At 42.1% G+C, this 57671-nt stretch carries 55 protein-coding genes, 1 tRNA gene and 1 riboswitch (2 of these 57 cut by a window edge); of the genes, 38 read left to right on the plus strand and 18 right to left on the minus strand.

The features are described 5' to 3' along the window. Positions 1-746, plus strand: the end of a protein-coding gene (locus tag Q4549_RS01710; RefSeq protein WP_303552872.1) for a fumarate hydratase. It extends 781 nt beyond the left edge of the window; 746 of the gene's 1527 nt are visible here — the last part of the coding sequence; its start codon lies off the left edge, out of view; it ends in the stop codon at positions 744-746. Between the two features lie 29 nt (positions 747-775). On the opposite strand, the gene Q4549_RS01715 is transcribed toward Q4549_RS01710, so the two are convergent. The 4 genes from Q4549_RS01715 to Q4549_RS01730 form a co-directional block, all read right to left on the minus strand. Further along, complete coding sequence (locus tag Q4549_RS01715) at positions 776-1231, minus strand: DoxX family protein (RefSeq protein WP_303552871.1); 456 nt, start codon at positions 1229-1231, stop codon at positions 776-778. Beyond that, positions 1215-1994 (minus strand): DNA-binding domain-containing protein, encoded by a 780-nt coding sequence (locus Q4549_RS01720; protein WP_303552870.1) that lies wholly within the window; start codon positions 1992-1994, stop codon positions 1215-1217. The genes Q4549_RS01715 and Q4549_RS01720 overlap by 17 nt, the downstream gene beginning before the upstream one ends. After that, positions 1987-2829 carry a DUF692 domain-containing protein gene (locus tag Q4549_RS01725; protein WP_303552869.1) on the minus strand — a complete coding sequence of 281 codons (843 nt, stop codon included), beginning with the start codon at positions 2827-2829 and terminating at the stop codon, positions 1987-1989. The genes Q4549_RS01720 and Q4549_RS01725 overlap by 8 nt, the downstream gene beginning before the upstream one ends. Before the next feature lie 73 nt (positions 2830-2902). After that, positions 2903-3157, minus strand: a complete 255-nt coding sequence (locus Q4549_RS01730) for a DUF2282 domain-containing protein (protein WP_137672921.1) — start codon at positions 3155-3157, stop codon at positions 2903-2905. Between the two features lie 530 nt (positions 3158-3687). Between Q4549_RS01730 and Q4549_RS01735 the strand changes: the two genes are divergently transcribed. From Q4549_RS01735 to Q4549_RS01750, 4 genes are all read left to right on the plus strand, one after another. Continuing rightward, the gene (locus Q4549_RS01735; protein WP_303552868.1) at positions 3688-4290 is read left to right on the plus strand and encodes a hypothetical protein; all 603 of its coding nucleotides are present in this window, start codon (positions 3688-3690) and stop codon (positions 4288-4290) included. A 247-nt stretch (positions 4291-4537) separates the two neighbouring features. Beyond that, positions 4538-5164: a TetR/AcrR family transcriptional regulator gene (locus tag Q4549_RS01740; RefSeq protein ID WP_137672919.1), complete on the plus strand. Its 627-nt coding sequence runs from the start codon at positions 4538-4540 to the stop codon at positions 5162-5164. Between the two features lie 40 nt (positions 5165-5204). Continuing rightward, positions 5205-7529 (plus strand): acyl-CoA dehydrogenase, encoded by a 2325-nt coding sequence (locus Q4549_RS01745; protein WP_303552867.1) that lies wholly within the window; start codon positions 5205-5207, stop codon positions 7527-7529. A 539-nt stretch (positions 7530-8068) separates the two neighbouring features. Continuing rightward, positions 8069-8887, plus strand: coding sequence for a hypothetical protein (locus Q4549_RS01750; protein ID WP_303552866.1), 819 nt, complete (start codon positions 8069-8071; stop codon positions 8885-8887). A 549-nt stretch (positions 8888-9436) separates the two neighbouring features. Here Q4549_RS01750 and Q4549_RS01755 read toward each other — a convergent pair. After that, positions 9437-10285, minus strand: a complete 849-nt coding sequence (locus Q4549_RS01755; RefSeq protein WP_016401844.1) for a MurR/RpiR family transcriptional regulator — start codon at positions 10283-10285, stop codon at positions 9437-9439. 327 nt (positions 10286-10612) lie between these two features. Between Q4549_RS01755 and Q4549_RS01760 the strand changes: the two genes are divergently transcribed. After that, a complete protein-coding gene (locus Q4549_RS01760; protein ID WP_303552865.1) occupies positions 10613-11578 on the plus strand; it encodes a glucokinase in 966 nt (321 codons plus the stop codon). A gap of 177 nt (positions 11579-11755) precedes the next feature. Further along, positions 11756-11843: transfer RNA gene (locus Q4549_RS01765), tRNA-Ser, on the plus strand. 399 nt (positions 11844-12242) lie between these two features. Here Q4549_RS01765 and Q4549_RS01770 read toward each other — a convergent pair. The 4 genes from Q4549_RS01770 to Q4549_RS01785 form a co-directional block, all read right to left on the minus strand. Further along, entirely contained in the window at positions 12243-13679 is a 1437-nt protein-coding gene (locus tag Q4549_RS01770) for a hypothetical protein (protein WP_303552864.1), read from the minus strand. A gap of 71 nt (positions 13680-13750) precedes the next feature. Then, positions 13751-16825: an efflux RND transporter permease subunit gene (locus tag Q4549_RS01775; protein WP_303552863.1), complete on the minus strand. Its 3075-nt coding sequence runs from the start codon at positions 16823-16825 to the stop codon at positions 13751-13753. Positions 16826-16873: 48 nt separating this feature from the next. Continuing rightward, positions 16874-17944, minus strand: coding sequence for an efflux RND transporter periplasmic adaptor subunit (locus tag Q4549_RS01780; protein ID WP_303552862.1), 1071 nt, complete (start codon positions 17942-17944; stop codon positions 16874-16876). Between the two features lie 29 nt (positions 17945-17973). Next, on the minus strand, positions 17974-18276 hold the full coding sequence (locus Q4549_RS01785; RefSeq protein WP_303552861.1) for a hypothetical protein: 303 nt from the start codon (positions 18274-18276) through the stop codon (positions 17974-17976). A 382-nt stretch (positions 18277-18658) separates the two neighbouring features. Here Q4549_RS01785 and Q4549_RS01790 point away from each other — a divergent pair, with 382 nt between their 5' ends. From Q4549_RS01790 to Q4549_RS01810, 5 genes are all read left to right on the plus strand, one after another. Beyond that, on the plus strand, positions 18659-19090 hold the full coding sequence (locus tag Q4549_RS01790; RefSeq protein WP_303552860.1) for a TetR/AcrR family transcriptional regulator: 432 nt from the start codon (positions 18659-18661) through the stop codon (positions 19088-19090). A 588-nt stretch (positions 19091-19678) separates the two neighbouring features. Then, a complete protein-coding gene (gene aspT / locus Q4549_RS01795; RefSeq protein WP_303552859.1) occupies positions 19679-21391 on the plus strand; it encodes an aspartate-alanine antiporter in 1713 nt (570 codons plus the stop codon). A gap of 578 nt (positions 21392-21969) precedes the next feature. Then, entirely contained in the window at positions 21970-23556 is a 1587-nt protein-coding gene (locus Q4549_RS01800) for a bifunctional aspartate transaminase/aspartate 4-decarboxylase (protein WP_303508722.1), read from the plus strand. 76 nt (positions 23557-23632) lie between these two features. Then, complete coding sequence (gene pdxY / locus Q4549_RS01805; protein WP_303552858.1) at positions 23633-24490, plus strand: pyridoxal kinase PdxY; 858 nt, start codon at positions 23633-23635, stop codon at positions 24488-24490. Positions 24491-24520: 30 nt separating this feature from the next. Further along, entirely contained in the window at positions 24521-25690 is a 1170-nt protein-coding gene (locus tag Q4549_RS01810; protein WP_303552857.1) for a patatin-like phospholipase family protein, read from the plus strand. Positions 25691-25710: 20 nt separating this feature from the next. Here Q4549_RS01810 and Q4549_RS01815 read toward each other — a convergent pair whose 3' ends face one another. Beyond that, positions 25711-26610 (minus strand): LysR family transcriptional regulator, encoded by a 900-nt coding sequence (locus Q4549_RS01815; RefSeq protein ID WP_303552856.1) that lies wholly within the window; start codon positions 26608-26610, stop codon positions 25711-25713. Positions 26611-26707: 97 nt separating this feature from the next. Between Q4549_RS01815 and Q4549_RS01820 the strand changes: the two genes are divergently transcribed. The 6 genes from Q4549_RS01820 to Q4549_RS01845 all read left to right on the plus strand — a co-directional run bounded on the left by Q4549_RS01820 (position 26708) and on the right by Q4549_RS01845 (position 34020). Next, a complete protein-coding gene (locus Q4549_RS01820) occupies positions 26708-28039 on the plus strand; it encodes a serine hydrolase domain-containing protein (protein ID WP_303552855.1) in 1332 nt (443 codons plus the stop codon). Between the two features lie 82 nt (positions 28040-28121). Continuing rightward, a complete protein-coding gene (locus Q4549_RS01825; RefSeq protein WP_303552854.1) occupies positions 28122-28367 on the plus strand; it encodes a DUF1656 domain-containing protein in 246 nt (81 codons plus the stop codon). Between the two features lie 16 nt (positions 28368-28383). Continuing rightward, positions 28384-29259, plus strand: coding sequence for an HlyD family secretion protein (locus tag Q4549_RS01830; protein ID WP_303552853.1), 876 nt, complete (start codon positions 28384-28386; stop codon positions 29257-29259). Then, complete coding sequence (locus tag Q4549_RS01835) at positions 29259-30284, plus strand: FUSC family protein (protein ID WP_303557070.1); 1026 nt, start codon at positions 29259-29261, stop codon at positions 30282-30284. Before Q4549_RS01830 ends, Q4549_RS01835 begins: the two co-directional genes overlap by 1 nt. Positions 30285-30855: 571 nt before the next feature. After that, positions 30856-32484, plus strand: coding sequence for a hypothetical protein (locus Q4549_RS01840; protein ID WP_303552851.1), 1629 nt, complete (start codon positions 30856-30858; stop codon positions 32482-32484). Positions 32485-32550: 66 nt separating this feature from the next. After that, positions 32551-34020 carry a phosphatidylserine/phosphatidylglycerophosphate/cardiolipin synthase family protein gene (locus Q4549_RS01845; protein WP_303552850.1) on the plus strand — a complete coding sequence of 490 codons (1470 nt, stop codon included), beginning with the start codon at positions 32551-32553 and terminating at the stop codon, positions 34018-34020. 1 nt (position 34021) lies between these two features. Here the strand turns inward: Q4549_RS01845 and Q4549_RS01850 are convergent, their stop codons facing one another. Then, positions 34022-34495: an SRPBCC family protein gene (locus tag Q4549_RS01850; RefSeq protein WP_303552849.1), complete on the minus strand. Its 474-nt coding sequence runs from the start codon at positions 34493-34495 to the stop codon at positions 34022-34024. Between the two features lie 324 nt (positions 34496-34819). Here Q4549_RS01850 and Q4549_RS01855 point away from each other — a divergent pair, with 324 nt between their 5' ends. Further along, positions 34820-36010: a BamA/TamA family outer membrane protein gene (locus Q4549_RS01855; RefSeq protein WP_303552848.1), complete on the plus strand. Its 1191-nt coding sequence runs from the start codon at positions 34820-34822 to the stop codon at positions 36008-36010. 3 nt (positions 36011-36013) lie between these two features. Here Q4549_RS01855 and Q4549_RS01860 read toward each other — a convergent pair whose 3' ends face one another. After that, entirely contained in the window at positions 36014-36634 is a 621-nt protein-coding gene (locus Q4549_RS01860; RefSeq protein WP_303508754.1) for a LysE family translocator, read from the minus strand. Between the two features lie 289 nt (positions 36635-36923). Between Q4549_RS01860 and Q4549_RS01865 the strand changes: the two genes are divergently transcribed. After that, positions 36924-37406: a peptidylprolyl isomerase gene (locus Q4549_RS01865; RefSeq protein ID WP_137672914.1), complete on the plus strand. Its 483-nt coding sequence runs from the start codon at positions 36924-36926 to the stop codon at positions 37404-37406. Between the two features lie 10 nt (positions 37407-37416). Here Q4549_RS01865 and Q4549_RS01870 read toward each other — a convergent pair whose 3' ends face one another. Further along, positions 37417-38964: a phospholipase D family protein gene (locus Q4549_RS01870; RefSeq protein ID WP_303552847.1), complete on the minus strand. Its 1548-nt coding sequence runs from the start codon at positions 38962-38964 to the stop codon at positions 37417-37419. Positions 38965-39141: 177 nt separating this feature from the next. Here Q4549_RS01870 and Q4549_RS01875 point away from each other — a divergent pair, with 177 nt between their 5' ends. Next, a complete protein-coding gene (locus Q4549_RS01875) occupies positions 39142-41277 on the plus strand; it encodes a YgiQ family radical SAM protein (protein WP_303552846.1) in 2136 nt (711 codons plus the stop codon). A 42-nt stretch (positions 41278-41319) separates the two neighbouring features. Here Q4549_RS01875 and Q4549_RS01880 read toward each other — a convergent pair whose 3' ends face one another. Genes Q4549_RS01880 through Q4549_RS01890 form a run of 3 tightly spaced genes read right to left on the minus strand, consistent with a single transcriptional unit; the run spans position 41320 to position 43898 of the window. After that, positions 41320-41550 (minus strand): hypothetical protein, encoded by a 231-nt coding sequence (locus Q4549_RS01880; RefSeq protein ID WP_137672911.1) that lies wholly within the window; start codon positions 41548-41550, stop codon positions 41320-41322. A 9-nt stretch (positions 41551-41559) separates the two neighbouring features. Next, positions 41560-42195 (minus strand): two-component system response regulator NarL, encoded by a 636-nt coding sequence (gene narL, locus Q4549_RS01885; RefSeq protein WP_137672910.1) that lies wholly within the window; start codon positions 42193-42195, stop codon positions 41560-41562. A 14-nt stretch (positions 42196-42209) separates the two neighbouring features. Next, positions 42210-43898 carry a histidine kinase gene (locus Q4549_RS01890; protein ID WP_303508768.1) on the minus strand — a complete coding sequence of 563 codons (1689 nt, stop codon included), beginning with the start codon at positions 43896-43898 and terminating at the stop codon, positions 42210-42212. Positions 43899-43998: 100 nt separating this feature from the next. Next, a riboswitch (molybdenum cofactor riboswitch) is annotated at positions 43999-44139 on the plus strand. Here Q4549_RS01890 and moaA point away from each other — a divergent pair. From moaA to Q4549_RS01965, 15 genes are all read left to right on the plus strand, one after another. Next, on the plus strand, positions 44128-45102 hold the full coding sequence (gene moaA, locus Q4549_RS01895; RefSeq protein WP_303552845.1) for a GTP 3',8-cyclase MoaA: 975 nt from the start codon (positions 44128-44130) through the stop codon (positions 45100-45102). Its footprint overlaps the riboswitch before it by 12 nt. A 170-nt stretch (positions 45103-45272) precedes the next feature. Next, positions 45273-45761 (plus strand): ferredoxin-type protein NapF, encoded by a 489-nt coding sequence (gene napF, locus Q4549_RS01900; RefSeq protein ID WP_303552844.1) that lies wholly within the window; start codon positions 45273-45275, stop codon positions 45759-45761. Then, the gene (locus tag Q4549_RS01905) at positions 45758-46024 is read left to right on the plus strand and encodes a chaperone NapD (protein ID WP_137672906.1); all 267 of its coding nucleotides are present in this window, start codon (positions 45758-45760) and stop codon (positions 46022-46024) included. Before napF ends, Q4549_RS01905 begins: the two co-directional genes overlap by 4 nt. Continuing rightward, positions 46021-48510: a nitrate reductase catalytic subunit NapA gene (gene napA, locus Q4549_RS01910; RefSeq protein WP_303552843.1), complete on the plus strand. Its 2490-nt coding sequence runs from the start codon at positions 46021-46023 to the stop codon at positions 48508-48510. The genes Q4549_RS01905 and napA overlap by 4 nt, the downstream gene beginning before the upstream one ends. Positions 48511-48594: 84 nt before the next feature. Then, positions 48595-49044 (plus strand): nitrate reductase cytochrome c-type subunit, encoded by a 450-nt coding sequence (locus Q4549_RS01915; RefSeq protein WP_137673112.1) that lies wholly within the window; start codon positions 48595-48597, stop codon positions 49042-49044. Positions 49045-49071: 27 nt separating this feature from the next. Then, positions 49072-49644 (plus strand): NapC/NirT family cytochrome c, encoded by a 573-nt coding sequence (locus tag Q4549_RS01920; RefSeq protein ID WP_137672904.1) that lies wholly within the window; start codon positions 49072-49074, stop codon positions 49642-49644. 16 nt (positions 49645-49660) lie between these two features. Further along, entirely contained in the window at positions 49661-49792 is a 132-nt protein-coding gene (locus Q4549_RS01925) for a TIGR02808 family protein (RefSeq protein ID WP_137672903.1), read from the plus strand. 78 nt (positions 49793-49870) lie between these two features. Then, positions 49871-50458, plus strand: a complete 588-nt coding sequence (locus tag Q4549_RS01930; protein ID WP_303552842.1) for a molybdenum cofactor guanylyltransferase — start codon at positions 49871-49873, stop codon at positions 50456-50458. Continuing rightward, complete coding sequence (gene moaB, locus Q4549_RS01935) at positions 50455-50973, plus strand: molybdenum cofactor biosynthesis protein B (RefSeq protein WP_303552841.1); 519 nt, start codon at positions 50455-50457, stop codon at positions 50971-50973. The genes Q4549_RS01930 and moaB overlap by 4 nt, the downstream gene beginning before the upstream one ends. Continuing rightward, complete coding sequence (gene moaC / locus Q4549_RS01940; RefSeq protein WP_303552840.1) at positions 50973-51452, plus strand: cyclic pyranopterin monophosphate synthase MoaC; 480 nt, start codon at positions 50973-50975, stop codon at positions 51450-51452. The genes moaB and moaC overlap by 1 nt, the downstream gene beginning before the upstream one ends. A 9-nt stretch (positions 51453-51461) precedes the next feature. Next, positions 51462-51710, plus strand: a complete 249-nt coding sequence (gene moaD / locus Q4549_RS01945; RefSeq protein WP_303552839.1) for a molybdopterin converting factor subunit 1 — start codon at positions 51462-51464, stop codon at positions 51708-51710. Continuing rightward, positions 51711-52151, plus strand: coding sequence for a molybdopterin synthase catalytic subunit MoaE (gene moaE, locus Q4549_RS01950; RefSeq protein ID WP_303552838.1), 441 nt, complete (start codon positions 51711-51713; stop codon positions 52149-52151). It abuts the gene before it with no gap. 38 nt (positions 52152-52189) lie between these two features. Continuing rightward, positions 52190-52861, plus strand: a complete 672-nt coding sequence (modA, locus tag Q4549_RS01955; protein WP_303552837.1) for a molybdate ABC transporter substrate-binding protein — start codon at positions 52190-52192, stop codon at positions 52859-52861. A 3-nt stretch (positions 52862-52864) separates the two neighbouring features. Further along, the gene (gene modB, locus Q4549_RS01960; RefSeq protein WP_303552836.1) at positions 52865-53557 is read left to right on the plus strand and encodes a molybdate ABC transporter permease subunit; all 693 of its coding nucleotides are present in this window, start codon (positions 52865-52867) and stop codon (positions 53555-53557) included. Beyond that, on the plus strand, positions 53544-54581 hold the full coding sequence (locus Q4549_RS01965; protein WP_303552835.1) for an ATP-binding cassette domain-containing protein: 1038 nt from the start codon (positions 53544-53546) through the stop codon (positions 54579-54581). The genes modB and Q4549_RS01965 overlap by 14 nt, the downstream gene beginning before the upstream one ends. A gap of 12 nt (positions 54582-54593) precedes the next feature. Here the strand turns inward: Q4549_RS01965 and moeA are convergent, their stop codons facing one another. Next, complete coding sequence (gene moeA, locus Q4549_RS01970; RefSeq protein WP_303552834.1) at positions 54594-55826, minus strand: molybdopterin molybdotransferase MoeA; 1233 nt, start codon at positions 55824-55826, stop codon at positions 54594-54596. A 359-nt stretch (positions 55827-56185) separates the two neighbouring features. Between moeA and Q4549_RS01975 the strand changes: the two genes are divergently transcribed. Continuing rightward, positions 56186-56785 carry a GNAT family N-acetyltransferase gene (locus Q4549_RS01975; protein ID WP_137672893.1) on the plus strand — a complete coding sequence of 200 codons (600 nt, stop codon included), beginning with the start codon at positions 56186-56188 and terminating at the stop codon, positions 56783-56785. A 25-nt stretch (positions 56786-56810) separates the two neighbouring features. Further along, a complete protein-coding gene (locus tag Q4549_RS01980) occupies positions 56811-57068 on the plus strand; it encodes an acylphosphatase (RefSeq protein ID WP_303552885.1) in 258 nt (85 codons plus the stop codon). Positions 57069-57095: 27 nt separating this feature from the next. On the opposite strand, the gene metG is transcribed toward Q4549_RS01980, so the two are convergent. Next, positions 57096-57671: the end of a methionine--tRNA ligase gene (gene metG, locus Q4549_RS01985; RefSeq protein WP_303552833.1), read on the minus strand. 1482 nt of this gene lie beyond the right edge of the window; only the last 576 of its 2058 coding nucleotides appear in the window; its start codon lies off the right edge, out of view — the gene reads right to left on this strand; it ends in the stop codon at positions 57096-57098.

Genomic DNA, 57671 nt, shown 5'->3' on the forward strand with positions numbered 1-57671 from the left:
GCCCAACACACGCTGCATCTAAGCCTGTGGTGATGATCCCTAACTGTGCGGCAACTCGCCATGCACATTTCCACTTAGATGGCAGTGGCCCAGCAGTGCTTACCCCACCTAAGTTAGAAGACTGGCCAGAAATTACTTGGGATGTTGGCGACAACGTGCGTCGGGTAGACGTAAACACAGTAACTAAGGAAGATATCGCTAGTTGGAAGATGGGTGAAACGGTATTGCTAAACGGCAAAATCTTAACTGGCCGCGATGCCGCCCATAAACGTATCAAAGAGTATTTGGAGCAGGGTAAACCATTCCCTAACGGGGTTGATTTCAACGGGCGCTTTATTTACTACGTTGGTCCTGTCGATGCGGTGGGAGACGAAGCGGTAGGGCCCGCGGGCCCTACAACTTCCACTCGTATGGATAAGTTTACCGACATGATGCTAGAAGAAGCGGGCTTGTTAGGCATGATTGGTAAAGCTGAACGTGGCCCTGCTACTGTAGACGCGATTGCTAAACATCAATCGGTGTATTTAATGGCGGTAGGTGGCGCAGCTTACTTAGTGTCTAAGGCCATTAAAAAAGCAAAAGTAGTCGCCTTTGAAGACTTAGGTATGGAAGCTATTTACGAGTTTGAAGTTGAAGATATGCCGGTGACTGTGGCAGTTGATTCAGTCGGAAACTCTGCCCACCAACAAGGTCCGGCCATTTGGAAAGCTAAGATTGAAGAGTTAGATGCAAAACTAAGCCAATAAACCCGCTTAGTTTTGCAAGGTAAAGCAGCTTAGGCTGCTTTTTTTTGTGCCATTTTTTTGTTTAATAAGCAATCGGCAGAGAAAGGACCCGCTCCCCAAATTACGTTGATAAGAATCATTAAACCCCAAAGTTGGTGGTCGAAAAAACCGCCTGGCCACAATACTGGGTAAGACACCACCGCAATGATGTTAAAGAAGAATAATTTGAGGGCGAAAATACGAGTAAATAAGCCCAGCACCAAAAATATGGGCAGTATTAATTCTGCCGCAGTGCCCAAATAAGCCGCTAGCTCCCAAGGCAAAATAGGCACTTGGTATTCTTCTTCAAACAAATAGAGGGTGGAATCCCAGCTACTAAATTTTAAGTAGCCTGAGCGAAAGAATACGATAGCGACCCATATTCGAGTAAAAGTGAGTAATAAGGGAATAAGTACCGCTTGCATTAATGCTACGGCTTTTAAATAAAGGTTATAAATTGGCATCATGGGACTCTCCTATCGGCGATGCAAAACTAAAATGGGATATACGCTGATGTTGAATTGCGTCGCCAAGCAAAGGTTCTAACTCTGCTAGGCAATCAGCCGGCAGCTGTCCAAGAGGCAGGCCTTGTTGGCTATGTTTGAGAAACGCAAAAGCAGTTGCTGAAACCTGTTCTATTTGCACTTCAAAATTGGCTTGTTTCGTTAGTAAAATATGATCGTGTTGTTCTAGCTCTACCTGTTCAACTTGGTCATGTTGCACCATTTGGTAGATGGTAAAGAGGGGAAATTCGCTAGCGAGTAAAGATTGGTGAGGCGCTAGGTGTAATACAGCGTTGCCCAGTTGCTCAGCCGTAATGCTTTGCAAATCGGCTATTGAGAATGTTGATGTGGGTATTGCTTGCCCAGCGGTTTGTTCGATATGCCAATCTAACAAGGCAATATCAGGTAAGTAGGGCAATGCGTTTAGTGCTTCTTGAGCTTGCAAAAACGTGTTAAAACCTTCTCCAAACAAGTTTAGATCACCTTGGTTATGGCCGTGTTGCAAAATAAAGGCTTTAGCGCAGTGTTTAAAGTAATCCTCACCTACCAGTTTTTCAACGGTTGGGTAGGTGGCGCGTAAAGCCTCACTCAAACTCAACACATAGTTGTTTTGATAAATTTGAATAGATTCTTCGGCACTTAAGGTATTGGCCGCCAGATCGTTACCTAACAAATTGTTTTCTCGGTTTAATGACTCGGCGAAGCGTGATTGTAATTGTTTAAGCACAACTCACCTCGTTAAGGCTTTGGTCGATACCTTTAGCGGTATTTACTTCATTTACTAATACGCTAAGCTCGGGAAAATCGCTGTCCCATTCAATAAGGGTAGGGATTGTGTTAGCAAAGTGCTGTTGAAAATAACGATAAAGTTGCCATATCTCTTGATGTACTTTTTGGTTATGACTATCAATGAGTACGGTTCTATCACCAATAACTTTTGGCGTAAATCCGGCTAAATGAATTTCTTTTACCGCGTTAATATTTAACTGCTCAAAGTAAGCCTTAGTGTCCCACGCTAGGTTGTGCGCGCTAACATAAACGTTGTTAATGTCTAACAACAAACCGCAACCAGTAGCTTGTACTAATTGGTTTAAAAACTCAGGTTCATGAATATGACTTTCGTGGTAAGCCAAATATGCTGACGGATTCTCAATCAATAGCTGCCTACCCAAAAAGTCTTGAGCTTGATTAACTCGACTAATAAACAACGCTAAGCATTCTTCGGTGTAGGGGAGTGGTAACAGGTCGTTATAATAACGCCCATTAACACTGCTCCAGCTTAAATGTTCAGAAACGATAAAAGGATTAACATCATCGATTAATGCTTTTAGCTTTTCTAAATGGTGTTGGTTCAACGGATCTGTAGAGCCTAATGATAGACCCACGCCATGCACACTAATTGGGCTATGCTCAGCAATACGTTTGAGCAGATGATAATCGTAAGAGTGCGGGTTGAAGTAGTTTTCAGCATGGACTTCTAACCAATCAATATCTTGATTTTTGCTTAAAAGCTGCTCTGCATACGCCGAGCGTAAACCTAGGCCATATTGTTTTTTCATCATAGGGTATCGTTTAAAACAGAAGAGGAGGGAGGTGCTGCCAAACTAACCTAAGTTAGTTTGGCAGGGGAACAAATTAGCTAGACTCTTTGCTGCTTCCAGCTAATTTGTCACATAAACCTTTTGGTAACACTACAAATGCATCTGATTGGTTGTCAGACGTTGCAGTACCGGCACATGAACTGGTTTTAGTGGCACAGTCGTTTTTACCTGCTTTGGCTACTCCGTAGCATTTCTCTTTACCGGCCGCAACGGCAGGTGTAGCGGTAAGAGTACCCAATGCGATTAAACCAGTTACTGCTGTTGCGATTGCGATATTTGAAGTTTTCATAAGATTTCCTTTATCAGTAGTTGTTGCGCTTGTTACAACTTGTTTACTTAGTTGTAGCTAATGAAACCGTATTACTAAAGGAAAAATTTCACGCCATTTATAAAAAACTGACAATTAATATTTATTTAGTTGCTGTATTTATTCGTAAAAAATCGCTTAAGCCCAGTAACAGTATGGGCTTTCACTATATTAATAAGAAGCCAATATTTTTTATAATTTGTCACCCAGCTTTTTGCTAGGGGTGTAGTTGCTGCCAAAAATTATTCAGTTTTTAAGCCGTGCAACGTTACATATTTGTAATTAGTGATGAGACCATAAGAACGCTCACCCGGTGTAAAAGAGGTAGTTCTAAATAAAGATGAATCTTTATAGGTATGACCTGTCTTAACTTGGTGGCAAAAGGCTGAACTACTCATTGATGCTAAGCCGCTGAAAGGAAATGATTAACCACCCGAAAATGTAACAATAATCGTGCTTTTTAGTTTCATTTAGTTAATCATGTCAACATACAAGCTTTATAGGTTTAATTCATGAAAAATGTTCTTTTATTTAGTGCGGTAGCAGTGTTGATCAATGGTTGTGTTCCTGTTCCTGATGATAGCCAAGCGCAGCGCAGTGGGCAGCAATACCGAGACACCATTATTGTTAATTCTGAGCCTGGATTTACCCTAAGCAAAAACCAAACTGTTTGCAGCCACCCTTTATTAGAAGAAGCCTTACGTAACCCTCAGCGATCTGATGTTCAAGCCTATGACAAAATCCACGTGGCGCTAGAACAAAAATTTACCAGCCTAGGCATAAACTACCAAACCACGGCCAATCAAGACTGTGATTATTGGATGGCTTTTGCGTTACCGACTAGCCAAAAATTAAGTGATGAACAATTAATGACCTTGTTTGGTGTATCGCCGGGTTTAGCAGATGACGGCAATGACCAGTTTCAGCGTGCGACGTTAATGATGAGTTTGTATACCGCTCAATCTAATTACCAAATGTGGCAAGTGAGTCTGCAGGCGTTTGCTGAAGTTGAAGAGGATGAGATGGGGCGTCGACAAATTGCCCTTAAGCCTGAAGGCGTGGACTACGCAATCAATCGCGTATTTACCTATTTAGAGATAAAAGACAACGAGTAAACCGCAGACAAAAAAAAGCCCAGCTACAGGGGGCGCTGGGCGTTCAATTTAAGTATTTAATTGCAGTGGCATAGATTAAGACCCTGCGTTTCAAATATAGTTTCAAATTATTTGATTTTTTTCTTAAAAAAATACAAGTCCAGTTCTCGTTTTTAGTTTCACTCTTAAATTATCCACTGTGAATGATTGACATCTGCAGACCTTAAACGTAGATTTTAAACAGGTGTTTTATTTTTAAGGTGTCATAGTGAGACAAGGAACTAAAAGTAAGATCCTCGATGCGGCTGAACGCTTGTTCGCTGAACGGGGTTTTGCCGATACCTCATTGAGGTTAATTACTTCCCATGCTGAGGTGAATCTAGCTTCGGTAAATTATCATTTCGGTTCGAAAAAAGAACTTATTCAAGCAGTGTTGATGCGTTATCTCGAGCAGTTTATGCCTTTAGTAGATAAAGCAATGCAAGAACATATAGAAAGCGCTACGCCCCCCAATCTCGATCAAGTTTTTTCTTCATTCATCGATCCATTACTAGAAATGAACCAAGTGAAGAAACACGGTACTGCCATGTTCCTACTATTATTAGGACGAGGCTATACCGATAGCCAAGGGCACTTGCGTAAGTTTATTACTCATCATTTCGGCGAAGTATTAAGCCGTTTTCAAGATGCAGTTAGGCTAGCTTACCCAGAGCTTTCTGATAGCGACATATTTTGGCGTTTGCACTTTACCCTAGGCACGGTGGTATTCACCATGGCGTCGAGTACAGCATTAAAAGAGATTGCTAGCGCAGATTTTAACGAAGAATTGAACACAGAAGGTTTGATTCGAAAAGTAATCCCCTATCTGGCTGCCGGTGTCGGTGCGCCAACCTAAACAATAAAAACTATAAAAGTACGTGAAATAAGGAAGAGCCATGACTATTTTGTTGATGTTAGTAACTGCCCTGGTAGTGCTTTTGTGCATACCAGATACGCGCAAAAAACTGGTGACTAGACCGGCATTTAAAGTATTTAAGAAAATCTTACCGCCACTTTCTCAAACCGAGAAAGAAGCGATGGAGGCTGGCTCGGTATGGTGGGACGGCGAATTGTTTGGCGGTAAGCCAGACTGGAACAAACTACACAGTTACCCAAAGGCAACGCTTAGCAAAGATGAACAGGCCTTTATGGATGTTCAGGTTGCTACCTTACTAGACATGCTTGATGATTTTGATATCGTGCAAAATCAACGAGACTTACCTAAGCAAGTATGGGACTACCTTAAAACCGAAGGGTTTTTCGCGCTAATTATTCCTAAAAGCTACGGCGGTAGAGAATTCTCTGCTATTGCAAACTCAACCATCGTAAGCACCATTGCTACACGTAGCCTTTCAGCTGCAGTAACCGTTATGGTACCTAACTCTTTAGGCCCCGGTGAGTTATTACTTCACTATGGTACTCAAGAACAAAAAGATCACTGGTTACCAGGTTTAGCCGATGGTACGCATGTACCGTGTTTTGCTCTTACAGGTCCTGAAGCAGGATCTGACGCTGGCGCCATTCCAGATAAAGGCATTATTTGTAAAGGTGAACATAACGGCGAAGAAGTAGTAGGTATTCGCTTAAACTGGAACAAACGCTACATTACTCTAGCGCCCGTTGCTAGTGTGCTTGGTTTAGCCTTTAAGCTATATGATCCAGAAGGATTAATTGGCGATAAAGAAGAACTTGGCATTACTTGTGCGCTAATTCCTACGGATCATCCTGGTGTTCGCACGGGTGACCGTCACTTCCCGTTAGGCCTAGCATTTATGAATGGTCCTACGTTTGGTGAAGAAGTATTTATTCCCCTAGATTGGATTATTGGTGGTGCAGATTACGCAGGTAAAGGCTGGCGTATGCTGGTTGAGTGTTTGTCTGCTGGTCGCGGGATTTCACTTCCTGCACTTGGCACCGCGGTTGGGCACATGAGCTCACGTACTACCAGTGCTTATGCCTATGTGCGTAAACAGTTTGGCTTATCTATTGGTCGCTTTGAAGGGGTAGAGGAAGCTCTCGCTCGTATCGGCGGAATGACCTACCAACTAGAGGCTGCTCGCCGCTTAACTGCCGGCGCCCTAGATCTAGACCAAAGCCCAGCAATTGTTACGGCAATTGCTAAATACCACATGACCGAAATGGCGCGTACTGTCTTAGACGACGCAATGGACATTCATTCTGGCCGTGCCATTCAACTTGGCGCAATGAACTATCTTGGCCATGCGTATAACGGCGTACCGGTGGCAATTACCGTTGAAGGGGCGAATATTCTTACTCGCAACTTGATGATCTTTGGACAAGGTGCCACTCGCTGTCACCCCTATGTGCTTAGAGAGCTACAGGCAGCCGCTAACCCAGATGAAGAAGCAGGTTTAGCCGAATTTGATAGCTTGTTATTGAAGCATATTGCTTTTGGTGCGGGTAACTTCGCGGGTAGCTTATTCCAAGGCTTAACCGGCGCTGCATTTAACTCAAGCCCTGTTTCTGGTGATACCGCTGTTTATTATCGCCAGCTAACTCGCATGAGCCGTGGTTTAGCACTGTGTGCTGACATGTCTATGCTGATTTTAGGTGGAGATCTTAAACGTAAAGAGCGTATTTCTGCGCGCTTAGGCGATGTACTTAGTAACTTGTACTTAGCATCTGCAACCTTGAAACACTATGAAGACCAAGGTCGCCCTGCTGAAGATTTACCTTTTGTAAAATGGGCTGTAGAACGTAACTTGCACGAAATTGGTATTGCCTTTGAAGGTTTCTTCCAAAACTTCTCAAACCGCGTAGTCGCTCGAGTACTTAAAACTGTCGTGTTCCCATTTGGTAACCGTTTTAAACTTGCTGATGACCAAGTAGGTCACCAAATATGCGAAACGATGATGACGCCTGGAGCCGCTCGCGAGCGCTTAAGTCATTTGTGTGTTACCAATGGTGGAGAAGGGGACGCGGTAGCGATTATCGAACAAGCCTTTTTGGCCATGTACAAAGTTCGTCCATTAGAGCGTAAGATTGCTAAGGCGCAAAAAGCCGGTCAATTACCGCGTAAAGTGGCCTTAGATGAAATTGTAGAAAAAGCATTAGCACAAGATGTGCTGACTCAAGAAGAAGCTACAAACCTACTTGAAGCAGATAAGCTACGTTATGCTGCTATTCAAGTGGATCACTTTGAATCTGGCGTATTAGAAGCTAAAAATGCACCGATTGAATCCGAAGTTAACGTAGCTTAGCTTTACAGCAATTTATAGAAAAAGGATGCCTTAAGCGTCCTTTTTTATTGCCTGTGTACCTTGCTAAATATGGTTGCCAAGTATCTAATTTGAAATTGGAGAGTGTTTTGTAAACAACTAGTCTACGTATTTAAAAAGACTATTCTGTGCCTCTAAATTGGCAGTTTCTAATTAAGCCGATAAATGCAAGATGACTTATCGACAAGCTTAAGAGCATTTCAAAGCCGTGATTTGTTGGATGCAATGAAGCAAGGTTCTAGTCTCGTTTTGACGTTTGGTTATGGGTACAATACCACGCAACTGAGTCAGTCGATTCAAATTGGCTAGCCCTATCTTCCCCCAAATGGATTCAGGATTGCGAAAACCGCGTTATGAGCAGTGGAAGCACGTTACACAATGCAATCTTGGTTGAAAAATGTAAATCAAAAAAGTCATTTAGTTATTGATTTTATGGATTTTTATCATAATTGAGTTGTGTGTCAGTAGTTGGTTGCCCCTATCGTGATAGAGTCCCTAGTTTTAATCTCTAAGGATAGGGTATGAAATGTTTTCTGATCGCAGTGACTTCGTTACTGTTAGTAACGGCATGTGGATCTAAAGATTCTTCACAGGTAGAAGCGGGAGAATCTTTGTCACTTAGCGTGAATGTGTCGCAGACGTCAACGCAGGTTGTCTCAGGTTCGGGAGAATTGATAACCGAGTACCGTGTACATGGCGTTGTTGAGATTAGTAACGAATCTCGTCAGAATATAGAAGTGGGGCCAAACGAGTTGTTTTGGGTAAATGGGGATACTAAAGTTGATTTGTTTTCCAGTAAATTCGTCAATGGCGGAGGAATATCCAAGAGCGTCAATTACAGACCGACTATGGTTCTTCCAGAAGGTTTCAATCCGTCTCTATCTGTAGAGTTAGATATTGGGGCCGGCCAATACTCTGCGCAGCTAGAGATTTTGCCTCCACTACAAGTTGAGTTCGATGAAGCAGTTGTTAGGGATTACGATGGTGAAGTTGATGATTTACATTTTCACTGGACCGTTCCTGAACTTGCTAGTTTCTATGCTTCGGACATGAGTGCTTTCGTAGGGTTTCCTAGTGGTAGCTTTTTGACTGAAGATTGTAGGGTTGCCCCTGACGAATCCATCATTGTTACCCCAGAGGCTCCCTCCTCATTGTTTCCATCATCTTCGATTAATGCTGAATGTTACAAGCTTAACGATTTAGATTTGATGTTCAATCTGTCTGGCAGCTTTGATAAAAAGTCAGATGAAAAAACCGTTGTTTATGAAGGTTTCTCTGGCGTTTACGGGAACAGCTACATTGTTAATTATTTTAAAAGGCTGGTTGAAACCAAGCGTTAAACAGTTTGAATTTGAAACCCGTCAACGATGTATGAGCAAACTACTTTACAGCCGGATCAGGAGCTCAGCTCTCCCGGCTCCACTTGAGACTCTTTAGTTAGCATAAGGGCGCCAATTTAAAGGTTAAAGAGTGCTACTACTTAGTAACCTGTGTCCGGCAATTTTAGTTTCATTTTTGTGCTCCATCCTTGAAGTGGTTTTCCGGAGTATTTATTCAACTTCAGCAACAGCTAAATCCTGCCTAGCAGAGCGTTTAGGTCGCTTAAAGGCTAGTATCATTAGCGGTGTTGTACAGGCCAAGCTATTTGGACGGGTCTTTTGCGGTTATGACATGCTGATTCTGGTCTAGTTAAGAAAGTGCCTAAAGCCCTGAGAGTAACCCACAGGCATTTCCACTTTTAGCCGCTTGGGTTATTTTTAGATGACCAACATTTTTACTGTTAGTATTTGTAAGTAACGTCACCATTACTCGAATTGGCGAAGGGGAAAACAGCAGTTGTATAGATTAAAAAAGCCAGCGTAAGCTGGCTTCTAGAATAGCGTTTAAACTTATAAAGACTTATCAGTTCGAGAATCTTTTAAGCTTTGTTTCACTTTACGTAGGTTTTCGCGAAACTTTTCACCGCGGCGTAAAGTAAAGCCTGTTGCAAGTACGTCAATTAAGGCCATTTGCGCAATACGAGATGCCATAGGCATATATACGTCTGTATCTTCTGGCACATCCATCGACAGCACTAAGTTACATTCTTTGGCTAATGGGGAGTCTTTACTGGTAATCCCAATAACTGTTGAATCATTTTGCTGGGCAAGTACAGCAATATCAATCATCGCTTTAGTACGGCCAGTGTGAGAAATCAAAATGATTACATCTTCTTCAGTAGCCACAATGCAACTCATGCGCATCATTACTACATCATCAAAGTAACTAACGGGTACGTTAAAGCGGAAGAATTTATTTAACGCGTCTTGTGCAACCGAAGCAGAAGCACCTAAGCCAAAGAATGAAATCTTCTTAGCTTGGGTAAGTAAATCTACTGCACGGTTAACCGCATTTGGGTCTAAACTGTTTTTTGCTGCTTCTAGGCTAGCCATTGATGATTCAAAGATTTTAGAGGTGTAAGCCTCTGGGCCATCTTCTTCGTCAACATGACGGTTCACGTAAGGAGTACCGTTTGCCAAGCTTTGAGCTAGGTGCAGTTTAAAGTCTGGAAAGCCTTTAGTATCTAAACGACGACAAAAGCGGTTAACGGTAGGTTCGCTTACATCTGCCAACTTGGCCAGTGCTGCAATACTTGAATGGATCGCGGTTTGAGGGGAAGCGATAATAACTTCAGCAACCTTCCGTTCTGATTTACTGAAGTTCTCTAAATTTTTAGTTATTTTTTCAAGAGTATTCATAATATCCGTTATTTTTAGCGCATTTGTTATGTCGGCGTTGTCAAATGTAATAATTTTTCAACAGAATATATGTCATACAATTACATAGACAATTAGCTAAAACAAGCCGAATTATGAGCAATCATAGACCAGAGGGGGATTTTATAGTTTGAGCTATGTCTAAAATCTTTTAAAAGGCTTATACAATTGGTAATTTACTAACGAAATTCTAGTACAAAAGCGGTAAAATTCCACAACACAAATATACTAGAGCCATCTTAATGACTGTTTGTTAGGATGAGTAATGTTATTTTTCTTTTTTTTGAACTTGGTATGAAGGAAAACAAAATGGCCAGTTTTGGTTTAATTGCCGATGTAGGTGGTACAAATATTCGTTTAGCGCTAGTTGAGTTAAAAACAGGCGAAATTGGACGACTACAAAAATATTTGTGTGCAGATTACCCAAGCATTGCAGACGTGATTTCTCTCTACCTAAAAGAGCAGCAAGAAACTGTTACTCAAGCCTGTGTGGCAATTGCTTGTCCAACAGATAAAGATTGGATTGCCATGACTAACCATAGTTGGGCGTTCTCCAAGAAAGAAGTTCAAGAGCAACTAGGCTTTGAAAACTTTCATGTAATCAATGATTACACCGGTATCGCTATGTCTATTCCTACATTGACTGACGAGCAAAAAATTCAAATAGGCGGCGAGCCAGCTAAGAGTGGCAACCCAATTGCCGTTTATGGTCCAGGCACTGGTTTAGGTGTGGCTCACCTTATTCATCACGACAGCGAGTACGTATGTATTCCTGGCGAAGGCGGGCACGTAGAATTTGCGGCTAACGATGATAAAGAAGCCCACGTATTGAGCTTCTTACAAAAACGTTATGGTCACGTATCTGCAGAGCGTTTGTTATCTGGCCCTGGCTTGGTAAACATTTACGAAGGCTTAATGGACATGCATGGTAAAACAGCTGAAAGCTTTCAACCATCAGATGTTACCTCACGCGGTATAGACGGAAGCTGTCCAGTATGTGTTGAAGCGATGGAAGTATTTTGTCGTGCCTTGGGATCGTTTGGCGGTAATTTAGCGCTTAACATGTCTACCTTCGGCGGCGTTTACATTGCCGGTGGCATCATCACTCGTTTTATGGACTTCTTTAATAACAGCGAATTCCGCGCTCGTTTCGAAGATAAAGGCCGTTTTGTAGATTTTGTTTCTAAAGTACCTGTTTATATCATTACTGAAGAACAACCCGGTTTACAAGGTGCTGCTGCTTACTTACGTCAAAGCAACGGATACCGAATCTAAATAACCCTTTAAGATTTAGCCGTTAAAAAAAGAAGCTTCGGCTTCTTTTTTTGTTAGTGCTGTTGAATTTGTTTAAGAACTCGTCAACCACGTAATTTTAGGTAAAAAGTAGTTGACCCTTACTAAGCCTATCCGTAATCTAGCGCCACATTATTGCCAAGCGCAGTAATTCTATTAGGTGACGTGTCCGAGTGGCTGAAGGAGCACGCCTGGAAAGTGTGTAAGGGGCAACCCTTCGAGAGTTCGAATCTCTCCGTCACCGCCATCTTCAAGTTTAAAGACGTCCAAGGACGTCTTTTTACTTTCTTTATGTTTAATAAATTCAATGTCTTAGCGTCCATTGTTGTCCAGTAACGTCCACTGAAATCCACTGCTTTAAGTAATACCCTCTATTTGTTCAGAATATAATGAATTGAGAGTATTTTTGGAGACAAAAACTTAGCGTTAAGAGGCGTTAAAAAAGCCAAAGGAAAAACTGGCTTATAGTTAAAGTGCTATTAGTCATAAGTTTTGTTGATAACTTTTGAGCAGCCAATTTTGAGTTAACTTAAAGAAAATGAATACACCATAATCACTGATTTTAACGTGAACTTGGAGTTTGACTGATAGCCAAGTGAAACTAAGTGATTTAAATCCAAGTTCACTATACCCAATAAAATAGAGGTTATTTTGTAGACGTGCATTGGCTATCTGACATAGAAGTCTCTGAATCACCACATTCTAATTTATGCGTCCCATCATGATAAAATGTGTATTGCTTCCACTGTCCATAACTGTCATGAATCGTCATTACCTGAGCGGGTCTATCGGCGCTTTCACTGAAGTTATTCTTTGTTCTAGACCAATAGTTTGCTCCATGAGAGTCTTCGCTATAAAAATCAGAATTCACCTTCTCTCTTATAGGGGTTAAGTCTTCTTGTGTCACTGTATCCGTCACACCAATAAGGTAGCTAAACCCACTATCATTATTTGTATGGTAAAGGTGCTCTGTAGAGCTAGTTAATTCAGAACTGTTATAGTTTTTGGTAATTAAAGACTGTTCAACCTCACTACCTACGATCATTTGTGATTCACATTCTGTCCAGTCGTTTACGTCATAATAAACTGAGTTTCTAAGGCCTGAAGATTGCTGCAAAGTTGTTTCTAGCCATTCACTTATCGAGCAGCCATAGCCAAAGTCGGCATAGACCAAATTAACTGTTTTCTCTATATTTACACCGTCTCGCTGCACCGTTGTCATGGTGTTTTTATCAAATAAGCTCACTTTGGTATTGAGATCATCAGACATAATAAAAGTTTCGGAGGTAAAGTTACCATTAGATGATTGAATAAACTCATAACGGAACCAGTCGTCATATCGCGAATCATTGCTAGTTCGCCGCCCTAAAAAATACTCAACCCAAGCAAAATCCGCGTTTGGGTGTTCATCTAGTAATTGCTTAGTCTCTTCATAAGACTTTTGCAAACCGGGTACCAATTTTTGAGCAAGCTGATGAAGTGATTCATCGCCGGAGTGGATATAGTCTGCGTACAATTCGCTAACTGTAATGTTGTATCTATTAGCAATTCGCCATTCTTGTTCACGCAAACGATGCGCGATATCTTCTCTTAGTTCTTGTTCTGCAATAATAGACTGACAAGACAGATTTCCTGATTGATAAACGCGAAGCTCTTGCTCAACCTGTTTCCAAACAACTGAAGTTAACGGCGTTAGATTCAACAAGTCATGATTAGTTGTTAGTGCAAATGGGGGAGGGAACACCATTGAATAAGCATATTCTATAGGCGTATCAACAAAATCAGCATCAATTGCACCCACTGGTACGTCTACAACTATAGGTACGTACTGAGCACATTGGCCATAACGCGACGGAATAACTAGCTCAAATTCCCCCTCTTCTTGCGTCACAACACTGGGCTCACCGCTATCATGTAAACTGTTGAAGTTTAGATCTAAGAAAACAGTAGCACCGATGATGTAGCCATCAATCGCTTTTCCTTTAAAGGTTTTAACTGGGTTATCGTTGTCGGTACTACTGCCACCACAACTTACTATTAGGGGCAAAATAGAACAGTGTATTATGAGTTTAAATAGGCTCATTCTTAATCCTTATATACAGTGATCCATTCAGGCATGGTCTCACGCCTGAATGGATGTTTTAGTGATTCTTTTTAGAGGGTTAATTTAAGATTTTTTGTGCTTTCAGTAGCTTTAATTTTGAAGAACATTGCATAAAGTACTGGCACGATAATTAAGGTGAGTAAGGTTGCGAAAGTAAGACCAAATACCAATACAACCGACATTGATTTAAAGAATGCATCAAAGAACAAAGGAATAACCCCCAGCACTGTGGTTAATGCTCCCATCATTACCGGCCTAACTCGGCTGGCTGCGGCATCAACAACGGCATCGTGCCTTGGTTTCCCTTCAATAATTTCCAAATCAATTTGGTCAACTAACACAATGGCATTTTTAATCAGCAAGCCAGACAACGACAGTAGGCCCAAAATAGCCATAAACTCCATTGGTGTACCTGTGGCTAATAAGCCTGTAGATACTCCAATTATTGCCAAAGGTACTACCAGCCAAATAACTACTGGTTGCCTCACCGAGCCAAACAACACAAACACAGTAATCACCATCGCAATGAGACCTAGTGGAATGGTTGATGCTAAATTGTCATTGGATTCTTTAGAATCACCATACTCACCGCCCCATTTCAAGGCATAACCTTCTGGAAGGTCAATCGCTTCAATCTGTGGTTTTATGCGATTGAATAGATCGGTTGTCAGTTCACCAGGAACGGGATCGGATTGCGCCTTAATTTCCCATTGGCGATCAACTCGCCTTACTAAACCATCACGCCATACCGTTCTATATCCGTTAGTGACTTGACCAATAGGTACGCTGGCCCCGGTGACAGAGCTGATAACCTGTAGGTTATTAATATCGCGAACGTTGTTACTCTCCGCTCTGGGGGCTTTAGCAATAATTGGAATTAGCTCATCGTTGTCGCGGTAAGTCCCTATTCTCATTCCTGAGAAGTTAGTTTCTAGTGCAGAGGCTAAGTCTTGTCTAGATACGCCAACTCTTTGGGCCGCTTGTGCTGCATAAACAGGCTCGATTACGCTAATAGCTTGTCGCCAGTCATCTTTAATCGATAAGGCTTTGCCATCTTCGGCCATTATTGCTTTGGCTTGGTCAGCAAGGCGGTGCAATACTTTAGGATCAGGGCCACTAAATTTAGCTTCAATGCGTGAACCTCCGCCAGGCCCTAATACAAACTTCCAGGTTTTACCTTGAGCATCAGGGTATGAGTCATCGATATAGCGTTGAATATCGATCAGCAATTCATCGATAACTTTGTCATTTTTTGTGCGTATAAGTAATTGCCCGTAAGCTGAGTTTTGTGACTCTGGGGCATATACAAGCATGAAACGCGGTACTCCTCCACCAATCGACGCTTGTACCGTTGTGACATTATCTAAAGACTGAATATGTTTTGCTAGGCTTGCGATGTCTTTTTTGGTTTTAGTGATGTCGGTGCCTTGTGGTAGCCAGTAATCGACAACAAACATAGGAGTAGTAGAGGCGGGGAAAAAGCCAGGCTTAACAAACTGAAATCCCCACACGGAAGCACAAAACAGCGCAACAATTCCCGCTACAACAATAAAACGTCGCTGAAGCGTGGCGTAAAGTAGCTTTTTATATAATGCCGAGAAGCGACTATCTGTTTGTTGGCTAACCTTGTCATCTGAAGACTCTTTGAATAGCCAGAAACAGAATAGTGGGGTTAAGGTAATGGCAAATAACCAGCTATACATTAAAGATATAAGGATTACCCAGAAGAGGTGACCGGTGTATTCCGCGGTCGATCCTGGGGCGAAGCCAATGGGAGCAAAAGCTATAATTCCTACTAATGTTCCCCCCAACAAAGGCCAAACCGAGCGTCTAACAATTTGTTTGGCAATGTCTAATTTCTTAATACCATTTAGTACACCTACTAATATTCCTTCGGTGACAACAATCGCGTTGTCTACCATCATTCCTAAGGCGATAATTAGCGCGCCTAATGAAATGCGATGCATAGGAATATCAACAAAATTCATCGTTGCAAGAGTTGCAAATATTGTTAGAAGCAAAATAGCGCCAATAACAATGGCTGACTTAAAGCCCATAAAAATAAGCAGTGTTACAATCACTATCACTAGTGCTGCAATCACATTTATTACAAAGTTTTCAACCGATGAATCGACTATTTTACCTTGGTGGTAAAACTCATGGAGTTCAATTCCTAGGGGTCTTAAGTTCTTGGTTTCAGCTATCTTGGTGTCAATATCTGAACCAATTTTAACGATGTTACTGCCTAGAAAGCCTGAGATACCAATAGCCACTGCAGGTTTACCGTTATACAGGTATTCTTTTTCTTCCGGCTCGCTATAACCACGCCAAACTCGCGCAATGTCTTTGAGATAGATAAGTTTGCCGTCTGCGTCGGTACTTATAAGGAGGTTTTGAATCGACTCAACCGAGTCAACAACATTGCTTGGGTCTATAACCAAGCGCTTATTACCCACTTTAACGTTACCTGATGAGACCACTGCATTCTGTTGAGACAGTAAGCTGACGATGTTAGAAATCGCTAATCCAAGCCTTTTTGCATCTTGATTGGATATTTCGACATAAATAGCTTCTTTTTGTAAGCCATCAAGGCTAACCCGAGCAACGCCGTTTACTTGAAGTAATGAGCTTTGTAAGGTTTTAGCATACTCTTTTAACTCAGTGTTCGAATAACCGTCGCCTGTTACAAAATAGAGCAAGCCAAACACGTCACCAAAGTCATCTGCCACATAGGGTTTACCTGCCCCTGTAGGTAAAGCTGACGATACGTCACTGATTTTATTGCGCAGTTTGTTCCAAACTAGCTGTAAATCACCTCGACTTTTCGATGAGTTATATCTTACCTCTACGTTGATTTCTGACTTACCGTAGGTTGAAACAGATTCAATCGTTTTAATTTCGGCTAATTGTTGAATCGCTTTTTCTAAAGGTTCGGTAATCTCCAGCGCGACTTGATGGGGGCTTGCGCCAGGATAGCTCGTAACAATAATAGCTTGCCTAATCGTAAATTCAGGGTCTTCAAATCTGGCCATGTTTTGATAGGCTTGCCATCCGCCAACAATCGTTAACAATATGACAATCACGCTAAAAACAGTGTTTTTTATTGTAAATTCAGCAATATTCATTAGTACTCGCCTGCTTACTGTTAACTTTTACAAAAGGACTGAATAAGATTATTTCCATTCTCTTACCTTCATCCCTTCGTATAAGTAGGCTGCACCTGCACTGACTATTAGCTCGCCTTTTGCTATTCCTGATGTTGCTGCAAGCATTTCACCCACATTTTCTGCAATGTGTATGGCCCGTTTTGTTACCGTCATATCTTGGCTATTTACAATCCAAACATAGGTACCATTGCCATCACTTGTTATTGCACTTAACGGAATTAAGGGCAGTTTATTCGTATGGTCTGCCAACGTTTCTATTTGGATGGTTGCATTCATTCCTGGCAGAACTAGTACGTCGCTGGGGGCAGTAAACTCAAATGTAATGTTATAAGTTTGTGTGGCGCTATCAGCTAATAGTGTGGCTTCTTGATAAGACGCTTCAATTTTTTTCTCGGGGGCAATATCTAAAACAATAAATGTGCTGGTGTTGTTTTGCTTGTATGTGCTTTTGTATAAGCTTGCTAAGTAGTTTGCTGGCATATCGATAGATGCTTCTTGAGTATCGCCGCCAATAAACTTCACAATAACCTGGGCGCCAGATACGGTTTGCCCGACATCGACCATTTTCTTAGCGATAACCCCATCAAACGGCGCGGTTAAAACAGAATCATTAACGGCTTGCAGAGCGCTGTCTAACTGAGATCTCTTAACGTCACGTTCAGTTAGACGTTCTTGTAAGGCTCTTTGGGAGATGGCATTATTTTTTGATAATTGTAGCGCTCGTTTATACTCAATTTGGGCACTATTATATTGAGCTTTAACTTGGTTTAAGCTGTTTTTCAGTTCGCGTTGATCCAAGCTTGCAATCACGTCTCCCTTTTTAACGAATTGAGCATTTTTAACAGGAAGTGAAATAATTTTACCTCCTGATGTGAAGCTTAAATCAACAAGTCGGTTATCATTAATAACTGCTGGAAAGGTGGATGTTTCCACGTTGTCACCAACTGAAATTTGCATTATCTTTACGGGACGAACACTTTCATTGAGAGGGTGTAACAAGCTCTCACTTTTACAAGCAAACAACCCTAAAACAAATACCGTCAGTGTAATTCGTCGAAAATAAGCACGATCAAACATGTAAATCACCTTTAAATTAAATAATTGTTTTATAGCCACTTGTTTTCGATAATGCCGCACATAATCGCCAGCTCTAATTTATTGGTGTTATCTAAGCGTCTGAACTCCTTCTTTTGTGCTTTTTTCATGTCTTTTTTCCACCAATGGTTACGACTTGCGATTTTGTACCTAGCAATTACTTTAAAGTTTGCTGCATCTTTATCGGATTTATCTATCTCACCAGCTAAATGGCAGGCGGTTATTTGCGCAAAGGTTTTCCCTGCGTCTTTGGGTTCACTGGCGTTAGCCAACATAGGTGTAGCTAATGCCAATAAAACAATAATTTTTTTCATTATTTTTCCATATAGGCCAATCACTGTGGCCACTATTGAGTGAGAAACGTAAGACACCGTTCAGGGGTCTTACCAATGTTGACTTCGGGTTTCGTTATGCAAATAGGGCGATAAATTCCTTAGCCGCAAACAAAAAAAGGAAGCCGTCCTTTTTTGTGGCTGGATAATAGATTGCTGACGAACTTGGGTCAACCAAATTTTTGACTGATTTTTACATATGGATTACTTTAATTTTATTCCGGTCAATTCAAAATGACCGAGTTCGCCAATAACTTAGCTGTTGCAATAAGCCTTAACGCATTCAATCATTTAGCCGCGCTAGCAAAGTAAATATTGCTAGTGCTACTATTGGAAAAACATCATTAAGAAGAGTTACAACAATATGCCGGCCAATTTAATGAACGAAAAATCGGAACGAACCAAGGCTAAGATTATTGATGCAGCCTTAAGAATCACCATGAGCGAAGGGTTTGATAAAGCTACATTTGTGCATATTGCTGAAACAGCGGGTATTTCTAAATCTGGTATCAATGCTCATTTTAAGAGAAAATCTGACATAGCTGCTAAGCTGGCTCCTATTTACATTCAAATGATCAAAGGGCCTCTCAATTTTAACTCTACAGCTGCATTTTATGATTCTTGGGTAAATTCCTTTAATACAAATGCTCAATTTAGAGCTGCCATATTATCGGTAGGACCCATCATTCCAAAACTAGATGGTGTAAAGGGGTTATTCGACGCAATCAATGGACAACCTGAAGATGTTAGGCGCTGTGTGTATATGTGCATTGGTTTTTCGGTGTTAAACAGCTAATTTCATTATATTCACTCAGCTTACTTCTCTATATGTACCCGGGTAGCTTGCTTGCAAGCTGACAAAAGCAAAACCTTCTCAAACATGGTTTCTGTAAGTCACTAGTCTACATATCAGTATTACAAAACGTCTATGAATAAACTCTGATTAGAGCCTTTGTAAACTAAAGCGCGAACGCCTAAAGTATTTAGAAGCCGTACTCTCCCTCGAAATATCTTCTCTATTTATTCTGCCACACCATTTATTAGCATTTTCATATAGTTGATTACCTATTTTCTAAGCTACTGACTATTTGAGCTTATCTTTTCATTCGATAGTTAAGCTATTAACCCTTGTTTGCTAGCAATCCACTTTCGAGCCCGACACCATTTATATTGGCTACTTCGACATTGCTAAGAAAAGTGGTTTGATGGATACCGTCCTCCAACTGCGATTAACTGCTATCTGTAAGCTTACTTAATATACCTCCATCGCAATACTGCGTGTTTATTTAGAGGTAGATATGTTTCATTCATACATTAAATTCGGTTTGCAAGTCAGCGTATCTACGTCGATTTTTGCATCGCAGCATACATGCGGAGGTGCGTTATGAGCATCGCGCAACAGCTTATTCAAAACTCCCCTTATATTGCTTTGTTCGTAACCTTAGCTTTAGGTTATCTAGTCGGTAAAATTACCATTGGACGCTTTGTGCTTGGCGGTGTTGCTGGCACGCTTTTAATGGGCGTATTGGTTGGTCAACTTGGAGTTGATATAGACCCAGGTGTTAAAAGCATCTTCTTTGCCTTGTTTATTTATGCGGTGGGCTTTCAAGGTGGTCCGCAGTTCTTTGGTGCACTAAACCGTAAAACAGTTAATGTGATCCTCTCTGCCGTAGTTATGACTACTGTAGGTCTGTTGGTGGTATTAGGTGCTGCTTGGATGTTTGATCTTGATCGTGGTACTGCCGCGGGTCTAGCTGCTGGTGGTTTAACTCAGTCTGCAATTATTGGTACCGCAGGTGATGCCATTGGTAAGTTGGGCGGAATCAGTGAGCAAGCTAAAAGCTTAATGCAAACCAATGTGGCAGTAGGGTACGCAGTAACTTACATTTTTGGTTCTTTAGGCCCAATCTTAATGGTGACTTGGATTATTCCTACACTCATGAAGTGGGACATTCGTAAAGAAGCAATTGAGTTAGCTGAAAAGAATAATAACGGCAAAGTTGAATTGGGTGCTGGTGAATTTAATGCCATCACTGCTTTAGATTCTCGAGCATATATTGTTAACAATAGTAGTTCTATCTTGAACCTTACCATTGCTCAAGCCAATGACTCGTTAATTGATACAGCGATTGAGTTAGTGCAACGTGAAGGTGAGCAGTTAGACGTTAACTATGCACTTAGGTTCAAAGAACATGACGTAGTGGTAGTTACTGGCCGACGTAAAGCAGTTAAATTGCAAGCTAGTCAGCTAGGCGAAGAAATTGATTTGCCAAGTTCATTGGAATTGGTGGAAGAGAACCGACAACTCATTGCAACTAATTCAACACTAATAGGTAAAACATTAGGTCAAATTAAACAAGCCGCACAAAAATCACTCACTCGTGGAGTCTATGTTACCGATATCGTTCGTGATGGAAATAGCTTAGAGATCACTGCTGACTTAGTTGTTAAAAAACACGATATTGTTCAGATCACGGGTAAAGCAGGCGATTTAAATCGCGTAGCTAATACCATTGGCCAGCGTTTGGGCTCAGCTTACGTTACCGACTTTGTATTGCTTGGTCTTGGTATGGCGGTTGGTTTACTGATTGGCCTTATTCACTTTGAAATTGCCGGTATTCCAGTCACTATAGGCTCCGGTGCGGGTTGCTTAATATCAGGCTTGGCAGTGGGGTGGTTACGCAGTAAAAACCCTAAAGTAGCCGCATTCCCAATGGGCGCGTCTAACTTTATTCGAGACTTTGGTTTAGCAGTATTTGTAGGTATTGTAGGTTTACAAGCGGGTCCTCAAGCGATAGATGCAATTCGTGAACACGGCTTAACACTGCTTATGTTGGGTGTGGGGGTAACTATTATTCCGCAAATTGTTGCCTTCTTCTTTTCTTACTATGTGTTACGTGTAAGAAACCCTATTGAAGCCTTGGCTGCGGTAGCAGGTGGTAGAAGCGCTAATCCAGCATTTGCCGCCTTATTAGAAAAAGCCGGTAACCCAACTCCTGTATTTGCGTTTACCGTTACTTACGCTATTGCCAATGTACTGCTTACCTTATGGGGGCCAATTATCATTGGTATTATTACTACTAACGTAGCGATGTAAATTTGACTCGTGTGAGCACGAGGCTAAACACTCAGCCATCTTCTAGGAACTGAAAATGGCTGAGTTTAACTCTTCTTTATAAGTAAACAGAAAGCGCCTAAAGGCGCTTTTTTAGTATGTAAAAGCAAACAATGAGTGCTGACCCTTTGGTTTAGTCAGAGTACTAGTTTTGTCCTAACCACCTTTGATGTGGCATGCAACGCTGATCTTAAAGTTAGGGGGCTATGCCCTTTGTTCGTCATCCACTTCTATCGCTATTTACTCTTTGTCTGTAAGTTTTTTGTTTTCCTAAAGAACCACAATCCCTCAAGTAATGGTTAGTTTTATAAAACGCCTTTCTTTCTATTTATATTTTGGTTGGATTTATATCTTTTAAAACAATTAGTTATGGTTATTAAGATTGTGTGGTTTGGTTATGTGTCAGCGTTGGTAGCTCCCGATTGAGGCGCTAGCGGTAAAGTGAGGATGCAGTCCTACATAGGTGATTAACTCGATTTTCCTTCCTTATTTAATATACCTCCATCGCAAAGGCAGCAGCCTAGCGGGCAAACTTTAAGCAATATAAAAGGTAAATTATTATGTTAGATATCGACTTCACGCAATTCGCAGACCTAAGCCCATTTGAACTAAAAGATAAACTTATTGATTTAGCTAACACTGTTCCTGATCGTTCTTTACTAGATGCTGGCCGTGGTAACCCTAACTTCTTAGCAACCTTACCTCGTAAAGCATTTTTGCGTTTAGGTGATTTTTCGATTGAAGAAGCAGAGCGTAACTACGCTTACTTAGATGGCGGTTTTGGCGGTATTCCTAACGGTGAAGGGATTGTTGAACGTTTCGATACTTTTGCAAAACAATATGGCGCTAAAGATGGCGTACAGTTTCTTCAAAAGGCACTCAGCTACGCAAAAGACCGTTTAGGTATAGAGAAACACGATTTTCTTAACGAGTTAGTGTTGGCATTTTTAGGTTGTAACTACCCAGTGCCTTCTCGCATGCTTACCAACATTGAAAAAGTAGTGAAGCAATATATTGGCGAAGAGATGTACGGTTCTGTGCCAATGACCACTAATTTTGACTTGTTCGCTACCGAAGGTGGCACCGCGTCTATGACTTATACGTTTGCCACTATGTTCAACAATGGTTTGTTGAAAAAAGGCGACAAAGTGGCCTTAATTACACCTATTTTTACACCTTATTTAGAAATCCCGGAGTTGGCTGAATACGACTTAGAAATTGTTGAGTTGCGTTTGGACGAAACCACATGGCAATTACCACAATCTGAGATTGAAAAACTAGCCGATACTAGCATCAAACTTCTTTGTGTTGTTAACCCTGCTAATCCAGCTTCGGTAAAAATGTCAGACGAAACATTGGCACTATTAACTGACTTTGTTAATACGCAACGTAAAGATCTATTTATTATTACCGATGATGTTTACAGCACGTTTGCTGACGACTTTGTATCGTTGTTCGCTACCTTGCCTTACAACACCTTGTGTGTGTACTCATTCTCTAAATACTTCGGCGCAACTGGCTGGCGTTTAGGTACCATTGGTATTCACGAAACTAATGTGTTTGATGACGCTATGCGTGCCTTGCCAGAAGCCCACCAAGAACGTTTAGACAACCGCTACAAAACGTTAACCCCAACTCCACGCGACATTAAGTTTATTGATCGCATTGTTGCAGATAGCCGAGCAGTCGCACTAAACCATACCGCTGGTTTGGCTTTGCCTCAGCAAGTACAAATGGCGTTGTTTTCGTTAACTTGCCTTATGGACTTAGAAGACAACTACAAAGCGGCTTGTAAACGTATTATCCGTGAGCGCTACAAAACGTTATACGGCGCCATGGGTTTAGAAGTCACCGAAGATAAAGACCGTGTTGACTACTACACCTTACTTGAGCTTGACCAAATTGGCAGCCAACTTTACGGCGAAGACTTTGTTCGTTGGTTTAAAGAAACCGGTAAAGGCCAGTATTTCTTGTTCCGTTTAGCGCAGTCTACCGGCGTGATTCTTTTACCAGGTAAAGGCTTTGATACGGTTCATGCCTCAGTACGTGTTTCATTAGCTAACTTAACTCACCATGAATATGAGTTGATTGGCCGTGAAACACGCAAAGTGTTAGACGAACATTTTGCTGAGTACAACGCTCAGTAACCACCAAAAAAGCAAGCGCTCAAGAGCGCTTGCTGTTGTTTAATCTTTCCAACTTATTTAACCGACGGTAGGCATTATGAAAGGCATTATTTCTATTCAATCACATGTTGTATTTGGTCATGCAGGTAATAGCTCTGCGGTATTTCCGCTGCAGCGTATGGGGTTTGAAGTATGGCCTGTGCATACCGTTCAGTTTTCAAATCATACTCAATATTCGCAGGGGTGGACTGGCCAAAGCCTTAACGCTAATCAAGTCACTGATTTAATCAGTGGTATTGATGCGATTGGCCAATTAACACACTGCCAAGCAGTGTTGTCGGGTTACCTAGGCAGTGCAGAACAAGCGGCATCGTTAGTTGACATAGTGAATAGAGTTAAGAGGGTTAACCCTAAGGCCATTTACATCTGTGACCCGGTAATGGGGGACCCAGAAAAAGGCTGCATGTTAGCTGAGGGCGTGAGCGAATACCTAGTTGCTGAAGTGATGCCAAAAGCAGACGTTATAGTGCCAAATCAGTTCGAGCTTAGTCACTTTGTTAAACAAGAAATACACAATGTAGACGATGCGGTTATAGCTTGCCAGAAAGCCTTAAGCCTTGGTCCAAAAGTGGTACTAGTAAAACACCTGCATAGTGTGTCTGAAATGCAATTTAGCATGATGTTGGCAGATGCTAGTGGGTGTTATTTAGTGACTCGGCCAAAGCTTGATTTTGCAAAGGCTCCAGTGGGCGTAGGTGATCTTATTTCAGCCTTGTTCACCGGTGGGCTACTAAAGGGGTGGCCACCTATTATGGCGCTTGAATATGCTAATAATGCCAGTTACGGCGTATTGCAAGCAACCCAGAAAAGTGGTGAATGGGAACTACAAACCATTTTGGCGCAAGACCAATTCGAGTTACCCAGTTCTCACTATTCTGCGAGTAAAGTGGCTTAGTCGGTCTTCATCTAAAGTTGAGTACTAATAATGAAAAAACTCTCGTTTGTGTTGTTTTGCTGCCTTGTGATCAGCGCGTGTTCAAGCAGCCACGGTTTAGACCAACGTGTACAGCAAAGCAACTATGAGCAGGCAGTATTTGGCGTTGCTGGCGTAAATACCTCTGAAGAGCCATTCAGGTTTTGGGGAGGCGAAGCCCCCGACTTTTTATTTAACAAAGAACGTAATACCTCGCCATTACAGCCCAGCGCGCAAGGTTTGAATATATTGGTGCTATCTGGCGGTGGCTCTAATGGTGCATATGGGGCAGGTGTACTTAATGGCTTGAGGGATGCGGGCGCATTGCCTGAGTTTAGTATTATTACCGGGGTGAGTGCTGGAGCGCTGATTGCTCCATTTGTCTATGTTGGTGGCGACGAACTTACCACCATGAAGACGGTTATGTTGGACTTAAATGATAAGGCTATTTTAGGTAATCGAAATTTTTTAAACACCTTATTCAAAGATGCGTTTAGCAATGGGGAGGGCCTTTACGGTTTTATAGCGGCGACTTTTGATGACGCTATGATTGCTAAAATGGCCTTGGCTCAACAAGGTGGGAAACGTTTATTTATTGGTACCACCCATTTTGATTCTGGGCGGCAGGTCATTTGGAATGTTGGCGCAATAGCTAACAGTGAACTCCCAAATAAACAAGCATTGATACATCAAATTCTAACCGCTAGCTCTTCTATTCCTGGGGTGTTTCCGCCGCAATTTATCAAGGTAGATATGGCAGGTGAAATGAGAGAAGAGCTCCATGTAGACGGAGGCTTAAGTGCTCAAATGTTTATGGATCCATCTGCCTATGATTATAGCCAAATTAGCCAATCCCTTGGAATTGAGCAATCGCCTCAAGTCTTTGTGGTACGCAATGGGGCGTTAAAGATGCCTTATAAGCCATTAAAAGATAAAGGTGTAGAGTTAATCGGTCGCAGTGTGCAAAGTTTAACGGTTGCACAATCTAAGGGAGACCTATATAGAATGTTGTACTTTAGTGAAAAAAACGGCTTCAATTTACGGTTCTCGTTTGTAGATAGCGATTTTAATGCGCCTAAAAACAAAAAACTGATGTTCGATCAAGCTTATATGCAAGCCTTGTTTGACTATGGTTATCAAAAAGCCACACAACAACTCCTATGGCAAAGCGAGTTGCAGTAACTTGTATTAGCGCTATTTGTTTAGGCTTTTAGTTCCCCAACAAACTCGTTTATTACTGCAGCAATATGTTTTTTTACCTCAAGCATCGGTTTTGAATGAGGCAGCCACAATGAGACAGGAAAACGGAAATAGTCTTTCATTTCGTCTATTTCTAGCTCGCTAATTTGCAGTACTTCAGTTAAGTGAATTACGTTAACCCTAGGTAACAGCGCCCAACCAACATCTTGTTGAACCAAGTTCATTAATAGCGAGAGATCGTCTATCACTTCAACATCTGGAGATAGGGTAATTTTATCTCCTAAGTTATCTTCTAAGTAGGCGCTTAATATTAACTGTTTACTGGTTTTTAACTTGTTGTACAAACGGTTTGCTGGATAGGACTGGAGTTCACTGCTAGTGGCGGCGTAAAGTGCAAATGATGCGTGGGCAACTACCGATGTATCAAAGCTGGTCATTGCCGTGCGGGTATCTACATTGACGATTCCTACCTGAATTTCATTGTTAATAAGTCCTTGCTTAACCTCGTCTTTATTCTTTATTACAAAGTTAACTTTCATATTTGGGAACGCGTTGAGTAGCCGGATTCTTATTCTGACCAAGGCTTCATTTGGAATGAAACTGCAATAGCCAATGGTAATTTCTTCTTGCTGACCAAAAGAGAGGCTTAAAGCGATTTTGTCGAATGAACTGGCTTGTTCAATGGTTTGTTTGGCGTACCGGTAGAGCAGTTGCCCATCTTCTGTGGGTTTGGCGCTTCTGCCAATGCGCTCAAACAATTCAATAGCTAATTGATCTTCAAGGTTAGTTACAACTTGGCCAATCGTCGTTCGATGTTTACCGAGTTTTGCTGCCGCTTCACTAAACGACCCTTTCTCGAACACAGCTACAAAGGCTGCCAGTTGCTCAAGGCTAAATTGCATGAGGGTTTGATCCATCAAAAGAGAGTATGTCTTTGAAAAGGATAGCACTATTCTTAGCCGCTACAAATCTATTAGCGGCCTTAAGCCAAGAGTTGTCATGACAGAACTATCAAAACATACACGTAAAGCCGTTTCCGCAAATGCTGCAACCATCGCGGCATCGATGAGTATGGGGAACTCAGCGCTAGCTCGTCAACGTAACCATCAACTTAAACACTTTATGCAGCCTGGTACTGACTCTTTGTTGCCTGTTTCAACGGCGCGACATGGTTTTTCCTTAGCCCAATACCAGCAAGCGCACCGCCTTTTTAGCCCTGCGCATTACCAAATGGGCGGCGACGATGCGCTTATCTATAACTCAAAATTAAATGAGTTTTTGCCTTCATCGATGGTTAAGCCATTAAGTGTAAACAACGCATTACCTCGTGAGATTAATGAACAAATTGCAATGTTGAGCTGCAAAAGTACTGGTGGAATGACACAAAGTTTAAGTGAATATATCGCTAAGCCAGCTAGCCGAATACAGGGAGTCATGATTGTTCAATCGGGAACGATTGTATTTGACGATTATCCGGGCATGGATCCAGATGATAAGCATGTATGGATGGAGTTATCTAGGAACACTGTTGGCATGGTGTTCTCTCAATTTATTAGTGAAGGCATTGTAGCCTTAGACAAATCTATCAGCGTTTATCTCCCTGAGCTCTTAGGAACCGATTGGGACTTGGTCAGTGTGCGTGATGCCTTATGTCATAAAACAGGGCTCAATGTTACCCATAACATACAAACACTGTTTGATCCGAAATCTAATATTGCTCGTTTCTTGGCCGCAGAGTTTGGCCAAGCAGTATCCAATGCAGCACCAAAGGAGCATTGGCTTGATGTGGTTAAGCAAATTGAGAGGGTTCCAGGGACAAAAGCAGGAGAGTGCACTTCCCACAGTGCTATCACGGTTGCGGTGTTAACCTACATGGCAGAACGCATAGATAACGCGCCTTGGACAATATTATTTCAAACGCGAGTGTGGGGGCACATTAAAGCCAAAGCGCCTATGTTGGTTTCTCTCGCGCCCGATGGTAGTGCTATTTCTCATGGTTTAACGCTTTCTACACTGGAAGACGCAGCACGATTTGCCATGTTGTTTACGCCAAGCTGGAAGAGTATTGCCGTTAAACCAGGACTTCCCTTGCAATGGCTCCAAGCATTTTCTAGGCCGTTACAGCCCGCCAAGTTTAAGTCGACTGATGTTTTTCAGGTCAATAAGGTATTTGAAGATGGCGCTCGTTATCTGCGAGGCGCATTTGGGCAGGGGATGTATGTCGATACCAAACGTGATTTTGTCGCTGTATATTTTTCATCTCAAGATAGCGCATATGGGGACGAAGATAACGCCATGATGAGGTATTTCCGTTTGGCGTCAAAACTCTGATTCACCTTAACTAAAAACAAGTGAGGATTTGATCCATCAAAGGTGATTAACGGCTTACAGTGTTTATGTTTAAGCTAGCCCAATGTCTAACAACCTAAAAGATTTAACTATGTTTGAGCACTACTTACCAAAAGAGCTTGTGATTGGAGAGGTGTATTTCCCGCCATTATTAATTGCTTTTGCTTGTGCCTATTTTGCAGCCACGCTGACCATTAGTGGGCTAGGTAAACTGGGGTGGCTTAAATATCTGTACGCCCCCACTCTAGTAGAATTATCGTTAATTGTTATTTATGCGGTATTGCTTAGCACTTACGTTTTCCCCGGTTAATACCTAAGGCCTCTTTATGAAAACCAAATTAATTACCATTGCTTTAATTGTTATTGCCGCTGTACTAGCAGGCATTAAATACCAACACTATATTTCACAACCGTGGACTAGAGATGCGCAGGTACGGGCGAATATTATTGAGATTACTCCTAGGGTGACAGGGCCCGTAACTCAGATTTATGTTAACGACAATCAGCGCGTAAGGGCTGGTGAATTGTTGTTTGAAATTGACGACAGTGTTTATTTAGCTGCCAGTCATCAAGCCAAGGCGTCTTTAGCTCAAGCAAAAGTTGTGTTGTCGCGGGCCAATAATGAACTGAAACGAATGAGCGCATTGGAGAAACGTACGCCAGGGGCGGTACCAGTGATTACGCTAAATAATCTACACAACGATGTAGAGTCGGCTAACGCTAATTTACAGGCTGCAGTTGCTGTTTTAGATAATGCAGAGCTAAATGTAAGGTTTACAAAAATCTACGCCAGTAAAGATGGTTATATCACCAATTTTAACATTGCAGAGGGCGCCCACGTTGTCGCTAATCAACCAGTGGTTGCATTAATAGATGAAGCCAGCTTTTGGGTAGAAGGCTTTTTTAAGGAAACAGACATTCAAGCAATGCAGCAAGGAGATACCGCTAGCATTACCCTTATGAGTTATCCAAACAATCCTTTAACGGGAACTGTAGTTAGCATTGGCTATGGCATTGCCCAAAGCGATGGAAGTACGAGTACTAACCTGTTACCCAACGTAAATCCTAATTTTGAATGGATTAGATTAGCCCAGCGTTTGCCGGTAAAAATCGCTGTAAATGCTTTGCCAAAAAATGTTCAATTGCGAGTAGGCACCACTGCATCGGTAATGATTAATCAACGTTCAGTGAGTGCAGGCTAATGAACGAAGCAAGCAAAATGGCAATCAAAGTTGCCGCGAGCCTTGCCTTAACCATATTTTTGGCATTGAGCTTTGGCTGGGATAAGCCTTACTGGGGAGCTGTAACCGTTATTGTTATGGCAACAACGGAAAGTTATGGCCATGCTATTCAAAAAGTTAGCCATAGATTATTCGGCACTGTGATTGGCGCTGTATTGGGTTTCACCCTAATTTCTTGTTTTGGTCAACAGCGCGAATTGTTCTTTTTAAGTGTTTTGAGTTTAGGCGCTATTTCATCTTATATGTCGGCGCGAAGTGCCAATGGCTATGTTTACAAAATGGCGTTTATAGTTGCCATCATTGTGAGTTTAGCTGGTGGACTAAGCGAGGGTTACAGTTTTCAATTAGCAGTTATAAGGATACAAGAGACCTTATTGGGGGCGGTGTGCTTTTCGCTGGTATTTAGTTTGTTGTGGCCTGAATCTAATGCTGCTCGCGTTAGTCGTAAGCAACTTGCAGTGCAGTCAAAGGAGGCTATAGCCAGTAAACGTGAGGGTGTGTTTAGAGCCATTAAGTTTATTTTTATCACCATTGTTAGCTGGGCGCTATGGATTTACCTGTCGATTCCTGATGGATTCATGTTCCCACTTCTTGCCGCTACCTTGGGGGTGAGTATGGTGGAGTTTAGTTCGAAGTTGATGAACAAGATGTTGGGGCTTATCTATTTATGGTCGGCGATTATTTTACTTGAGTATGTGTTTATTTTACCCATGTTAGAAACTGGTTGGCAGTTAGCAGCATTCTATTTCATCAATTGTTTTGTAATTTGGCGGCTATTCTACCGGCCTGAGCATTTGGTGGTACGTATGCTAGGCGGGCAATTCTTAGTATTGATGACTATGACCGCTCAATATTTAACCCCTGTATACGACATCAACTCGCCGTTACAGATGCTGCTATTTTTGAGCCTAGTATTGATTACTGTAAAAATGGTATCGCAACTGGTTGAGGAATTATTACAACACCGCCTATGCAATAGTGATTAGAGAAGCCTATTACAAACACTTCTCTATAAACTGTCATCAAATAGTAGCTTTTTCACTCAGCTAAAAGCTTACTAGGGCTTCTAATCGAACGCATAGTTAAGTGCTCTAGTGAAGAGTGAAGGTATGCCCCAAATACTATTCACTCTCAATTTATTCGACATTATTGTTTACGTCTCGAATCTCTTTCTAGGGTTAGTGTGGTAACTCGCTAACCACTCCCCATTCTTACCTTTTCTATTCAAGGCATCTTGCACGCTTTCAAGCTTATTGCATATAAGGTACTGAGCTACGCGGCTAATCTTCAAATTACAGTCGGCGTTCACACTCATCAGCAGATAAACATAAAAGCCTTAATGCTTGCTTAGCATTTCAGTTATCCAATGAAGTGAGGATTTGATCCATCAAAGTCGATTAACTCTTATTACGCTTTCCTCTTATTCTACGTCCAACTTACGAGCAGGGCGTAGTTACCTTCTCATCTTCTTGGTCGACCTAACGCAATAGTTAGATATGGACGTTTGCTGATTCGTTTCGTTGATAAGCCTTTAAAGTTTTTCAATTTGGAACTGTAATGACGATATTTAACAAAAAAGCTTCTCTAAGCTGGCTTAAAGCGACACTTGCATCATGTGTATTAATTACTGCTCCTGCTTTAGCGGAGCAGGGAGATACTGCTGATTTAGATAATGCGGCAGAGTTTAAAGAGCTAAGAGATTTGAATATTCCGGAACACCTTCCTGGTCTTGCATTAAGTGATTTAGGCCAGACCGATCACTTTATAGAGCACGTAACTAAAACCTTTAAAGGAAAACATGGCACCGACACTACAGAGTATTTTTTAGTTCATAGTACCGACCTAAAAGGCCGCATGAACTTAAATATACGCTATAAAGAAAAAAGTCTAAAACACCGTAAGAACTTGCTTAAAGACATCGAAAAGTTAGCGATGACAGAATACAAATTACGCCAATACGCGAGCACTTACGATAAAAGCTCGCTACAAGTTGATCAACAAGCGGATGGTAGTGCCACTGTACGTTTCAATTTTTCTAAATTTGCTTTACCACAAGACTTAGCGTTCTTCCGCTTTATGCAGGTAAAAATGACCGTGAGAAATGGCTTAGTGAAAAGCATGGTGATTACTAACAGTGAGCCCTTCAAGCATGACTTAGGCAAAGTTAATCAATATCGACAAACATTGAAGTTGGAAGTACTTAACACTGGCGAATACGTGATTAAACATAAAACGATTAATGCTAAGGGTGTCTGTAAAGGCCATGACTGCGAACTGAATATGGAGATCAAGCCGGTCGCTTTTTTTGACGATGCAGCGGGTGCGATTATTAAAGATCAGCAGTTACTGTCAGAGATGTCAGACCCTCGTGTTCGCGAAGAAAACGTAAAATTAGAGAATGTTCTTCCATTTTTTGGCGATACCTTACGTAGAAAGGGCATCGACTTGCCAAAACCTTATGGGTTTTCTATGGCTTACCGTAGTCAAGAGACTAACTTCGATTTTACCAGCTTTAGTGTTTTTGGTTTAAGCCCAGCACTTTTAGAAGCTTTCTTTGACCCAGAAAAAACCCATGCGGTAGTAAATACCGAGAGCTTTACCCTTCGTGGAGACGCCTACATCTTGCCATTTTGGAATGTATTTGGCTTGGTAGGAAAGCTAAATGTAGATGCCGATGTTGAGGCCCATTTTAAAGGTATCGACCAGTGTATTGGTTTGGTGGTTGGAGAAAAATGTTTAGGTGAACACATTTATGTTCCATCTGGTGACTTTAACGTTCCACTTCACCTTGAGTATGACTTACTTGGCGCAGGCACTACCTTATCTATCGGCTATAAGAACTTGTTTGCCTCACTAACAGGTACTGTAACTAAAACAAAAATGAAAGGAGCAGATGATTGGGGTGGCAGCATTTTTACCGCCCAACCAATGCTCGGTTATCAGTTTCAGCAGCAGCGAGCTCAAGTGTTTATTGGTGCTGAATATCAGGGATACGATGACTACATGACCGGCACCGTGCGTTTCAAAGATATTGAGATGGATTATAACGTAGGTATTCGCAGCCAACGTTGGGCTGGCCTCATTGGCTTTAATAAAGAGCTAGACAAAAACTTCAATATCACTGGCATTGTTAACATAGGTAAAGATCGCACTGCAGCCACACTAAACCTCGGCTACCGTTTCTAAGCTACCCCTCGGGCATGGATGCCCTTAAGAACCACATTCTTTTATCTATTTATTCTAGGTCTTGTTATGTACTATTTTACTAAACCTGTAGCCCTTCTACAGCGCTATGTTTTGCGTATTCAATACTTAACGGTTTTAGGCTTGTTTAGTTTTTTAATGGGCTGTTCTAGTGCTCCTCCGCCTATAGCTGAAGACTTAACCAGCAACTGGCAGCCTGAGACTGTGCCTGCTCAAGTCTATTTAATACCGAATGGGAAAGAGGCTTTAACTCATCGCATAGCTGCAGTTCGAAACGCTAAGTCTTATGTATTGCTGGAGTATTTTACTTGGGACCATGACCTAAGTGGTGCCTACTTATACAGAGAGCTAAGAATGGCCGCAGACAGAGGTGTAAAAGTAAAGTTAGTTCTTGATGATCTACTTGAATTTAATGACATGTGGTTAAGAACATTGGCCGCTCACCAAAACATTGAAATACGCATTTTTAATCCTTTTGGAGCACGTCAACTGGGCTGGTTTAGCCGCATGTTTGATTTTCAGATCCATAAAAACAAACGTAATCATCGCTTACATGAAAAGCTACTGCTAGTGGATGGTGATTTAATGATTACTGGCGGACGCAATATCGGTGATAGCTATTTTGAATACAGTAAAAAAGCAAACTTTTTCGATTTGGACTTGTTGGTAAAAGGCGATGTGTTAGCGGCCTTTGAGAAAAACTTTAATCAGTTGTTTCTGAGTGAGAGTGCGGTTGATGTTCAAACCTTAGTAGGGACACCAAGGGCAGAAGAGCGCGACTATTTTTTAGTGGGTTTTACCAAGCTTGCCAACAAATACCCATTACAGCTAGCTGCGATCGCCAACAGTGTATTGGCTATCGCTGAGCCAGAATACACTTCTGTTGAAGCGACCGCTTTGTTTGATTCACTTAATAAACTTGAAGACAAACAACCTTATCATCGAGAGCGCTTGTCTAAAACTATGCAGCAGAAGCACAAGCAGATTGAACAGCTAGTTATATCTACACCGTATTTATTGCCTAAGGCCGTTGGAGAAAGTGATATACAAAGATTCAAGCAAGCTGGTGCAGAGGTCACGGCTATTACTGCTGGTAAAACGGGCAGTGATTCAGCGTTTGTTGGAGCGTATTATTCACCCTATCGAAAACAGTTATTACAACAAGACGTTAAGCTCTATGAGTTTGCTCCAGACAAAGAGAAAGGGCGCGCTAAGCATTATTACCACGTGAAAGCGTTGGTTGTGAATAAGCAGTGCAGTTATGTTGGGTCATCTAATTTTGATCCGCGTTCTGATCATCTTAATCTCGAGTTTGGTTTGTACCTATGCGGAGAAGGCTTTGCTGAACAGTTAGAAGACTATTTGTTCCAAGATCGCGATACCCATTTGTGGCAACTTGGATTGAACGACAAAGGAGAGACTATTTGGCAGAAAGGAAAACAACAGCGCATTAAGGCTTCAGGGAGCAAAATAAGCGATGCGATATATCGCTCACTGGGTTTAGTTTACGATCTCTAAGTTAACGGGCTTGTTGTTGCAGTTCTTCAAGCCAATGTTGATGATAGCTATTAATTTGCTTGGGAAGAAAAAACTTGGCGAGCCAGCTTATTCCATTACGTTGGGTTGTCTCAGTAATAATTGAACAGCCGTCTGCTTGGCAGTCTAATTTCCAAGCGTGATACATATCTATACCGCCAGATTTGCCTTTCCAAGCAATTTTTTTGTTAGGCACAAATTCGACTACTGTACATTCGAATTGAAGCTTTTTAGTTTTCCAAAGAAACACCGTACCTTTTTCTAACTCTAAGCCGTTACCGTTTAACAGCTGCACAGAGGTCGTTTTATTCTTCCAGGTTGGCCAACACGGCGCCTTTATTAAACATGCCCAAACTCGCTCTGCAGGGACTTTGCTGGGCACGGCATTTTTAACATGAATTTGCGCGTTTCGCGGGTGATAGTAGTCTGGCCAGTTAATCTTTGTTTCCTCGAACATTCGCTTCACCATAATGAGTAAACAAGCAATATCGACATAAAAGAGCTTACATTTATATATTGTAGCGCAGGGTGCAGCTAGCTCTTGTTTGGTTCGCATATATTGCGTTTTAACAATATTGCAGAGTTAGCCAACATTCTCCAACTAAGCAAATAAATACGTCTATCCAATAAGTTATATCGATACTACTTTGACGGATTTAGTCCTACAAACAGGAGTTAGTACTACGCCAAAGTAAGCTTAAAGTAGCGTAATTCCTTCCAAAGCTGAATTTATCAGTTTTAGAGTTAAACAAACAACTAAGTCATTAAACAAAGGTTATCAATGAAGACTACATGGGCGGCGATGGCGCTGTCGGCTTTGTCTATTAGCATTTATTCAACCGTTAGCACTGCGTCATATTTTGACGAAGTTGATGGACAGTTTGATTTGGGGCATCACCTTGCAGAGAATGCCTATGGCTTTTTGCCTATTCCTATTCTAATAACTGAACCTGCTGTTGGCGGCGGTGGTGGTGCTATGGGACTATTTCTTCATGAGACTGAAGAAGAAAAAATAGCCCGTAAGAAGCTGGCGATGTCATCACTAGATGGTGGTGCGCAGTTGATACCCTCGGCAATTACCTTAGTGGGAGCAGCAGGCACCGAGAATGGTACTTGGTTTGCTTTTGCCGGACATCGACATTCATGGATGAAGGATTCAATCCGCTATACCGGCGGAATGGGCTTGGGGAAAGCTAATCTGAATATTTATAAAGATTTGTCTTTAGGCGATTTTACTAAAAGCATGCAGATTGGTACTAAAACCGAAGGCGCTTTAGCTCTGCAAAAGCTTCAATTTCGTATTGCTGATACTCCTGTGATGTTGGGGGCTAAGCAAGTTGTAGGTGTAAGCAAGGTAACGATTGATACTGGTAATTCTAACGCGGATAAGCTGCTAAATGGTTTGTTAGGTCAGGTGTGGGGGGATGAGTCGATCACTTCTGGTCTAGGCTTTATTGCCGAATACGACACCAGAGACAATATTTTTTACCCAACTAGAGGGTATAAACTAAACGCTGATTACATGATTTACGATAAAAAATTGGGTAGCGATTGGGACTACCAAAATTTGAATGTGGATGGAGAGGTGTATCTTCCATTAGGTAGAAAATGGAACCTAGCTTTTGCCGGCAATTATCAGCTCTTCAGCTCTGATGAATTGTTTTTATCACCCACAGCACGACCCTATGTAGGCTTGCGAGGGGTATCCGCCTATCGTTATCAAGGCGACGAAATTCATACTATACAATCACAACTTACTTACTCGATTGATCACCGTTGGACGCTCTCGGCTTTTTATGGTGCTGGACAAGCTATACAGGAAAGTAAGTTAGCTACAAATGAAAGCGTACAGTCTGTGGGCGCAGGCTTTCGTTATCAAATCACCCGAAGATATGGCCTGCGCCTAGGGATGGATTTTGCCTACAGCGGCGAGGAAAGTGCTGTGTATTTCCAAGTAGGAAGTGGTTTTTAAGCACTAGGTGGATACTAACCAAATTCCCACTCCAATCATGAGCGTTCCGGAGATGCGGTTTAACAATCGTACGTTGCCGCTTTTGTTTAAGAATAACCGTAAGGTTTTTCCACCGGTTGCATACAGTGTCATACAAATAAACTCAGAAATTAGAATTATGCCCACCAATACGCTTAGTTGCAGGGGAAGGGCTTTGTCTGTTTGAATGAAAGGCGGTAACAACGAGATCATAAAAGCCCAGCCTTTAGGATTTGCTATTGCTGTTACCAGCCCCTGAGTGGCTAATTGCCAAGGGCTAACTTGTGCTTGCTGTTCAATTTTTTCAGGTATGGCCATCTTTCCGCGAGAGCGCCACATTTGGATTCCTAAGTAACCAAGGTAGCTGCCGCCAACCCATTTTAGCAAGGTAAACACATCCGGGTAACGCAGCATAATTGCAGCAACACCAAGTACTGCAAGCACCGCAACGATGCCTACTCCTATCATTTCACCTAGCATCATCCAAAAGGTGCGGCGCAGCCCAATGGTCATACCCAATGTCATGGCTAAGGTCATACACATTCCAGGGGTAATAGAGACAAAGAAAAAGGTGGGAATGAAAATGAGAAGAATGGAGAAGTCCATAAAGATAAATAACCGTCTTAGAAAAAATGCGATTTTACACCCTAAATAGGCTTACCGCATGATTTAAATCAGTGAGGCTTATTTCGTTAGAACATCTTTAATTAAAAGATAATTCGAGAAACATTTACCCGTAGCAGCACCCGTTTATTTATCCCATTATTGATTAGTTTTATCGAGAGAGTATCAAGGTTGCAGGACAATTTTTTGAAGCGTTGGCAATTTCCATAACGAAGCTTTAGAATTAGCCGTTTCGCGGCATAGCTGCAAATATTAACTAAAGGAATCTTTAATGATTATCGCAAAAGACGATGTTGCCATTTTCGAATACACAGTAACCGCGAACGGTGAACAACTAGATACGTCTGAAGGTAAAGAACCTTTAGCAATTATTGTTGGTCACGGCCAATTGGTACCTGGCTTAGAGCAAGCATTAATTGGTAAGCAAACTGGCGATAAGTTTGACGCTGATATTGCCGCTGCAGATGGCTATGGCGAGCGCAATGACAACCTTGTTCAAGCTGTTCCACAATCAATGTTTGGCGATGTTGAAGTAGAAGTGGGCATGCAGTTTCGTGCAACTACCGATGAAGGTGAGCAATCAGTTATCATCATTGGTATGGAAGAAGACGAAGTGATTGTTGATGGTAATCACCCTCTAGCGGGTATTGATTTAGCCTTTAGCATTGAAGTAACCGAAGTGCGTAAAGCCACTGAAGAAGAATTAGCTCACGGTCACGTTCATGCAGCTGGCGGTTGTGGTCACCAGCACTAATAACGCTTACTTATAGTTGGTCTTCTAAGGGTAGTAGGCCAACTATCCAAGCTTGAAACTTTCTCCAAGCACTTGCCTTAGGTTCCTTGTTGTAGCGTATCTCTTCTTGTTCTCTTCTTTTTTCTATCCATTCTAAATCTTGCTGTTGATCTAAAGCTAACAAATAACTCTTGTAGGGAAGTTCTTCATATACCGAACGATGAATTAATTCGGCTAAGTTAGGGCAGGTGAGTAGTAAGCCCATTTCTGTATTTAAGTTTATAGATCGCGGATCCCAATTGAACGAACCAATAAACAGTTTCTCTTCATCAATAATAAACATTTTGCTATGCAGGCTAGCCCGTGATGCGCCTTTTCCAAAAAATGCGAGGCGTTCTTTTTGTTTGGCGTCGGGTTTTACTTCATAAAGAAAGACGTTTCCTTCTACCAGACGTTTACGGTACTTTTTATAACCCGAATGAACCGCTGCAACATCAGTAGCGGCTAAAGAGTTGGTGATTACACTCACATCTATGCCTTTATTAGCGAGGGCTAATAAACCTTTGGTACCTTCTTCTCCTGGCACAAAGTACGGAGAGCTGAGCATAATGCTTTGTTCTGCCTTGCTTAAGGCTACTCCCAAGTTGCTCGAAACGTCTGAAGGGTATGCTGGGTCTTTACCCGGATGGTCAACCAGTAAGCGTCCATCACACCAATAAAGGTGATCTCTAAAATCTTGGTTAACCAGCAATTGTTGGTAACGCTGATGGGCAACGATGAAAGACTTGACGCTATTTTTAAATATCTGTTGTTCTAGGCGTCGATATTGACTTTGCTGATCTATATCGTGTGGATTTAGTGCCTCAATCGGGTAAGCTCTGAAACCGTTCCAGTATAAATCAAAGGCTTGGCTTACTTCTCTTACCACTGGGCCCAGTGCAATGGCATCTAAATCTGCGAACTCTAATTCCGCTTTAGCACTAAAATATTCATCACCGATGTTTCTGCCACCGACCACCGTAATTACACCGTCAATGGTGAGTGACTTATTGTGCATTCGGCTGTTTAAGCGATTAAAATCGCCGACCATATTGGTGCCACGAAAGGTACGGTCGTAAAAAGGATTAAAGATCCGGACTTCTATATTGTGATGCAGTGATAAAGCTTTAAGCACGTCATCGTAGTTAGAGGTATTAATGTCGTCGATAAGCAGTCTTACTCGCACCCCCCGATCAGCCGCCTTTAGTAAGTTCCCTAAGAAAATAGCACCGGTCATGTCTTCTTTAATCATGTAGTACTGAGCATCAATACTTTGCTCTGCTTGCTCGATTAGAGCGATACGAGCAGCAAAGGCGCTAATACCGTCTGCGAGTATCGCTATCCCGGTTTTACCCGGCTGATACTGAGTAATATGATCAATTTTTAACTGGTTAATAGAATCTTGTGGGAGCGTTAAGGTATAACTCGCTTGCTTATGTTGCTCAATCAATTCGTTGCTAGGGCGCTGCGCGCAGGCTAATAAGACTTGAGAGACAAATAGAATAACAACAATACGTTTAACCTGAATGAGCAAATCCATTTGACTAACTGTCTACCTAAGCAACTAAATATTATGAGAAATTTTAGACTAATTCCAATCACCTAGCTAGCTGTAACGTAGCTAAGACAGGCCAATTTGTTAACTCTGTGTTAATCCGTTTCCTACTCAGTCGGATAACGTATATAATGCCGCGCTTACTTTTTTGAGACTTTGTATATGCACACAGCTGAAACCCTGTTTAAACCTGAAACTTGCGTAAACCGACAGCGAGCCGCTGCGCCGTTTTTGCCAATGTCTCGTAAAGAGATGAAAGCCTTAGGTTGGGACAGTTGTGACATTATCTTAGTGACTGGCGATGCCTATGTGGATCACCCTAGTTTTGGTATGGCGGTTATTGGCCGAATGCTTGAAGCTAAAGGGTTTAGAGTGGGTATCATTGCGCAACCGGAGTGGACCAGTAAAGACGCGTTTATGACGCTTGGTAAGCCTAATTTATTTTTTGGCGTAACAGCTGGCAACATGGACTCGATGATCAACCGCTATACGGCTGATCGCAAATTGCGCCATGATGATGCATATACGCCAAATGATGAAGGCGGAAAGCGGCCTGATCGCGCTGTGATTGTGTATTCTCAGCGCTGTAAAGAAGCGTATAAAGATGTACCCGTTGTACTGGGTGGTATTGAAGCTAGCTTGCGCCGGATTGCCCACTATGATTACTGGTCAGACAAAGTTCGCCGTTCAGTACTGTTCGATGCAAAAGCAGAATTACTTATTTATGGAAACGCTGAACGTCCGCTAGTGGAAGTGGCTTATCGCTTAAGCCAAGGGGAGGACATTGCTGATCTTTATGATGTGCGTGGTACGGCCATTATTCGTAAAGAAGCGCTGCCTGGATGGAGCGGCTTAGATTCAAGTCACCTCGATAAACCAGGAAAAATCGATCCTATTCCTAGCCCTTATGCCGAAATTGAGGAAACTTGCTCAAGCAAGGAGGATGCTCCGGTAGAGTCAGATCCACAGCAAGCTAAACCAATTGTTGTGCAAATGGAGAAAAAGCGTCCTTGGGAAAACGTATATATTAATTTGCCTGCTTACGAACAGGTAAAAGTTAACCAAGTGCTTTACGCGCATGCTTCTCGTATTTTCCACCTTGAGACAAACCCTGGGTGTGCGCGAGCATTAGCTCAGCGCCACGGTGATCGTTACATATGGCTTAACCCACCAGCGTTACCATTAAGTACCGAAGATATGGATGGCGTGTTTGGTTTACCTTATCAGCGTATTCCGCATCCTAGTTACGGTAAAGCGAAAATCCCTGCTTACGACATGATTAAGTTCTCAATCAATATCATGCGTGGTTGTTACGGGGGCTGTACATTCTGTTCTATCACTGAGCACGAAGGGCGAATTATTCAAAGCCGTTCAGAAGATTCTATTATCAATGAGATCGAGCAGATCAGAGATCAAGTGCCTGGATTTACTGGTATTATTTCTGATTTAGGCGGGCCGACGGCGAATATGTATCGCTTAAATTGTAAAAGCCCGAAAGCTGAAGAAACCTGCCGCCGTTTATCCTGTGTTTACCCAACTATTTGTCATCACATGGATACCGACCATACGCCGACTATTGATTTGTACCGCAGAGCCCGCAAAGTTGAAGGCATCAAAAAGATCTTGATTGCTTCTGGTGTTCGTTACGATTTAGCTATTGAAGACCCGCGTTATATTAAAGAACTAGCGCTACACCACGTGGGCGGGTATTTAAAGATTGCCCCAGAACATACCGAAGAGGGTCCATTGTCTAAGATGATGAAGCCGGGTATGGGGACTTACCACAAGTTTAAAGAGCTATTCGACAAATACTCTAAGGAAGCGGGTAAGAAACAGTATCTGATTCCTTATTTCATCTCTGCGCATCCAGGGACCAAAGATGAAGATATGGTGACCTTGGCGCTGTGGCTTAAAAAGAATAAATTCCGCTTAGACCAAGTGCAAAACTTCTATCCATCGCCATTGGCTAGCGCAACAACTATGTATCACACCGAGCGTAATCCGTTACATAAGGTGAGCCATACTAGTGAAAAAGTGTCGGTAGCGAAGAAGGGGCGTCAGCGTCGCTTGCATAAAGCTTTGCTACGTTATCATGATGAGAAAAACTGGCCGTTAATTCGCGAAGGCTTAACGAATATGGGCTTAACGAAATTAATTGGTAATGGTTTGCACCATTTAGTTCCGGCCGACAGCCGACGAGGTGGCCGCGGTGCGGCGAACCGTGGTTATAAAGGTGCTAAAAACAGTAATTTTGCTGCAACAAGGTTTACCAACAAACAGTTTAAGCAAAAACGATAACGTAAAAAAAAGCGGCTTGTTAGCCGCTTTTTTATTGCTTGTTTATAACCAATGCCTTAGCAAATCTAACAACACGGTTAATACCAGTAAATAAACAGACCTACGTATTAGCAGGTACTCATTAGGGCTTAAATCGTTGACTGGTTTAAAGAAAATCCGCAAAGGATTAAACCAATCGTTATGTTGTCTAGCATGCCCCCACATCGCTTTGCTAACAAAGCTTAGCGCTAAAAGTATACATAGCGCTTCTGCAACCAACACCAGATTATTCATTGTTTAAGTTTAGGCCATATGCTCTAAGTACATGACCGTAAGTTCTACTCGAGACTTGGCATTTAATTTACGCAATAGGCTTTTAACGTGAACCTTCACAGTGCCTTCAGTTATTTTTAAACTAGAGGCAACTTCGCGATTACTAGCGCCTTTAGCGATTTCATTCAGCGTTTGTAATTCACGTTTGGTTACCGTGGCTAACTTCTCTGCAAACTCATCATTTTCATGTAGGCAGTTTAGATAAGGCAATAGCTCTTCGCTTAATACTTGTTTACCTGCCGCTGCTTGTTTGAGTTGCTCGTGTAATTGCTCTGGCTCCATATCTTTTAACAAGTAACCATCGGCGCCAGCGTTAATGAGCTTGATGACGTCTTGTTTAGAATCAGAAACTGTAAGAATAATGATGGTTGAAGAGACCTGTTTTTCTCGCAACAGTTTTAAGGTATCTAAACCCGATAAACCCTTCATATTAAGATCTAGTAATACAACATCGGGTTCTAATTCGGTGCAGAGTTCTACTGCTTGTGCGCCACTGCCTGCTTCTGCAACTACGTTAAAATCTGGCTCTATGCTTAAAAACTGCACGATACCTTTTCGCATTAGCGGGTGGTCGTCTACAACAATAATGTTGATTGGGTCGCTCATAGCTTAAAGAATCCTTAATTACTCTTTGTAGGGAAGGTTAGTTTTACCGATACGCCACCAGTTAAAGACTGCTCGAAACGTATTTCGCCATCTAAACGTTGCGCACGTTCTTGCATAATCTGTAAGCCGTAATGATCGTTAACCTGTTTTAATTTATTGCCTTGCAATCCATTGTCGGCAATTTCAACCGATATTTGCTCTGGGTCGCCAATACATGTTACCGAAATTTTATCACAGTCAGCATGTTTTAAAGCGTTTATGATCGCTTCTCTCACAATTTGAATAATGTGAATTTGCTTGTCGGCTTCCACCATATCGTTGGAAATGTCTGTATTTAACTCAATAGTTTGTTGGTGCTGAGCATTAAGCTCTTCTATTAATACTTGTAAAGAATCTACCAGCAAAGCGTTTTTAATGGTTAACCTAAAGGTAGATAGTAGCTCACGCAACTGTATATAGGCTGAGCTTAAAACACTTTGTATCTCGTTACTTATCTCTAAGCTTTTAGCACCGTCTGTAGGTGACTGCTTTAGTTGCCTTTGTAACAAGCTGTTTTGAATTTTAAGGTAAGAGAGGCTTTGAGCTAAAGAGTCATGTAGTTCGCGTGCAATGGTGGCGCGTTCTTCCATGAGTAACAGTTTTTGCTTTTGCAATAAGCTTTGTTCAAAGCGCAGTACTTTGGTTACGGTGCGGCAATAGCTGGTCACAATCGCCGCTCTATCTTCAGGAATAGCAGGGAGCAGCAAAGAGCCGTATTGTTCTTGGTTCAGTTCTAGCGGAATGGGGGTTGCAAATTCACTTATTTCGGGCTCAATGTCTATCGCAATATCCAGCTTCTCTATATACAGTTTTGCGCCTTTTATGCCGAGAGTGTCGCACAGTAACTCTAAGGATTGGGTGAGGTGTTGTTGATTCAAATTGTTGTTAAAGAGGGTTTGTTCAAGGTTGTATAAAAAATTGAGGTCGCGGTTGGCACGACGTAATTCCTTGGTTTTATCTTTTACTTGGTTCTCTAAGTTTTGATATGAGCGCTCTAAGTCTTGCGACATGGATACAATAGCTTTGGCTAAAGTTTCCATTTCAATGCTGGCGTAAGTGGTGGAAATAGATATTTTGAAATCGCCGTTTTGAACTTGTTTTGCGGCCTCAACCAAGCGGTAAATTGGCCGAGAGATATTACGTTGCATGTACCACAATGTATAAACTGCAATCATGGTGATGATGGCAAAAGCGATAAGTTGAAGCAGGGTTAACTGGAATACTTTTGCTTCAGACCCATATTGAGTATGTGCTACAAAATCGTCGATTAGGTCGACAAAACCCACAATTTGTTGGTCAAAACTAGCGATGTCTTTGTTTTGAACAAATGGCTTTAATTGCTCCCAACGGTGTTTTACTTTCTGATAGCGCTGATTAATGGTGTCGTCTTGCTGGGCTACTTTCATCAAGGCAGGGCTAGATAGGGATTTCTCAAATTGGTCGATTTTCCTAGGAAGTGCAGTGTCATAAACATTTAGCGCGTGCGCCATTCGGTAGCTTTGCATGCGTAAAGAACCAGCAACATTTATTGCTTCTGCATCATTTAAGCTATTCACTAAAGTAGTTAAGGAGCTAATAGCGACCAAGGCGAATAAAAACATCATTAAACTTAAAAGGCGAATAACAGCGGTGCCAATGGAGCGTTTGCTAAAAAAACGTTTCAAGCGGAAATCCTTGTATTTACGAAAGTTTTAATACAATCAAATTGCCATCAAATTGTAACTCTTTAAGAAAGCACTTAACAAATGTTGTTTTGTTGCATAACATTAAAAGCATCACCGAAGTCTAAAACGACCTACGTCACAATGATATGGCGTTTAGACCCTTAGCATTAGACTAAGCAGGGTAGAGTTCAGAAATGGCTTTGCCTCCCGCATTTGGAAAGGTTGATTTATGTTATCGGATTCATTTTCCCGAAAATTTTTCTATTTGCGTCTGTCACTGACCGACGTCTGTAATTTTAAGTGTAACTATTGCTTGCCCGATGGTTACCACTGCGACTCTCCTCATACCAACCTTAGTTTGTCTGAAATAGAGCAGTTAGCCACGTGTTTCTCTCGGTTAGGTACTAACAAAATCCGTCTTACTGGTGGCGAACCCAGTCTGCGTAAAGATCTTGTAGACGTAATGAACATTTGCTCGAACACCACAGGCATAAAACAGCTAGCTATGACCACCAACGGCTTTAAGTTAGCAACACATGCAAAACGTTGGAAAGAGGCAGGTTTAACTCACGTTAATGTGAGTGTAGATAGCCTAGACCCACGCCAGTTTGAGTTGATTACCGGCACCAAAACATTTGAAAAAGTGATGGCCGGAGTTGATGAAGCTTTGGCGCAAGATTTTACGGCAGTGAAGTTAAATGCAGTTCTGATCAAGCATATGGCTAAGCAAAATTTTCGTAAGTATCTTGATTGGATTAAAGACCGCCCAGTTGAAGTTCGTTTTATCGAGTTGATGCAAATGGGTGATCACCCTGAGTACTTCGATAAACATCATATTGCAGGTGATGGTTTTAAACAGATCCTGTTAAATGAAGGCTGGGAGCAACAAATAAGTGCACACAATGCAGGCCCCGCTCAGGTTTTTCATCATTCAGATTATGCCGGAAAAATAGGTTTAATCATGCCTTATTCAAAAGACTTTTGTGCAAGCTGCAATCGTTTACGTGTTTCTTCACAAGGTAAATTACATTTGTGCCTATTTGGAGAAGAGGGCGTAGACTTGCGAGATTTGTTGCAAGACCCTATTCAGCAAGCTCAACTTAGCCAACGAATTGAAACCGCTCTTCAGACTAAAAAAGTCAGCCATTTCCTTCACGACGGTAATACCGGCGCTACTCCTCACCTCGCTTCAATAGGCGGATAAGTTTTAGTGCGTGATGCAAATCACGCACTATACTTGATCTAAATCAATCATTTGGACAAACACCTCTTTCGAGGTATGTTTTTGAATGTTAATAGAAATTACGCTTAACCCTAAGAAACCTAGGGTGGTTTTACCAGTTTGGCTAAAGCCTGATTTCGTAAGGAAAATTGATGTCTGTAGACCTGTCTAAACGTCGTATGTTTAGTCCCAGCGATACGATTCGCAGTAAGCAACATCACTCATTACCTTGGCTAAAACAATCAATCGAAGATGGTTGTAGCCAGTGTGGTGAATGCATCAAAGCGTGCCCCGAGCAGATTATTGTTAAAGGCAGTGGTGGTTTTCCAGCGGTTGATTTCACTAAAGGTGAATGCACATTTTGTTACCAATGTGCTGCAGCTTGCCCAGAATCTTTGTTTCACCCTCAGCAGCAATCTGCTTGGTCTAATTCAGTTAACGTTAACGATTCTAAGTGTTTGGCTCAAAACGGCGTTTATTGCCGTAGTTGCAGTGATACTTGTGAACAACGAGCGATAACAATTAAACCTTTATTGGCAGGTAAAGCAGAGGTCAACGTAGACTCGGAGCATTGTAATAGTTGCGGTGCTTGTATCTCAGTATGTCCAAGCCAAGCTATTGAAATAAAGGAAGTTGGATGAACGAAGAGTACCATATTAGTAGCGCAGTGGTGATGTGTAATCCAGACCGTATCACTGAAGTTATTGACCAAATCAGCGGACTTTCTGGTTTAGAAGTTCACGGTTTTAACCCAGAAGGGAAAATTGTGATTTCTATTGAAAGTGAAATGCGAAACAACATCGTAAATACCCTAGAAGACATAGGAAAGTTGGAAGCAGTGCTAAGCAGCAATTTAGTATTCCACCAATTTGAACCAGCTAATGCTAATGAGGAAGTATCATGAAATGGACTCGCCGACAGTTTGTTAAAGCGAATGCAGTAAGTGCCGCAGCCACCGTTGCCGGTATTAGTTTACCTGCAAGTGCCACCAACCTAATTACTTCTTCAGAAGATACAAAGGTTACCTGGGATAAAGCCCCTTGTCGTTTTTGTGGTACGGGTTGTAGCGTATTAGTAGGCTCTCAAAATGGTAAAGTAGTGGCAACCCAAGGTGACCCTGAGTCACCGGTAAATAAGGGTTTAAACTGTATTAAGGGCTACTTCCTTTCTAAGATCATGTACGGTAAAGATCGGTTAACCACGCCATTGCTGCGTATGACCGACGGAAAATTTGATAAAAATGGCGAGTTTGCTCCTATCACTTGGGATCAGGCCTTCGACATTATGGCTGAAAAGTGGAAAAAGGCCTTGGCCGACAAAGGCCCTACTTCAGTAGGTATGTTTGGTTCAGGCCAATGGACCGTTTGGGAAGGTTACGCGGCTGCTAAGTTACATAAAGCCGGCTTTTTAACCAATAACCTCGATCCAAATGCGCGCCACTGTATGGCTTCTGCGGTAGGTGGCTTTATGCGTACCTTTGGCATAGATGAGCCAATGGGCTGTTATGACGATTTAGAAGCCGCTGATTCGTTTGTGCTTTGGGGCTCAAACATGGCGGAGATGCATCCAATTTTGTGGTCGCGCTTAACCGACCGTCGTTTGTCTGCACCGCACGTTAAAGTGCATGTGTTATCTACCTTTGAACACCGTAGCTTTGAATTAGCCGACAACGGAATGGTATTTACACCACAAACCGATTTGGCCATTCTTAACTACATTGCTCACTATATTATTGAAAATGATAAAGTGAACTGGGACTTTGTGAATAAGCATACCCACTTTAAACGTGGTGAAACCGATATTGGTTATGGCTTACGTCCAGAGCATCCTCTTCAAAAAGCTGCAGCACATCCAGACTCCGGCAAAATGACTGATATGAGCTTCGATGAATATCGCGAGTTTCTAAAAGATTATGACCTAGAAGCCGTGGCTAAATTGTCTGGCGTTCCTGCAGAAAAACTTGAAGCTTTAGCCAAAGATTACGCTGATCCTAATGTTAAAGTAACTTCGTTCTGGACCATGGGCTTTAACCAACATACGCGTGGTGTATGGGCGAATAACTCTTGTTACAACATTCACTTATTAACCGGTAAAATTTCAGAGCCAGGCAATAGCCCGTTCTCGTTAACTGGTCAACCGTCGGCGTGTGGTACTGCGCGTGAAGTGGGTACATTCTCACATCGCTTACCAGCAGATATGGTGGTTGCTAATCCTAAACACCGTAAGATTTCTGAAGATATTTGGCAGCTACCAGAAGGTGCAATTCCGCCAAAACCGGGTTACCACGCAGTACTTCAAAACCGTATGTTGAAAGACGGTAAGCTAAATGCCTACTGGGTAATGTGTAACAACAACATGCAGGCCGCGCCTAACATCAATGAAGAAGGCTTACCGGGTTACCGTAATCCAGAAAACTTTATTGTGGTGTCAGACCCATATCCAACCGTTACCGCGCAAGCAGCCGACTTGATTTTACCAACAGCAATGTGGGTAGAAAAAGAAGGCGCCTATGGTAACGCTGAGCGTCGTACACAGTTTTGGCATCAACAGGTTTCACCACCGGGTGAAGCAAAGTCAGATTTATGGCAAATGGTTGAGTTTTCTAAGCGCTTCGCTGTTGAAGAAGTTTGGCCAGCTGAGTTGATTGCTAAGAAACCAGAATATAAAGGTAAAACTTTATACGACATTCTTTATGCAAACGGTGAGGTTGACAAATTTCCGGTTGAGCAGGTTGATGCAAAACTAAATGATGAAGCTAAAGATTTTGGATTTTATCTGCAAAAAGGCTTATTTGAAGAATACGCCAAGTTTGGCCGCGACCATGGCCACGATTTAGCCCCATTTGATACTTACCACGAAGTGCGAGGTTTACGTTGGCCGGTTGTTAATGGTGAAGAAACCCGCTGGCGTTTCCGTGAAGGGTCAGATCCTTATGTTAAAGCAGGAGAGGGTGTTAACTTCTATGGTAAACCAGATGGCAAAGCCTTCATTATTGCTACGCCTTTTGAGCCTGCGGCAGAGTCTCCAGACGAAGAATACGACATGTGGTTAAGTACCGGTCGAGTACTAGAGCACTGGCACTCAGGTTCTATGACGCGTCGCGTACCAGAATTGTATCGCGCATTCCCCGATGCCGTATTGTTTATTCACCCAGAAGATGCCAAACAGCGCGGCTTCAAACGTGGTGATGAAGTGCTGATTCAATCTCGCCGTGGTGAAGTTAAATCGCGAATTGAAACTCGTGGCCGTAACCGTCCACCAAAAGGCTTAGTATTTATGCCTTGGTTCGACGCCAAGCAGCTAACCAACAAGCTCACCCTTGATGCAACGGATCCTTTATCAAAAGAGACCGACTTTAAGAAGTGTGCGGTTAAGTTAGTTAAGGTTTAAGTTAATGAAAAAGCACTGTAAGCCCCTCGCTTTCAGTGCTTCGCTAACAATATTTGCCAAGGTGGCGGAGAGAGTATTATGAAAATGCGAGTTTTATTATCAGGCTTTATAACCAGCCTTTTACTATGCGGAGCGGTTGTCGCTAACGATTACATTAGTAATGGTGGTGTAGATTCATTGCGCGGCGATACTGAGCTAAACACTCAAACTCAGGCTGCAGGTTTAAAATCTGTAGTAGAGCAAGATAAACCATATGATAGCGATTATGTGTTTCAACCACCGTTGATACCACACCAAATTCGCCATTATGAGATGAGTTTAAATGCGAATAAATGTTTGTCATGTCATAGCTGGAAAAACGCTCGCGAAAGTGGAGCAACTAAAATCAGCGTGACACACTATGAAGCGCGAGACGGCCAAGTACTGGCAGATGTGTCTCCACGTCGTTACTTCTGTTTACAATGCCACGTGCCTCAAAACGAAGCGGCTCCGTTGATTGAAAATGATTATGAACGTGTTGAATCGTTACGCTAAACACTAGGTTTAACCAGAGGCTAAATTATGAAGTTACTAAAAGCATTTTGGCGGAAACTAAGCACTCCCAGCAAGGCCGCTGTGGGTGTAGTGTTAGCGCTAGGCTTTACCGGTGGTATTTTATTCTGGGGTGCGTTTAACACCGGAATGGAAGCCACCAATACCGAGGCATTTTGTTCCGGATGTCATGCGCCAATTGTGGCTGAAATCCAGGAGACGATTCACTATTCAAACCGTTCCGGGGTGCGAGCGATTTGTTCAGATTGTCACGTACCGCATAATTGGACTGACAAAATAGTACGTAAAGTTCAAGCCAGTAAAGAGCTTATTGCTTTTGCGATGGGTACCATTAGTACTCAAGAAAAATTTGAAGCGCGTCGTAAACACTTAGCTGAGCGAGAGTGGCATCGTATGAGCCAAAATGACTCTCAAGAGTGTAGAAATTGTCATGAATTTGATTTCATGGATTTCTCAGAACAGCGTCCACGCAGTGTCGCTCAACACTCTGATGCATTGGCAAGTGGCGAAAAAACTTGTGTTGATTGTCACAAGGGAATCGCTCACCGCTTACCGGATATGAGCGGCGTTGAAGGCTGGTAATAATTAAGGAAGACACATGAGTACTTTAGAATCAGTTTTTTGGCATGTGTTAGGTTATGCTGCCATGCCTACCATTTTTGTTATGGGCTTTGTTGGAGTTGCGGTTGTTTCGCTAGCGATTCTATCCAAATGGGATAAAGACCAATAACTTAGTCTGTATTAAGACTTTTCATCACAACACTTAGTAGGCATTATTAGGCCTACTAAGTCGTTTCTATACGAGATAATGCAAAGTAAATCACCAGAAGCTATCCAAGGTGTAATATTGGCCGGCGGCCAGTCTCGCAGAATGGGTACTGATAAGGCGCTACTTGATTGGCAAGGTAAAACATTGCTAGCAGCTAAAGTTGCTCAGTTAAGTGCAGTATTGCAAAGCAGTGTATTTGTGAGTGGCAGTTATAGCGGATTTGAATGCATTGCAGATGAAGCGAAATCGCTCGGGCCGTTAGCAGGCATAAAAAGCACCGTAAAAACGCTGGAGTGTGAGGCATGTGTGTTCATTCCTGTGGATATGCCTTTGTTAAGCGATGGCGTTATTGAACATTTGCTCTCTTTGTATGAGACAAATAAACAAAGCTACTATTGCCGCTCAAGCGTATTCCCTTTAGTTCTTGAAGTAAATCAAGCTACGATTCAATGCATTGATGAGGTACTTGCTAGGCCTGAGGCAAAGCAACGCTCGATTAAAGCCCTTTTAACACTTATTAATGCCCAAGCCGTTCAATTTTCTGAGGCGTTTACTAACACTTTGGTGAACACTAACACGCCTGAGCAATGGCAAATGATTAAACATATTAGCGGAGAACAACCATGAGCCACTTGGCTAATGATACTCAAACCTTTTTAAATATTGCAGTGCTAACGGTATCCGATACTCGCAATGAAGAAACCGATACCTCGGGCCGTTATTTAGCTGAAGCATTAACCGATGCTGGACATAAGCTCGCTGATAAAAAGATAGTCATCGATGATATTTATCAAATACGAGCAGTGTTAAGTAACTGGATTGCTGATCCAAACATTGACTGCGTTATTTCTACTGGCGGCACTGGTTTTACTACTCGTGACAATACACCCGAAGCCGTTCATGTACTATTTGATAAAGACATTGAAGGTTTTGGTGAGTTGTTTCGTCATATCTCTTACACCGAGATCGGTACCTCAACGGTGCAGAGTCGCGCATTAGGTGGTTTCGCAAATAAAACCGTTATTTTCTGCGTGCCTGGCTCTACCAATGCTTGTAAAACTGCTTGGCAAAAAATACTGCTAGAGCAACTAAATAGTACTCATAAGCCGTGTAACTTTGTTCCACACATAGGTCAAAAGTAATGAGCGAATTTACCCATATTAATGCTTCTGGCGAAGCCATTATGGTAGATGTTTCCGATAAAGCTGAAACTAACCGAATTGCTAAAGCTCAGGCACGAGTTAATATTAATCAGCAAACAGTCGCTAGCTTAGTTAATGGTGAGCAACACAAAGGTGACGTATTTGCTTGTGCACGTATTGCTGGGATACAAGCCGCTAAAAAAACTTCAGAGCTGATACCTTTATGCCACCCTTTAATGCTAAGCAAAGTGACTATAGAGTTGCACCTAGATGAAAGCGCGGGTGTGATCACGGTGATAAGTACCGCCAAGCTGAAAGGGCAAACAGGTGTTGAGATGGAAGCGTTAACAGCGGCCAGCGTTGCAGCCTTAACGATTTACGACATGTGTAAAGCGATTCAAAAAGACATTGTTATTACCGATCTCAAGCTACTAGAAAAACACGGTGGTAAGTCTGGCTCTTTTAGTACTGAGGCATAAGGTGAAAATATGCAGGTAAAAGTGTTATTTTTTGCTCGATTAAAAGAGCAGTTAGGCTACTCTAACCTTAGTCTTGAGTTAGCAGAGGGCAGTAATACTACTCAATTGAAAGCCGAGCTAGTAAGTAAAGGCGAACAATGGACGATTTTAGGAGATTCCTCGGTATTGATGGCGGTTAATCAACAGCACATTAGCGATGTTAAAAGCTTAGCCAATGGTGATGAAGTGGCATTTTTCCCACCGGTTACGGGCGGTTAAATGATACGGGTTCAAACTGACGACTTTAATGTGGGTGATGAGTACCAAGCGCTACGTAATCGCGCTAGCGCTGGGGCAATTGTATTTTTTGTTGGCTTAGTTCGAGACATGAATTTAGGCGAACAAGTTAAAGGTTTACATTTAGAGCATTATCCGGGAATGACGGAGTCTCAGTTAGAAGCCATTGTTGAGCAAGCCAAGCAACGTTGGCCTATTCAAGATGCTAGTGTGATTCATCGTGTTGGTGATTTAGATGTGAGTGACCAAATTGTGTTTGTTGGGGTTAACAGTGCTCACCGAGAAGCATCGTTTGAAGCTTGCCATTTCATTATGGATTATCTTAAAACTCAAGCCACCTTTTGGAAAAAAGAGCGCACGAATAATAACGACACATGGTTAGATGCTCGAGAATCTGATTTAGAAGCAAAAAGTAAATGGTAAAACTGCTAGTTTCTTTTTTTCTATTATTGAGCTGCACTGTGAAAGCTCAACCGGTAACGATAGCGGTTGCTGCTAATTTTAAGACCACTGCAGAAGCGTTAGCGAAAGATTATCAGCTCACTAATACTCAGTTTACGTATCGTATTTCTAGTGCATCAACAGGTATTTTATACAATCAAATTAAACACGGTGCTCCTTTTGATTTATTCTTTTCTGCCGACGATCTTCGACCACAACAGTTGGTTAATGAGCAGCACGCAATAAAACAGAAACCCTATGCTGTGGGACAGTTAGTTTTTTGGGCGCCACAGTTTACTGATCAAAATGGTGAGTTCGTTAAAGGTGAAGCCCTTTGGAACAAATGGTCGGAACCGTTTGCTTACGCCAACCCTGAATTAGCACCTTACGGTGCCGCGGCTCAGCAATTGGTTAGTGAGAAAAACGCTTCACAAAAAATTATACTGGCTAACAATGTATCTCAAGTGTATCAATTTATTGTTACTGGTAATGTTAAAGCTGGTTTTGTTGCTCGTTCAATTAAGACCGATTTAGATGGGTCTTTCTGGGTAGTGCCTAAAAATAGGCATCCAGCGGTAACCCAAAATATGGCCTTACTAACAAACAAATCGCAAGCTGTTGATTTTTACCATTACTTGTCTAGTTCAGCCGCACACTCTATCATCAAAGAAAATGGATATTTGTTACCTTAATCAATGACCGACGTTGAAATACAAGCCATTGTTTTATCGATAAAGCTCGCTTCTTTGAGCTGCTTTATCTTGTTGCTAGTTGGCACTCCGCTAGCATGGTGGCTGGCTCGAAGCGAACGCAAGATTAAACATGTAATAGAAGCCATTGTGGCATTACCTATTGTTCTACCACCTACCGTATTGGGTTTTTATTTGCTGATTAGCTTTGCGCCGAACAGTATTATGGGCCAGTGGTGGCTAACGCTTACTGGTAGTCAGTTAGCTTTTAGTTTCTCTGGGTTGGTATTTGCCTCTTGCTTATATTCTTTGCCTTTTGTCGTTCAACCCATTCAAAGTGCTTTTAAACAAATTGAACCAGGTGTGCTCGACGCGGCCAAGGTTTTACGAATGCCCAGGTGGAAACAACTATTAGCCGTTGAGCTACCTTTAGCCAAAAATGGCTTTATCGTTGCGATGGTCTTGGGTTTTGCACATACCTTGGGTGAGTTTGGTGTGGTACTTATGATTGGTGGCAATATTCCTGGTGAAACACAAGTAATCGCGATTGCCTTGTTTGACCACGTAGAAAGCCTCAATTTTGCCGCTGCGCATCGCTTAGCTTTAGTATTGTTAGGTTTTTCATTTGTGGCTTTGTTATTAACTTATACGTTCTCTGCTTCAAAGAAGCGAGTAGGGAGCATAGGTGTTAAGTTTTAATCTTGAGTACTTACGTGATAACTTTTCACTAAAAATAGAACCGACTCAGCTACCTTTATTATGTGGAGTGTTTGGTCCATCAGGGGTAGGGAAAACAACCTTGCTTCGAGTGTTGGCCGGTCTTGAGCCTCCTCGCTGTGGAGATATCATTTTCGCGTCACAACCTTGGTTTAATCGAAACACTAATCTCAGTTCACATCAACGTCCCTTAGCATTTGTCACTCAGGGCAGCCATCTTTTCCCTCACCTCAGTGTTAAACAAAACATCCAGTTATCAAGCCGCATCAACGGTGCTGATTTAGGTTATTTGCTTAAGTTGTTTGAATTGGAGCCTTTATTAGATAAAAAGGCCGATCAGCTTTCTGGAGGGCAAGCTCAAAGAGTGGCGCTAGTTAGAGCTCTAGCAACAAAGCCTAAACTATTGCTGCTAGACGAACCACTGTCGGCGATAGATAGAGGCAGCGCGACGAAACTACTAAAAGGCTTAAAAGCTTGGCTGATAAAACACAACATAGCTAGCTTGATGGTGTCTCACAATCCTGAGGATTTAATCTTTTTTAGTGATAAAGTCTTGCTTGTCGAACCCAATAAACCCTGTGAATTGGGAGACAGTTTACAACTTATCAACCGTTTCAATGATCAACATAAGCAAACCTTGGTGCTAAAAGTTGCTCTTGCTGAACGAAAGGCCGATCTTGGCTGGCGTTGGTTCAAATTTGGCGAGCAATATCTATTAGCAGAAAGCGCTAATGATTTATCAGAAGATACCCACCTGGTGGGTTTTAAGCCGAGCAATATTGTTATCGCTAAGTCTTTTGTAGAAAACTGCAGTGCGCAAAACCAATGGTTAGCAAAAGTATTGGCAATAACGCTCACCGAACTGAGTTGCTTAATTGAAGTTGAATTGGAAGGCTTAACCTTCTCAGTACCCATATCCCCAAGCGCTCAACAAGCCTTATGTTTGCAAGTGAATCAATCTGTTTACTTGTTACATAAGGCTGTTAAGTTACATAACCAATTTTAGTTGCGACGAGACTTATAGAATAGGCTCGGCAAACATTTCTATATTGACTATTTCGCCTGCGTTTACTCTACCTCTATCTTGCTCTAGTACCACAAAACAGTTGGCTTGGGTGAGGCTGGTAAAGATGGCACTGCCTTGGGCGCCAGTTGACGTTACTTGCAGCTCGCCTTTATCATTTATGCTAGCAAAGCCTCGCTGGTAATCGGTGCGCCCTGGTGACTTTCTAAAATCTTGTAATGAAATAGCCTGTAGGCTTAAAGGCTCTCGGTACTGCCAATCAGTCGCTTTGGCAATAACTAACATCGCCAGCTTATAAAAAGTTACGTAAGCCGACACCGGGTTGCCGGGTAAGCCAATAAAGTAAGAATCTGACAAGTTACCAAAAGCAAATGGTTTACCGGGCTTTATCGCTAGCTTCCAAAAGCCAATGTCGCCGATCTCATCCAGCACTAACTTGGTGTAATCTGCTTCACCAACCGACACGCCGCCACTACAGATAACAATGTCTGCTTGCTGGTCTGCACTAATAAACGCTTCCGCGACTAATTGTTTGTCATCTGCAATTACTCCAAAATCGATGATATCAACAGGTAACTTTTCGAGAAGGGCACGAATAGCGAATCGGTTGCTATCGTATATTTGACCGTGTTGAAGTGGATTACCTGGCTGAACGAGCTCGTCACCACTCGATAGCAAAGCTACTTTCAGTTTACTTTGTACTTTAACTTTATCAATGCCGAGTGTGGCTAACAGCCCAATATGGCTGCTGTTTAGGCGAGTTTGGGCGGTGATAACCACTTGTCCCTGTTTTACATCTTCACCCATCAGTCGAACATTTTTGCCTTTGTTAATGGCTTGTTCGAATATGATTGAATTGCCTTCTACCCGTGTATTTTCTTGCATTTCAACTGCATCACAACCCGGTGGGAGAGGAGCGCCAGTCATAATTCGCACGCAATGATCAGCTTCTAAAGCGAGATTTCGAGTATCACCCGCAAACACTTTATGACTTAAAGGAAGCGTTTTATTGCTTGGCAGTTGATCTGCTGCGATGGCGTAACCATCCATAGCACTATTGTCGAACGGAGGGATGTTTAAAGGTGATGTGATATCAACAGCTAACACTCGTCCTAAAGCATTTTCTAGTGTTACATTCTCGACTGTCGTTTTTAGTGAAACAGCGTCTACAAGCTTTGTTTTAGCTTGCTCTATCGGCATAAGCCCCGGTTGACTGCAGCAATCCATCGAGTTTCCTAATTGGTTTCGGCTCGCCTAATAATCGAGCGAAGCACTGTGTAAATTTTCCCAAATTATCGCATTTCTAAGGTGTTTATTCAGTGATTAACGTAAATAATTATCACAGAGCCATTAACCATAGATTGGAACATTCACCGATGAGTTTTGTCAGCACAATCTCAGTTTCTAGGACTTGATTTGGAAAACTATCGTTCTTGCTGGTTTTTATACTGGCAAGAGGCCGAATGGCTTAGCGAATAAGAGACTTATTTTAAGTAAAGGCACTTTTAACTTTAGCTTATCATGTGTAACATGTTATTCACAACTGGTCACCTGTCGCAGTTTAGACGTTTATCAAGGGAGTTGATATGTCATCGGAAACGGCAACCAATATGGTCGTGCGTGCAATTTCTAGTATAGAGTTATATCAGTTCTGTGAGCTGCTTATGGAAGCAGCAAGCTGGTTTGAATCTCGCGGCGAACCACTTTGGAAGTTTCATCAAATTACCCCTCATTCTTTGCTAGCTAATCACCGCTTAGACGAAATGTATATGGGCTACATAGCTGGCAAACCGGTTGCAGCAATGATTCTAAATAATCGCAGTGGCGCTATAGATGTAGCACCTGAGGTGAGACGAGAAAGTTTATTCATGCATAAACTCACCGTGAATAGGGACTACGCTGGGAAAGGTTTAGCAAAATTGATGGTGGACTGGGCGCGTTGCTACGCGCTTAAGCAAGGTTTTACCTTACTCAGTTTAATTTGTAATTGTCGCGATGAGCGTCTGCGGTGGACCTTAAGCCAGTTTGGCTTTGAAGAAGTCGAGCTGCTGAATGCTCAATATCAGTTACAACGTTATTTTTGTTTAGATTTAGATCACTGTAATGTACCACTAGAGAGTGTTCCTGTTGACGCGCTAGGGTTTGATTTTGCCATTATGAGTGAAGCAAAACCATTGATGGGTTGATATAGAGCTTAAACGCGTAACAGCACTGGCCGAGGGTAAAGTGCAAGGTGTTGGATATCGATACCATGTAATGCTTAAGGCGAATGAATTAAAAGTATGTGGCTATGCAAAAAATTTGTCTAATGGTGATGTTGAAGTGGTAGCGGAAGGCAGTGAGGTAGCCTTATTGCAGTTATTGGAGCATTTGCCAATAGCGTCGCCTTATTCAAAGGTTGAACGTGTTGTTAGCCAAGAGATAATAGTAATAGACAAACCCAGTTATAACGATTTTTCTAGCTATTAAAAAAGGCGCCAATTGGCGCCTTTAAATTTACATTACTCGCATACCTGGCTGGGCGCCATCATCGGGGCTTAACACCCAAATATCTTTTCCGCCAGGTCCAGCGGCTAACACCATACCTTGAGATTCACCAAAACGCATTTTTCTTGGCGCTAGGTTTGCCACCATAACGGTTAACTTGCCTTCCAGCTCTTCTGGCGCATAAGCAGACTTAATACCTGCAAATACTTGGCGAGTTTCAGTGCCAATATCTAGCTCTAAACGCAGTAGCTTTTCTGCTTTTTCTACGTGCTCGGCTTTAACGATACGAGCTATTCGCAAATCAATTTTTGCAAACTCATCGAAGCTGATTGTGTCGGCAATAGGTTCAATCGTTGATTCACTAGTCGTGTTTTTAGCTTTTTTCTGTTCCTGATTCTTGGCTGGTACAGCAGCAACCAAATTATCTTTAGAGGCATCAACCATGGCTTCTACTTTAGCCATATCAATGCGTTGCATTAAGGCTTTGAAGCTTTGAATTTCATGGCCTACAAGGGTATTACCGATATCAGCCCATTTAAGTTCTACATTTAAGAACTGTTCAACCTTTGCGGTTAATTCTGGTAG

Origin of the sequence: Agarivorans sp. 2_MG-2023, from assembly GCF_030548085.1 — a bacterium.
Lineage (GTDB): Bacteria > Pseudomonadota > Gammaproteobacteria > Enterobacterales > Celerinatantimonadaceae > Agarivorans.

What these genes read in the sequence shown, in the direction of transcription:
- Q4549_RS01745 (WP_303552867.1), top strand. Translation starts at nt 5,205, where the DNA reads ATGACTATTTTGTTGATGTTAGTAACTGCCCTGGTAGTGCTTTTGTGC.
- Q4549_RS01905 (WP_137672906.1), top strand. Translation starts at nt 45,758, where the DNA reads ATGAACGAAGAGTACCATATTAGTAGCGCAGTGGTGATGTGTAATCCA.
- Q4549_RS01835 (WP_303557070.1), top strand. Translation starts at nt 29,259, where the DNA reads ATGAACGAAGCAAGCAAAATGGCAATCAAAGTTGCCGCGAGCCTTGCC.
- Q4549_RS01770 (WP_303552864.1), bottom strand. Translation starts at nt 13,679, where the DNA reads ATGAGCCTATTTAAACTCATAATACACTGTTCTATTTTGCCCCTAATA.
- moaE (WP_303552838.1), top strand. Translation starts at nt 51,711, where the DNA reads ATGATACGGGTTCAAACTGACGACTTTAATGTGGGTGATGAGTACCAA.
- moaB (WP_303552841.1), top strand. Translation starts at nt 50,455, where the DNA reads ATGAGCCACTTGGCTAATGATACTCAAACCTTTTTAAATATTGCAGTG.
- moaA (WP_303552845.1), top strand. Translation starts at nt 44,128, where the DNA reads ATGTTATCGGATTCATTTTCCCGAAAATTTTTCTATTTGCGTCTGTCA.
- Q4549_RS01975 (WP_137672893.1), top strand. Translation starts at nt 56,186, where the DNA reads ATGTCATCGGAAACGGCAACCAATATGGTCGTGCGTGCAATTTCTAGT.
- Q4549_RS01915 (WP_137673112.1), top strand. Translation starts at nt 48,595, where the DNA reads ATGCGAGTTTTATTATCAGGCTTTATAACCAGCCTTTTACTATGCGGA.
- Q4549_RS01760 (WP_303552865.1), top strand. Translation starts at nt 10,613, where the DNA reads ATGGCCAGTTTTGGTTTAATTGCCGATGTAGGTGGTACAAATATTCGT.
- Q4549_RS01820 (WP_303552855.1), top strand. Translation starts at nt 26,708, where the DNA reads ATGACAGAACTATCAAAACATACACGTAAAGCCGTTTCCGCAAATGCT.
- Q4549_RS01775 (WP_303552863.1), bottom strand. Translation starts at nt 16,825, where the DNA reads ATGAATATTGCTGAATTTACAATAAAAAACACTGTTTTTAGCGTGATT.
- Q4549_RS01880 (WP_137672911.1), bottom strand. Translation starts at nt 41,550, where the DNA reads ATGAATAATCTGGTGTTGGTTGCAGAAGCGCTATGTATACTTTTAGCG.
- Q4549_RS01830 (WP_303552853.1), top strand. Translation starts at nt 28,384, where the DNA reads ATGAAAACCAAATTAATTACCATTGCTTTAATTGTTATTGCCGCTGTA.
- aspT (WP_303552859.1), top strand. Translation starts at nt 19,679, where the DNA reads ATGAGCATCGCGCAACAGCTTATTCAAAACTCCCCTTATATTGCTTTG.
- Q4549_RS01810 (WP_303552857.1), top strand. Translation starts at nt 24,521, where the DNA reads ATGAAAAAACTCTCGTTTGTGTTGTTTTGCTGCCTTGTGATCAGCGCG.
- Q4549_RS01855 (WP_303552848.1), top strand. Translation starts at nt 34,820, where the DNA reads ATGAAGACTACATGGGCGGCGATGGCGCTGTCGGCTTTGTCTATTAGC.
- Q4549_RS01750 (WP_303552866.1), top strand. Translation starts at nt 8,069, where the DNA reads ATGAAATGTTTTCTGATCGCAGTGACTTCGTTACTGTTAGTAACGGCA.
- moeA (WP_303552834.1), bottom strand. Translation starts at nt 55,826, where the DNA reads ATGGATTGCTGCAGTCAACCGGGGCTTATGCCGATAGAGCAAGCTAAA.
- Q4549_RS01870 (WP_303552847.1), bottom strand. Translation starts at nt 38,964, where the DNA reads ATGGATTTGCTCATTCAGGTTAAACGTATTGTTGTTATTCTATTTGTC.
- modB (WP_303552836.1), top strand. Translation starts at nt 52,865, where the DNA reads ATGACCGACGTTGAAATACAAGCCATTGTTTTATCGATAAAGCTCGCT.
- Q4549_RS01800 (WP_303508722.1), top strand. Translation starts at nt 21,970, where the DNA reads ATGTTAGATATCGACTTCACGCAATTCGCAGACCTAAGCCCATTTGAA.
- Q4549_RS01930 (WP_303552842.1), top strand. Translation starts at nt 49,871, where the DNA reads ATGCAAAGTAAATCACCAGAAGCTATCCAAGGTGTAATATTGGCCGGC.
- Q4549_RS01785 (WP_303552861.1), bottom strand. Translation starts at nt 18,276, where the DNA reads ATGAAAAAAATTATTGTTTTATTGGCATTAGCTACACCTATGTTGGCT.
- Q4549_RS01845 (WP_303552850.1), top strand. Translation starts at nt 32,551, where the DNA reads ATGTACTATTTTACTAAACCTGTAGCCCTTCTACAGCGCTATGTTTTG.
- Q4549_RS01925 (WP_137672903.1), top strand. Translation starts at nt 49,661, where the DNA reads ATGAGTACTTTAGAATCAGTTTTTTGGCATGTGTTAGGTTATGCTGCC.
- moaD (WP_303552839.1), top strand. Translation starts at nt 51,462, where the DNA reads ATGCAGGTAAAAGTGTTATTTTTTGCTCGATTAAAAGAGCAGTTAGGC.
- Q4549_RS01875 (WP_303552846.1), top strand. Translation starts at nt 39,142, where the DNA reads ATGCACACAGCTGAAACCCTGTTTAAACCTGAAACTTGCGTAAACCGA.
- napA (WP_303552843.1), top strand. Translation starts at nt 46,021, where the DNA reads ATGAAATGGACTCGCCGACAGTTTGTTAAAGCGAATGCAGTAAGTGCC.
- narL (WP_137672910.1), bottom strand. Translation starts at nt 42,195, where the DNA reads ATGAGCGACCCAATCAACATTATTGTTGTAGACGACCACCCGCTAATG.
- Q4549_RS01825 (WP_303552854.1), top strand. Translation starts at nt 28,122, where the DNA reads ATGTCTAACAACCTAAAAGATTTAACTATGTTTGAGCACTACTTACCA.
- Q4549_RS01730 (WP_137672921.1), bottom strand. Translation starts at nt 3,157, where the DNA reads ATGAAAACTTCAAATATCGCAATCGCAACAGCAGTAACTGGTTTAATC.
- Q4549_RS01850 (WP_303552849.1), bottom strand. Translation starts at nt 34,495, where the DNA reads ATGTTCGAGGAAACAAAGATTAACTGGCCAGACTACTATCACCCGCGA.
- Q4549_RS01865 (WP_137672914.1), top strand. Translation starts at nt 36,924, where the DNA reads ATGATTATCGCAAAAGACGATGTTGCCATTTTCGAATACACAGTAACC.
- Q4549_RS01735 (WP_303552868.1), top strand. Translation starts at nt 3,688, where the DNA reads ATGAAAAATGTTCTTTTATTTAGTGCGGTAGCAGTGTTGATCAATGGT.
- Q4549_RS01755 (WP_016401844.1), bottom strand. Translation starts at nt 10,285, where the DNA reads ATGAATACTCTTGAAAAAATAACTAAAAATTTAGAGAACTTCAGTAAA.
- napF (WP_303552844.1), top strand. Translation starts at nt 45,273, where the DNA reads ATGTCTGTAGACCTGTCTAAACGTCGTATGTTTAGTCCCAGCGATACG.
- Q4549_RS01920 (WP_137672904.1), top strand. Translation starts at nt 49,072, where the DNA reads ATGAAGTTACTAAAAGCATTTTGGCGGAAACTAAGCACTCCCAGCAAG.
- Q4549_RS01790 (WP_303552860.1), top strand. Translation starts at nt 18,659, where the DNA reads ATGCCGGCCAATTTAATGAACGAAAAATCGGAACGAACCAAGGCTAAG.
- Q4549_RS01815 (WP_303552856.1), bottom strand. Translation starts at nt 26,610, where the DNA reads ATGCAATTTAGCCTTGAGCAACTGGCAGCCTTTGTAGCTGTGTTCGAG.
- Q4549_RS01840 (WP_303552851.1), top strand. Translation starts at nt 30,856, where the DNA reads ATGACGATATTTAACAAAAAAGCTTCTCTAAGCTGGCTTAAAGCGACA.
- moaC (WP_303552840.1), top strand. Translation starts at nt 50,973, where the DNA reads ATGAGCGAATTTACCCATATTAATGCTTCTGGCGAAGCCATTATGGTA.
- pdxY (WP_303552858.1), top strand. Translation starts at nt 23,633, where the DNA reads ATGAAAGGCATTATTTCTATTCAATCACATGTTGTATTTGGTCATGCA.
- Q4549_RS01725 (WP_303552869.1), bottom strand. Translation starts at nt 2,829, where the DNA reads ATGATGAAAAAACAATATGGCCTAGGTTTACGCTCGGCGTATGCAGAG.
- Q4549_RS01780 (WP_303552862.1), bottom strand. Translation starts at nt 17,944, where the DNA reads ATGTTTGATCGTGCTTATTTTCGACGAATTACACTGACGGTATTTGTT.
- Q4549_RS01715 (WP_303552871.1), bottom strand. Translation starts at nt 1,231, where the DNA reads ATGATGCCAATTTATAACCTTTATTTAAAAGCCGTAGCATTAATGCAA.
- Q4549_RS01860 (WP_303508754.1), bottom strand. Translation starts at nt 36,634, where the DNA reads ATGGACTTCTCCATTCTTCTCATTTTCATTCCCACCTTTTTCTTTGTC.